Source organism: Nostoc sp. (assembly GCF_036917415.1).
Taxonomy (GTDB): domain Bacteria; phylum Cyanobacteriota; class Cyanobacteriia; order Cyanobacteriales; family Nostocaceae; genus Nostoc.
Window position 1 is genome coordinate 1 of the sequence record NZ_JBALDJ010000051.1, and the last position, 54,244, is coordinate 54,244.

Consider the following 54,244-nt stretch of genomic DNA (forward strand, 5'->3'; position numbering starts at 1 on the left):
ATATCCCACAAGCGGATTGTCGAATCATTGCTGGCACTGACAATCCACTGACCATCAGGGCTAAAGGCGACAGAATTAACTTCTTTTTCATGCCCGCGCCAAGGTTGAGTGATGGGGTTGCCCTCAAGATCCCACAAGCGGATTGTCGAATCATTGCTGGCACTGACAATCCACTTGCCATCAGGGCTAAAGGCGACAGAATTGACCCAATTCTCATATTTGCGCTGCGATCGCCCGATGACCCGATCTTGTAGTATTTGATGTAGCTCCCACAAACGCACAGTTCGATCGCCACCACTGACAATCAGCTTGCCATCGGGGCTAAAGGCTAGGGAATTAACCTGTCCTTCATGTCCACGCCAAGGTTGAGTGATGGGGTTGCCATTAATATTCCACAAGCGGATTGTCCGATCGCAGCTACCACTAATAATAAATTTGCCATCAGGGCTAAACGCTACAGAATTTATATGTCCTTCATGTCCGTGCCAAGGTTGACCGATGGAATTACCTTGTATGTCCCACAACCGCACTGTAGAATCACTACTACCACTGACAATAAACTTGCGATCGGGGCTAAAGGCGACGCAAATAATTTTTGCCTCATGTTTATGCCAGGGTTGAGTGATGGTGTTACCTTCGAGATCCCACAAACACACTGTCCCGTCAAAACCAACACTGATAATGCGATCGCCATTTGGGCTAAAGGTGACGGAAATAACTCCTTCCTTGTGTCCGCGCCAAGGTTGAGTAATGGCGTTACCTTCGAGATCCCACAAACACACTGTTCCGTCAAAACCAACACTGACAATGCGATCGCTATGCGGGTGCGGCGGGGGCAGAAAAATCGGAGATTTTTCTGCTGTTGGCGGAGCCAACGCTACAACAGCACTGCTGTTGTAGCCATCCCCGCTCGCACCATCGCTATTTGGGCTAAAGGCGACGGAAATAATTCCTTCCTCATGTCCCTGCCACGGTTGAGTAATGAGATTACCTTGTAGATCCCATAAACACAAAATTCCGTCAATACTGCCACTAACAATAAACTTGCTATCAGGGTTAAAGGCTATACAATTAACCTCTTGCTCGTGCCCCAACAAAAATTGAGCAGTAGGATTGCCAATGATATTCCACAAGCACACCGTAGAATCACTACTGCCACTGGCAATAAAATTGCCATCAGGACTAAAGGCTACACAATTCACCTCTTGCGCGGACACGAGCAAGCTATTTGCCTCTGTGGGTGTGTTCATTGCTTCCTTTAAGCTTCCCAAAACAGAAGCTAGAAGCTGGTTTGGGTATTTCTCTAAATTCTCACCCATTGTTTGAATTGCCAACAGCAGACCCTCTAGCGGTTGGACAGGAAGTAAATTCAAAACCCTGGCAGATTGCTCGCGCAGTTTTAATTCAGTCAGTGCAAGGTTTAATTTTTGAATCTCTTGTTTTTGGCGATCGTGCCATCCAACACTAGCATTAATAAATCGATTAGCTTGTTCGCTTAAATAACCAAACGTTTGCTCTTTTATTTCTTTATAAGTCTTTGTCTTCAGAACCAGGTTTGCAATATTTTCCTTTTCCCACAGCACATCTAAGGTGTATGCCAGAAGTGGTAAATAATCATTTTGTTGGTGAAAATCATGAATAATTTGCTCAATTAATCCTTGTTCAAAGGTAACGCCATTTCTAGCAGCCGGTTCAGCGATCGCTAACTTTAATTCGCAATCGCTCATTCTAGTGAGTATAAGACTATAGCGTTCGTGAATCTTTGCAAGTTGAGGATACTCACTAAATCTATCCAAAAAATCAGATCGCATTGTTAAAACAATTTTGACAGAGCTATCCTGCTGCTGGAACAGTTGAAATAGACTAGCAACAAATTTATCGCGTTCCGGCTTTTGAGTTTTCGTAAATAGTTCTTCAAATTGGTCAATAAAAATCAGAATGTACTGATAATCTTGTTTGAGGAATGTGACAATTTGAATTAGCAAATCTTCTCTAATTTTTCGAGCAATATCGGCTATTTGCGATTTTTTACCATAAGTAAAAGCAAGACACTGATAAAGAGATTTAAAAGGATTTTCATCTGGGTGAAAACTTATATTAATTAATGAATTTTTATGAGATCCTAAATAAGGAATTAAGCCTGCCCGAATCAATGATGATTTGCCACTGTCTGATGCTCCTAAAAGCAAGAGTACATTATCTTTTTTTAAGCGATCGCCCAGATTAGCAATCCACTTCTCCCGACCAAAAAATTTGTCTTTATCTTTAATTTCAAAAGTTTTTAATCCTAAGTAGGGAGAGTCTGTTTTGAGTGGACAAGGATGAATGTCTTCAGACTTAATGTCAGAAAAAAAGTTGTATTCAGAAATACCTTGGACATTACACCCAATATTTATATCGCCTTCAGAACTGTTAACCATCTTATCTCCTTACCTTTGGACACTCTTTGGCTAAATCTTTCCCTCAGTTATAGTTCCTCGGCTAATCTTTGTAAGTACCTCAACAAAATTAATTAGACATTCTCTTGTGAAGCTTTCCCTGTCGTCGCCCTATAGGATAGAAGTTTTGTAAATCCCATCCGTGAAAGATTAAGGTTTTAAATAGCTTTATTCAGCAAAATTACTTAAGTAATTTTCAAAAATATGTAGTAACTTTATACTAAAACGCCGGAAATGACAAACGGGATGGAACTTTTTGATAACCTACACCTTGCTATGTTTAGCGGCAAAGGTGGAGTCGGAAAAACGACAATCTCCTGCACCTTTGCATGTCGTTGGGCGCAGAAATTTGTCAATGAGCAAATTCTTTTAATCTCAACCGATCCAGCTCACTCTCTTGGAGATGTCTTACAAGTTAGCGTTGATGACATTCCTCGTCCCATAGCGGAAATACCCAATCTACTAGTAAGGGCGTTGGATGCAAAGCGTCTACTACAAGAGTTTAAAGAACGTTATGGTCAGGTGTTAGAACTGTTAGTGGAGCGCGGTAGTTTTGTTGAAGGAGAAGACTTGCTTCCAGTTTGGGATTTAAATTGGCCTGGACTGGACGAGTTGATGGGCTTGTTAGAGATCCAACGCCTTTTTAACGAGCAGCAGGTAGATCGAGTAGTAGTAGATATGGCTCCTAGCGGTCATACTCTCAACTTGTTTGGATTGATGGACTTTTTAGACACTTTCCTCCACTCTCTTGAACTGTTTCAAGAAAAGCATCGGTTTATTAGCAAGACCTTTGCTGGGAGTTACACACCCGATCGCGCTGACGAGTTTTTGCAAACCCTAAAAGCTGAACTGTCGCAAGGTCGCCGTCTGCTTCAAGATCCCACCCATACTGCTTGTTTGTTAGTTGCGATCGCCGAACCAATGAGTTGGTTGGAATCAAAACGGTTTCTAGAAGCCTTACAAACCATGCAGGTTCCTTGTGGAGGATTGTTTGTCAACCAAGTCCTTGCCGGTGCGACTGACCCAGATCGTTACCAAGAACAACAACCGCTCATCAGCCAGTATACGGCTCTTGCTAACGGAAAGCCGATGTTTATTGTGCCACAGCAAGATGAGGAGCCTTTAGGGATTCTAGCCCTTAAGCATCTCATCAACCAAATCCATGTTCCTCAGCTTGAACCGCTATCTCCTGTCGATTTACTCCCAGTTCAATGGCCTGAAACAATTCCTCCTAGCTTTGGAGATTTTCTGAGCAAAGGTCGCCGCCTGTTACTAATTGGCGGTAAAGGTGGAGTAGGCAAGACCACAGTAGCAGCTGCGATTGGTTGGGCTATGGCTCAACAACATCCTGAGCGTAAAATTCGCATGGTTTCTATCGATCCAGCCCACTCCTTGGGTGATGCCTTTGGTCTGAGTTTAGGACACGAACCATATCAAATAACTCCCAATCTTCGAGGTCAGGAAGTGGATGGCGATCGCATTCTCGATCGATTCAGAGCCGATTACCTGTGGGAACTGGCCGAAATGATGAGTGGCGAAATACAAACAACCGAAACTATTGAAATGGCCTATGCTCCTGTTGCTTGGCGTAAAATTGTCGAGCAAGCTTTACCAGGGATTGATGAAATGCTTTCCCTGTTAACAGTAATGGAATTGCTAGAGCACCAAGAAGAAGACTTGATTATTTTAGACACTGCCCCCACAGGTCATCTTCTGCGTTTTCTAGAAATGCCAACTGCACTGGCAGACTGGCTAGCTTGGATTTTCAAACTCTGGATCAAGTATCAGAATGTCCTTGGTCGTACAGAATTTATGGGGCGTTTAAGAATTTTGCGACAGCGCGTGGTTAAAGCCCAAAAAGTGCTAAAAGACCCACAACAAACAGAGTTCATTGGGGTTACGCTTAACCAGGCTAGTGTACTTGCCGAACAACAACGCTTGTTCAAATCTCTTCAAGAGATAGGTGTGAGCCAGAATTACGTTGTTCTAAACCGCTTTACTTCTACAGCCACCATTAATTTTGATGGCGCGAGCAGAAATGACTGCAAGGCCAGTTTTCCAGGTTTGACAATGGTTCGCTTACCAATGCTTCCTCGCTCAGTTCAGCCTTTAGAACGCATCCAAGCAGCAGCCGGCTGTTTATTTTAACGGCTAATTAGACTAAATACTTACTTTCATACCCAAAGAGAAATTTATTATGCACCGCACTCCAAAACGTGGACAAATTCAAGCCAAACTTAGCTCAATGCCTCCTCAACGTTCTCAAGCAAGAGTTTACTTAAATGCTTACAAAATGATGTTGGAGAAAGAGCGTTTAGAGGAGGAACTACAGAAACTCGAAGTACGCCAACAGCAGATTCAGCAGCGTCTTGCTATTTTAAATGGTCAAATCATTGCTGAAGAGGACATCACCCATCAGCAAGCAAATACTGATTTGGAGGACAATAGACCAAAATTCAACACCCTAACATTGGAATATTAAGTACTAAGATTTAAGCTTGTCTATTCTTCACAAGGAAGTTGCGAAGCAAAGGCTTAATACCTACTCTATAAAGTATTGCTGAAAGTACTAAGAGCGAAGCGGGGGCGGCAGAAAAGAAAAACACCAGCCAAAATTAGCGTTTGGCCGGTAAGTCAAATTTAATAAATATAAAAATTTACTAAATAAAATACGTTGCTGGTAAAGCTTTCATCTGCCAGTGCTGAGTACGTTGATTGCGCTGTCGAAGTTAGCAGATAGAAAAACTATTTATCAAGCATTTCACAGCAAATGGCGGAATTTTTTATCAATCGTTGCGATAGCCCAAAGGTCGGCAACAAAGCTTATCTCAAACCCTTATATATTCAGCTTTGCACTAGGCACGAAAATTCGTTGCTTAGTTATTTCTTACTTCTACTCAATTGCCTAAAATTAGCCAGATCGCTTCACAAGGAATGGAGAATCGACATCTAAAAGCCAATTCTCATCAATAAATTCTAGATTTTCATCATAAACAAGAACTAATTCACCAAGTTTTTGAGCATTGCTACTTGCAGTTTTCGTATTATCAACAGCATCAGCTATGAGCAAAAACTTTAGTTGTAAAAAACGTTCCTTGTGAGTAACGCCTATTGAACTGCTAACTAATTCGGCTGCTAGGGTACGAGGTAACGTAATTTTCTCATAATATTCATCTTGTTCATCCCAATAGCCACACACTTTATAATCACACTGGTCAAGATGTTCTTGAACAAGAAGTTTAGCATCTAAACTTTGTAATATTTCAGTTAAATCTTGCCAAACTTGATGATTTTTTAATTCGAGCCTTGTCATAGTTAAGTATAATAACCAACAACATTTTTAAAATTAACGTGAGTCTCCAACGGAGGCGCACGTTAGTTAAAGCAATAAATCACACAAGCTAGGAAAGAATTTCAATACTCTTGTGTCTGATTGCGTTCCTGCTCTTCTGCTTCCAGAATCGCTAATAAAAGGGCTTCCTCCTGAATTTCAAACTCTTCTTCAGGAATTTCTCCCATATCAAAAGCAAGTTGGAGTGCAAGAAGCTGCTTGCTGAGATTTTCTTTATCATCAATTTCAGTATTCGCCTGTTCTAAAATTTTTTCCCCAAGCCACGTTACCCCCATTAATGGGCCGGTAATCGGTAATAGTAAGAAGCGCAGAACCATATTCTTTACACTCGTGTGGATTTATTAAGCTATCCTCGCAAGACCGTAATTATGCTGATGACATAGATATTAAACATTACTAGTCTTGTGTTGATGCCAAAATGCATTGGATTTGAGTCCAGTTAAGGCTTATTGACATCAGTATTCGATATTTATGATGTAAAAAAAATCACTTTTGCATAAGATTACTATTTAGGAGGTACTTAGAGCTTGACAACAGTATTAAATGCATCTCCCCAGCGATTTGTCAATACACCTGCTGTTCAACGCATCGCTCAACGTGCTTTGCGCTATCTACAGTCAGGTTTTTCAGTACATTTACGTGGTTCAGCCGGAGTCGGAAAAACTACTCTGGCAATGCATCTAGCCGATCTGCTCAACCAGCCTATCATCCTCTTATTTGGAGATGATGAGTTTAAAACCTCAGACTTGATTGGTAATCAATTAGGTTATACCCGTAAAAAGGTTGTTGATAACTTCATCCACAGCGTTGTCAAAGTTGAGGATGAACTCCGACAACACTGGGTTGATGCACGATTAACCCTAGCTTGTAAAGAAGGATTTACGCTGGTTTACGACGAATTCAATCGTTCGCACCCGGAGGTAAATAACGTTTTACTCTCCGTACTTGAGGAGAGGTTGTTAGTATTACCAACAAACCAACATCGAGCAGAGTATATCCGGGTTCATCCTCAGTTTCGGGCAATCTTAACATCAAATCCTCAAGAGTATTGTGGAGTTCATGCAACTCAGGATGCTTTGATGGATCGTGTTATTACCATCGATATGCCTACACCTGATGAACTGACTCAGCAGGAAATTGTAGTTCATAAAACAGGCATAGATTCTGAGAAAGCAGAAGTAATTGTCCGCTTAGTACGGATGTTTTGGAGTCGATCTGGCTCTGGGCTGGGCGGTGGATTACGTTCCTGTCTGATGATTGCCAGAATCTGCCACGAACACGAAATTTCCATAAACCCTGGAGATCCTTGCTTCCAAGATATTTGTGCCGATATCCTGCTTTCTCGCACGAATCAACCTCTCATGGAAGCAACTCAGGTACTGGAAGAGGTTTTAAGTGAATTGCATCATAGTATAAATACTCAATCTCAGCCAGCAGAGATCGTATCAAACAGCCCAAATCAGATTGTATTGGAACAACGAGTGCCTTACGAGCATGAAGTCTACAACTACCTGTGTAATTCTCCAGGAAGGCGTTTCTCTGAATTGGCAGTAGAATTAGGGATCGATCGCAGTCAAATTGTGGCTGCACTCAAGTCTCTTAGAGAGCAGGGAGTATTAGTACAAATGCAGGGCAATGCCGAGCTGCCGAACGTATCACAGACAGTTGCTTTTGATTCTGGCCATTTAATAAACAAATGAGTACTCATACTAACCGGGGAGTTATCACAGCGACTCAGGGTTCTAGCTTGGCAGATATTCTAGAACGGGTTCTGGATAAAGGCATTGTTATCGCAGGAGATATTTCTATTTCCGTAGGCTCCACAGAACTGCTCAACATTCGGATTCGTTTGTTGATTTCTTCTGTTGATAAAGCCAAAGAGATTGGAATTAACTGGTGGGAGAGCGACCCCTATCTTAATAGTCAAACTCGCACCTTATTAACAAATAATCAACAACTTCAAGAGCGTGTTGCCAGTCTAGAAGCAGAACTGCGATCGCTCAAAGTACTCAATCCTAATAATCATCAGAATGCAGGCGATTAGCAAATCAAAAGGTTCCGATTCCGGTTTAGCACCATTGTTACTGACGGTTGTCGAGCTGATACGCCAACTCATGGAAGCTCAAGTGATTCGGCGAATGGATGCTGGCAACCTCAGCGACTCTGAGTTAGATCGAGCTGCCGAAAGCCTGCAACAGCTTGAAAAACAGGTTGTTCAGCTTTGCGAGATATTTGATATTGACCCAGCCGAGCTAAATATTAACTTGGGTGAAATGGGAACTTTACTTCCCCAATCTGGAGGATACTACCCCGGCGAAACCTCTAGTCAACCCTCTATTCTAGAACTTCTCGATCGCCTATTAAATACGGGTGTTGTGGTTGAAGGTGACTTGGACTTAGGACTGGCTCAGTTAAGCTTAGTTCATGCCAAGTTAAGATTAGTACTCACCTCTAAACCCCTGTAACTTTTTTATCTACATTCTTCTTGGTAAGACATTGTTATGAGTTATGGCTTTTATATTTATGGAATTTTGACCTTGCCTGCTCCAGAAAACTTAAATTTACAGGGCTTAGATCGGCAACCTGTACAAATTCAAATTTTGGATAGTTTTGCAGTAATCTACTCCGAAGCCCAGCAAGAGCGTTATCTGGCCAGCCGTCGTAACCTGCTAAGTCATGAGAAAGTCCTTGAGGAGATCATGCAAGCAGGCGATCGCAATTTACTGCCCATGCAATTTGGACTTTTGATTTCCAGCTGGGAAACGGTTTCAGAGCAATTAATTCGTCCTCATCAAGAAGAATTGACGCAATTGCTTGCGAAGTTATCGGGTTGCCGAGAAGTGAGTGTCAAAGTTTTTTGGGATACCGATGCAGAAATTCAGGGACTATTGGCAGAACACCCAAATCTCAAAACCGAAAGGGATAAGCTAGTGGGTCAACCCCTGAGTATGGAGCGGGTAATCCAAATAGGGCAAGCCATCGAACAGGGAATGAACGATCGCAAGCAAGGCATCATAGATGTATTTCAAGGCACGCTCAACTCCATTGCGATCGATGTGGTAGAAAATACTCCCCAAATGGAGACAATGATCTACAATTCAGCCTACCTAATTCCTTGGGAAGCAGAATCACAATTTAGCGAACACGTTGAAGCACTCGATCGTCAATTTGAAGACCGTTTGCGAATTCGCTACAACAATTTCACTGCCCCCTTTAACTTTGCTCGTCTTCGATTATTGATTTCCAACTGAATTAATTTTTTTCACTGTTGAACAGCAATAAAAATTGAAAATCAAAAATTATTGAAACTTTTAATTTTTTGGAAATTAAATTTTTCTCTGCCTTTTATTTAAGTAAAATCAATGGACGACATATTTAAAGGATTTGAACAGCTATTAGAAATTGCCAAAGCTTTAGAAGAAAAAGTAGAGAAAGGGGAGTTAAAAACTTCTATTGAAATTCGATCTCATAATCTCAGTAGTATTCCCCCGCAAGGCAATATTCCGAGAAAAAGTAGTTCCAGCCGAGTCAGATCCAATTCCACCGTTGGAACCACACCAATGGATGATGCTGATGATGTCACCCCCCCATCAGCTCGGACGAACTCAAAAGCTTCTTGGCAAGATGTCGGCGGCTTGGTTGATGTTCTCCAAGAAATCAGAGAGTTAGTTGAAATTCCACTTAAACGTCCAGATTTATTGGTGAAATTAGGGTTAGAGCCTCCGCGTGGGGTTTTGCTAGTTGGCCCGCCCGGTACGGGAAAAACTTTAACAGCCCGTGTTTTGGCAGAAGAATTAAAGTTAAACTACATTGCCATCAATGGCCCAGAGGTGATGAGCAAGTATTACGGGGAAGCAGAAGCTCGTTTGCGAAGTATTTTTGAGAAAGCAAGTCGTTCTGCTCCCTGCTTGGTATTTATTGACGAAATTGACAGCCTTGCCCCAGATCGCAGCCAAGTGGAAGGTGAAGTTGAAAAAAGACTAGTGGCGCAGTTGCTTGGGTTAATGGATGGGTTTGCCAAAACTGAGGGCGTACTTGTATTAGCGGCAACAAATCGTCCCGATTATCTCGATCCGGCGCTTCGTCGTCCGGGACGCTTCGATCGCGAAGTTCATTTTCGGGTTCCCGATCGCGATGGACGATTGGAAATTCTCACGATTTTGACAAGTGCCATGCCCTTGGAGACTTCAGTTAATTTAGGAGCGATCGCTGATTTGGCAGTCGGTTTTGTCGGTGCCGATATTAAAGCTCTTTGTCAAAAAGCAGCCTACATTGCCCTTCGTCGTCAAGTCCCCTCGCTCAACAGTCCCATTCCTGAGAACATGACTGTCATGTACCAGGATTTTCTCGAAGCAGTTAAGGAGATAAAACCCTCAGTTCTCAGGGATGTAGCAGTTGAAGCACCTAGTGTAAGTTGGGATGACATTGGTGGTTTGGATAACGTTAAACAAAAACTTCAAGAATCTGTTGAAGGCGCACTCCTCTATCCCGAACTATACGAGCAAACCAAAGCCAAGCCTCCCCGTGGAATTCTGTTGTGGGGGCCGCCTGGAACGGGAAAAACATTACTTGCAAAAGCGATCGCTTCCCAGGCTAGAGCCAACTTTATTGCTGTAAATGGCCCGGAATTACTCAGCCGATGGGTAGGTGCCGCAGAACAGGCAGTCAGAGAACTCTTTCGCAAAGCTCGGCAAGCAGCTCCTTGCGTTGTGTTTGTAGATGAAATTGATACCCTGGCACCAGCACGGGGACGATTCACTGGTGATTCTGGAGTTAGCGATCGCGTTGTCGGTCAACTGCTCACCGAACTGGATGGGTTGCATGAATGCCCGAAAGTACTGTTAATAGGAGCAACCAATCGTCCAGAAACGCTCGATCCTGCCTTGCTCAGAGCGGGAAGATTGGACTTACAAATAAAAATCGATCTACCAGATCGAGCCAGCCGATTAGCGATTTTACGAGTTCACAATCTAGATCGTCCCCTGGTTGATGTCGATTTAGAAACCTGGGCGACAGTTACCGAGGGTTGGAATGGCGCAGACTTGGCTTTGTTGAGCAATCAAGCTGCTTTAAGCGCAATTCGTCGATACCGCGCCCAGGGATTGAGTAACTCCAGCCTGATTCAGATTACAAATGATGATTTCCAACTTACATACCAAATGCTTGCTAATCAGCATCAATCTCAATAGAGGGCAGAAGGCAGGAGGAAGAGGTAAGAATTGTCATGCTTGATTGTGCCAAAAATAGGCATGAATAGCTTACTTGAAAAAACGCAGAAGTTCAGAGCAGAAGCTACTTAAGTAGAACGGTGCAAATAAACAGAACTATGTAACAAAAAGTAAATTTAACTAAAACTCTCTTCTCTTGTGCCTCCTGTCTCGTGCCTCATCCCAACTACAAATATTCACGCCGACCTACTTATGTCAATATACGCTTATGCTCTTCTAGTACCGACCGCATCACCGCTCGTTCTACCTTTAGGGATGGAAAGGAATATTGAACTCGTTTACTCTTCTAGTTTAGCCGCGATCGTAGAGCCGGAAATCTCATTGGAGGCAATACAGGCAAAGGATGAGCGTTTACTTCAAGCTGTATTAAACCACGATCGCGTAATTCGAGAACTGTTTCAACAAACTCCCCTTCTTCCCCTACGCTTTGGCAGCGGTTTTACTTCTGTAGAAAAACTGCTGAATCATCTAGAACAGCACCAAGAGCAATATTTAGAAACCCTAACTCAGCTAGCAGACAAAGTTGAGTACACTTTAAAAGCTACACCCTGTGATTTGCTTGACGATTCTGACACTATTGATGCTAGGGGAAAAGCCTATTTATTAGCTAAAAAACAACGCTACCAAACACAGCAAGCATTTCAAACACAACAATGCGAACAGTGGGAACTCTTGAACCAGTTAATTCTCAAAACATATACAAATGTTATTTGTGAGACTCGACAGCCAGATGTGCGGCAAATCCACTTTTTGGCCCAGCGCAACGATTCAACGCTCAGTACGCAGCAATTTTCCCTCTGCCAGGTACAATGCTCGCACTGGCAATTGGCACTGAGCGAACCTCTACCACCCTATCATTTTCTCAAAAATACTCTCATATAAATTCATAAAAAATAAGATTTAAAACTTTTCCAGAAAAAATAAAGGTGAGCTAATTTTTTCTTTAATTTTTTTCAAAAAAAATAGTAACTGCCTAGCTGGTAGTATTTGCAGAAAGGAAACCAGAGACATTACCTTGAAAAGCCTTAGTAATAACTTTCAATAGATTCAGACCATGCGTAGAAGCAATAGAGACAAAAAAACGGATATTGGCGAATGAAACCGCAAAATTGAATCAGCCAAAGCCACCGGAAATTTTCTGCTTACACCTACCAGATTTTTTCCTTGATAGGAATCATCTTTACCTTCTTACTTGGGCAGTTACAAAAAATATTGTTAACTTTTTAATATTTTTTTATTTTCTTATATTTATCTTATATTTTTGGGAACACTAAATACAGGAAGAATAAAACACATTGTGTAAGTTTTACCTATTGCTCAATTAGAGCAAGATGAAATCAGATTTATGAAAGGAAAAGAAAATGGCTGTTGAAAAAGTTAACTCATCTTCAAGTCTGGCTGAAGTTATTGACCGCATTTTGGACAAAGGAATTGTAGTTGATGCTTGGGTACGTGTTTCTTTAGTTGGTATTGAACTGCTATCAATAGAAGCTCGGATTGTGATTGCTTCAGTTGAAACTTATTTAAGATATGCCGAGGCAGTTGGTTTAACATCTCAGGCTGCTGTTCCATCTGCTGCTTAACAGCACATTAGAAAAAGGGAGTCTTCATGGCTCCTATTTAATATTTTTAGTTAAAAAAATAGGAGATTTCAGCTGATGGCTCTCAAGAATTTATGGGAACAAGAGCGATCGCAGCGATTGCAAATAACTGCTGAACGCCGTCAAAAAGTTAACCAGTGGAAACAGCTAACTCAACAAGAATTTCAGCTGCAAGCAGATATACTTCATCAAGAATTGAGCAGTTTTGCTACCAGCCTTGACAACAACAGAAAGTTACAACAGCAGCAATTTCAGCAAGAGATTGCAGAGCGGCAATTGGAAATATTACAAATAAAAACAGATGTCTGGCAACGCCAGCAAGAATATTGCCAACAGCGGACAGCAAAGGGTCAGGCATTATTCCAAAACTTGCAAAATTTCCGGGCAATCTTACATAACAGTGTTTGGGGCGATTACAGTGATGAACAAGCTGTTTCCCCGACTCCTGCTAAACAAGAGAAATTAGTTGTAATTCCAAAACGGTCAATCTCCCGTTCTGCAATTAAAGCTACTGGTTTTCGTCCTTCCGCCAATATCATGACTAAGAAAGTGCCTGCCTTAAATGCAGATACTGTTAAATCTAAAGTGCAGCAATACATTCAGCAAGCTGAAGGAGCTACTCTGATAGAAATTGAAGAGGTGATAGGCTTAAGTCGGGTGCAAACGATAGATATCCTGCGCTCCTCGATCAAGGAAGGGGTACTAGAACAACGCGATCGCCAATATTTTATTCGGCAACAAGCAATTTATTCACAAACTTAATTCAAGCTCATGTTTTGTATTTGCAGACTAGCAATTGAGCGATCGCTTGTGTCTGTCGCCTTAAGCAGGATAGTACAAAATCGATAAGCATAAAAGCTGGTCTATGCTTTGTAGTATTCAACATTTCCATCTTTTTCAGGTCTGTATTGCAACTACATCTATACAAGCAATTTGCTCAGTAGATGTAACATGGCAGAAAGTTAACCTATTAATAATTAGAAAAAGAGCTAAAATCTTGTGTTCAAGCTTCCGAATTTGAACTTTAAAAATGTCCCGATTGGAAAGGAATATAACAAGCTAGGGTAGCTAGATCGAAGTTTTGAACTGTGCTATTGGCAATTGCACAATGAAGTTAGTAAGCTGGATTGTTTGAGGAATTCTAATGTAAATGCAAAACTCAAGATATATAAGGAGGTGCGATCCATTGTGAATCAATTGATCGAGCAACTTCAAACTAAATTATTCACAGGCAGGTTGAATCTTGAAGCAAGGGATGGGCCGACTTGGACGCTATATTTTCGTTTAGGACGATTAATTTGGCAGGCTGGCGGTTATAATGCTAATGAGCGATGGCGACGACACTTGTCGCAGTACTGTTCTAATCTGGATGTGACACAGTTGGAGCGGCTTGTCTCCCCCCAAGAAAATTATCGCGAGTATTGCATTCTTGCTAAGTTGCGAGAACAAAAATTAATCGAACAACAACAACTTGTTAATCTGATTACAAGCTTAATAGCTGAAGTCCTGTTTGATATAATGCAGTACATTGAAGCCAAAAGAAATGGCGACAATTCAGCAGGGCAGTTGTCACATACTATCGTTGTTGGTGAAGTTCCTGGGTTTCTCCTAACTGTAATACCAACTGAGGAAGTCTTGAAACAGGCTACACAAGCCTGGCAAGAATGGCGAGATGCAGGACTGGCTAGTTACTCGCCCAATTTATTTCCTGTCATTCAACAACTTGAGCTACTCCAAGGACATGCATCCTCTAAACAGATTATTTCTCTAGTTAATGGAACAAAAACTTTACGAGGTCTAGGGCAAAAAAGCGGTCGGGATGTCTTAGCTTTGACTCGGTTATTGATGCCATTAATAAAAGCAGGGGCGATCGCTTTTTCACCCACCCCAAGGCTCAAGAAGGTTGAAATTAGTAAAGAAACTGGCAACCCGTCCAGTGCAGTTAATAATTCCAATTCTTCACTAAAGACAGAAGAGGAAACTGTTATACAAGTTGCGCCCAATTTTAAAAAAGTTGCTCCCCCAGCGACTAGTAAAGAAATTGTCACGTCTAGTACAGTTAATAATTCCAATTCTTCACTGAAGAGAGAAGAAGACACTGTTATACAAGTTGCCCTCCCAGCAGCTAACAAAGCAATTATTGATGTCTCAAAACCTTTAATAGTCTGTGTGGATGATAGTCCGACGATCTGTCGCAGTTTGGAGGAAATTCTCACCCATCAAGGTTATCGCTTTGTTGGCATTCAAGAGTCCTTGACGGCAGTTTTAAAGCTAATTAAAAGCAAGCCTGACTTCATTTTTTTGGATCTTTTGATGCCAAAAGTGAATGGCTATGAAATTTGTTCTCAAATTCGTAAAACTCCAAGTCTCAAAGATGTGCCGGTTGTCATATTAACGGGGAAAGATGGCATAGTAGATCGGATGCGAGCAAAATTAGTCGGGGCAACTGACTTTTTGGGTAAACCCGTAGAGGCAGAAAAAGTACTCAATGTGCTTCACAAGTATTTAAGCGTTTAGGTTGAAGCGACAGTCATGCCGATGGCTCCCCTACATCCATTTTCAAAATAGATTTTGGATGGGAAATTGCTCTCTAAATTTGGCTTTGTATTAATTCATTTGTGACAATTATTTTTCAAATTCTGAATTAAATAGTTAGGAAATAAAAATGAAAAAAGTTCTTTTAGTTGAAGATAGCCTTACAGAATCCGAAAAGATGACACGTTACCTAGAGCAAGGAGGATATTCAGTTTATGAAGTTCGCAGTGGTGAAGAGGCTCAACTCAGGTTGAAACAACAAAAACCTGATTTGATCTTACTGGATTTGATTTTGCCCGGTCAAAGTGGATTTGAGTTCTGCCGCAAGTTGAAAGCCGATCCGATAACAAAAGCAATCCCGGTAGTGATTTGCTCAACTAAAAACACAGATGTTGATAAAACTTGGGGCACTATGAGTGGTGCCGATGGCTATTTAGTCAAACCTGTAGATGAAAATACCTTGCTCCAGACTGTTAATAAATTTATTCGCTAAAGGAAACCGGGGCAATGGTACAGGGCAATGATAGCTTTAGAGAGCTACCCATTAATAGCCAATTTCGACTTGAAAACTCTCCCCAAGGAAACAACCAGAGGTTTTTAAGATTTCCGTTGAATGGAAAGGTAAATGGGTTACTCCCACTAGCTGATTTGCGGGGAGTAATTCAGGTTGCACTTACCGAGATTTTACCAGTACCGCAAGTAGCAGAATTCTTGTTAGGCATAATGAATTGGCGGGGAGAAGCTATCTGGATTCTTGATTTGGCAGGTTTGTTGGGAGCAACACACTGGTGTCGGCGAGAAAGTGTGTGTAACTCTGGCATGGCGATGCTTGTTCAAGTCCAGAATCAAACCGTCGGGCTGTTGGTAGAGCAAGTCAATACCATTGAAGTTTATGACCCCCAAGAGCGGTTAGCGGTTTCGACATCGATGTTACCTGCCCGACTAGGCTCGTTCTTGCAGGGTTACTTTGTGGATTCTCAAGGTAGCCCTTTGATGTTAATTGACACCCATATTGTGATTCAAGCCCTTCAGCCTCTATGAAGAGTGCTGAGTTCCGAGTGCTGAGTGCTGAGTTGAAAGACCGCCCACAAGGAGCGGGGTATCAACCTTCTCCTGATAAAAAGATTCCGCCCACAAGAGGCGGGGCTTTTACCAAGTACATAAGTCCTGAGTACTTCTTAATTCACTCAGCACTCAAGACTCAGCACTCAGCACTGAGTATTTTAAATTTCAGAGCTTCCTATACAACGCCAAGGGCGGACGCACAAAGGCTTCTGGACGCCCAAGCCGTTCTAGAAAATTAAGTAGCCCCCTGAAGCATTCTATTTATTAACTCCGATAACCTTCATAGCAAGAAAGATTATGGTAATGCAACACAATCTTACACCCAGCCAACCACACACAAATTCCAGCAACGGTTATAAGGAAACCGATAACGGGCATACCGTCGATCTAAGAGCAAAACAGCAAATCACCTCCACTCTAGAAGAATTGCGAACTGAACTGGATCAAGCTGATTGGGTGGAAACAGGGCCATTGCGAGAGAGAATCCGCAAGTTAAAAGAACTGGTAAGTGTGTTGCCATATCAAGACGGAGGAGATGGATTAGAGGTAGAGCAAGTACAGGCGATCGCCAGCAAAATCCGCCAATTTTCCGATTTAGATACCTTGCTTGCCACTGCTGTTATGGAGGTACAAAGCGCACTGCAAGTCGATCGCGTGGTGCTGTATGAGTTTACGAATCCGACGCTGGGGATAGTTGCTGCGGAGGCGATGAGGGATGGCTTTACCCCAATGCTGAAGGAAAAACTGCCTGCCGTCACTTTTGGGTTAGGTTCTGCCAAGCTTTATCAACAAGAAAAATTAGCAGCGATCGCGGATACCTACACTGCAAGCTTGTCTCCTTACCAAAAGCAGCTCGTAGATCGATTTCAGGTAAGAGCTTGTTTGAGTTTGCCGATCTTAGCAAAAGATGGGGTTTGGGGTTTGTTGGTAGTGCAGCAATGCACTGCTGCTCGCCAGTGGCAAAATGCTGAAATTCGGCTACTAAAACTAATCGAGCAGGAATTAGAAGTGCAACTGCAAGTTGCCGCGATTCAGGCTACGTTGCAACAAGAAGTGGAAAAAGACCAAATCCTTGTCGGTGTAGCGAATAAAATTCTCCAGTCCAAAGATTTGGATACCATCTTTCGCGTTGCCACCCAAGAAGTCCGACAGTCACTAAAATGCGATCGGGTGACAATCTATCGTTTCCAGCCAGATTGGAGTGGGGAATTTGTTGCTGAATCTGTTGGATCTGAGTGGGTTTCTCTATTAGAAGAACAGCGAAACAACCCAGCAATTGTCAACAACGTTAACTATTGCAGTGTTAGGAACTTTGCAGAGGAAGGGGGATTGGCTGGAACAACAGGGCGATCGCACAGTGCAGATAGCTACATTCAGCACACCCAAGGCAAAACTTTGCATCGCGGACAGATTTATCGAGTCACTAATGATATCTACAGTGCTGGTTTTTCTGACTGCTATATCAAAGTTTTAGAAACCTATCAAGCCAAAGCATACATTATTGTTGCCATCTTCCAGGGAGAAAAGTTGTGGGGCTTGCTTGCTGCCTATCAAAATTCTCAGCCTCGTCAGTGGAAAGATAGTGAAGTTCGACTAATGGTGCAGGTTGCATCTCTGTCTAGTATTGCCATTCAACAGTTGCAATATCAGCAACAACTTTATAACCGCTCTGAGGAGTCAGCCAAACTTGTTGAACGAGAACGTACTGTTTTCGGCATCATTGAAAAGATTGGGCAAGCAATGGATCTTCGCACCCTTTTCCGCATTACAACCCAAGAGTTGCGTCGATTTTTAAAATGCGATCGCGTTGTCATTTATCAATTTTATCCAGACTGGAGTGGAGAAGTTATCGCTGAATCTGTGGCTGCTGGTTGGTCGTCACTGTTGGATATGCAGGAACAAGACGGCATTTTAAAAACAGGTCTGCTATCTTCAGAGCGTTGCCATGTTAAGGATTATGGTTCTCCTGTTAAACCTGATGCAGATACCTATCTGAAGGAAACGCAGGGTGGAATGTACGCCAAAGGAACGCGCTTTCGTAAAGTCAACGATATTTCTGCTGCTGGTTTTTCACCTTGTTATTTAGAAACATTAGAGAAGTTCCAAGCCAAAGCATACATTAATGTTCCCATCTTCCGCGCTGGTAATCTTTGGGGTTTGTTAGCAGCCTATCAGAATTCTGATGTTCGGAAATGGACTGAGGAAGAGGCTGGTGCTTTGTTGCAGATCGCCGAACCGTTGAGCATTGCCCTCCAGCAAGCTGAATATATCGAACAGCTACGATTAAAAAATCTAGAAATGACACAAGTAGCTGAAGTAGAAAACGCGATCGCCCGAATGGCGGATAGAATGCTTCATTCCCAACAGCCAGAAACAATTTACCGCACTACCTTGGCAGAATTGCGGCAGTTGTTCAAATGCGATCGCCTAGCAATATATCGCTTCAACTCTGACTGGAGTGGTGAATTTATTGCTGAATCTGTAGGAAGTGACTGGGTGCCTCTGGTTGACCCCGATATCGAGTCCGTATGGGAAGACGAACACCTACAGCAAACCCAAGGTGGGCGCTATCGCAACAATGAAACTTTTGTCGTCAATGACATCTATGCTGTTGGTCATGCTCAGTGCCACATCGACTTCTTAGAGCAGTTCCAAGTTAAAGCTTACACCATCGCCCCCATTTTTGCTGGAAACAAACTTTGGGGTTTGTTAGGAGCTTACCAAAATAGCGGGTCGCGCCAGTGGAATTCTGAGGAGGTGCGATTGCTGACCAAATTGGGCATTCAGTTGGGGTTAAGCATGCAGCAAGCCGAGTACATCAAAGAACTCAAAACGAAGAATGCAGAGTTGGCGCAAGCAGCAGAAGAGGAACAGTTGCTGACAGGGATGGTGGAAAAAATTCGCCAAGCTCAAGAGCTAGATACAATTTTCCTGAATGTGCTGCCAAGTTTACGCAAACAACTACAGTGCGATCGCCTCGCAGTATTTCGCTTTCGTCCCGACTGGAGTGTGGAGTTTATTGCCGAATCCGTAAAAGATCAATGGCTGTCTTTAGCTGGTTCCGACATGAAAACGATTTGGATGGACGAGCACTTACAAGAAACTCAGGGCGGACGCTATCGCAATCATGAAACTTCTGTTGTCAATGATATCTACACTATCGGTCACGTTCAGTGCTACCTAGAGATATTAGAAAAAATCCAGGCTAAGGCTTACACGATCGCTCCTATCTTTATTGGAAGCAAACTCTGGGGCTTTTTAGGAGCATACCAAAATACTGGACCTCGGCAGTGGAAATCCAAGGATGTGCAACTGTTGAGAAAAATAGCTGTGCAAATAGGTATAGGCTCGCAACAGGTAGAGTATATCGAACAGCTCAAGAAGAAGAATGCAGAGTTAGCCAGAACCGCAGAAGGGGAACGAGCATTGACACGGCTGGCAGAAAAAATTCGCCAAGTTCAAGAGCTAGATACGATTTTCCGCAATGCCCTACCAGAATTGCGATCGCATTTGGAATGCGATCGTCTAGCAGTGTATCGCTTTAATCCAGATTGGGGTGGGGAGTTTATTGCCGAATCCGTAAGTCGGGAATGGGTGGCTTTGGTTGGCCCCGATATCAAGACTGTATGGGAAGACGAACACCTACAACAAACCCAAGGTGGACGCTATCGCAACAACGAAACCTTTGTGATTAATGATATTTACACCGCTGGTCATGCCCAGTGCCACTTGAAAATTCTCGAGCAATTCCAGATGAGAGCCTATATCATCACTCCGATTATTGCCGGAAACAAGCTCTGGGGTTTGTTAGGAGCATATCAGAATAACGGGCCGCGGCAATGGCAAGATAATGAAATCAACTTGGTAACGAAAATCGGCACACAGTTTGGGGTTGCAGTCCAGCAATCGCAATACTTACAACAAACCTTAAGCAAGAATGAGGAACTGATAAAACTGGCAGAACGGGAAGTAGCAAACGCCCGATTTTCCTATCGCCTGCCAAGTCGGTTAACAGAGATGGCCCAAAGTCATGGTAATGTTCTGGAATTTGTCCAGTTTGCCAGCCACGAACTTCGCCAGCTACTCAAAGCAGATCGAGTTGGAATTTACCGTTTTGAGCTTGATTGGTCTGGAGAATTTGTAGTTGAGTCTGTGAGTGGGGATTGGCCTAAGCTTGTGGGAACTAGCCTTGCCAAAGTTAGAGATACCTATCTCCAGTACAACCAAGGAGGGCGTTATGCCCGCAAAGAAAGTTTGCGGGTTGACAATATATATACTGTCGGTCATGACGAATGTCACATCCAATTGTTAGAACTGTGGGGAACTAAAGCCTACATGATTGCTCCGATTTTTCAAGAAAATCGGCTATGGGGGTTGATGGGAGTTTATCAAAATAGCGCACCGCGCCAGTGGGAGCAATCTGAGGAGGATGTTCTCAACCAAACTAGCGTCCAGATTGGTGTTGCCCTGAATCTTGCAGAGTACCTGAAACAGGTGCGTATTCAAGAGCAGCAACTAGCAGAAGCCGCAGAGCGCGAACGCACCGCTCGGGAAAAACTGCAACAAGGAGCTATACGCGTTCTCATGGCTTTGGAACCATCCTTCAGGGGCGATCTCACCGTTCGCGCTCCCCTATCTGAAGATGAAATTGGTACAATTGCCGATGGTTACAACACTACGATCCAAAGTTTGCGAGATTTAGTACGACAAGTGCAGATTGCTGCAAGCAGGGTGAGTGAAACTTCCAGCAATAACACCACCTCAGTAGTAAAATTATCCGACCAAGCTCAACAGCAGGGAGAACGGCTCGAACGCGCTCTGGAACAATTACAAATGATGGTAGCTTCTACGCAGGTAGTTGCTGCTGATGCCCAAAAAGTAGGGCAGGCGGTTCAAGAAGCCAATAAAACCGTCCAAGCTGGCGATTCCTTGATGGAAAGAACCGTAGATGGTATTTTGGAGATTCGGGAAACCGTGTCCGAAACAGCGAAGAAGATTAAACGCCTCGGTGAAGCTTCTCAGAAAATCTCGAAAGTAGTGAGTCTGATTGAAAACTTTGCCACTCAAACTAATTTGCTGGCACTCAATGCTGCGATCGAGGCTACCCGTGCTGGAGAGTATGGCAAAGGCTTTGCGGTGGTTGCAGATGAAGTTCGTTCCCTGGCTTATCAGTCGGCTAGTGCCACCACAGAAATTGAGCGACTCGTGGAAGAAATTCAAAATGGCACCAACGAAGTTACCCAAGCAATGGAAGTAGGGATTAGCCAAGTTGTCCAAGGCTCGAACTTGATCGATGAGACTCGTCATTCCCTGAGTGCGATTGTCGCAGCTACCAACGAAATTGGTGGACTGGTACAAGGAATTACCCAAGCAGTTTCCAATCAAAGTCAGCAATCTCAGATATTGACAGAGGCGATGACGGATGTTTCGGCGATCGCCCGCAAGACTTCAGAAAGTGCCATCCACATTTCCGAGTCTTTTGAGGAACTACGGATGACTTCACAACAACTGGAAACCAGCGTTAGCCAGTTCAAAGTTGACTAATCTCCCAAAATTATGAACCCCGATCCCAGTAACCAAGAGCAGCTAGAGCAGGCTTTTCTTGCTGAAGCGGCAGAGTTGTTGCAAACCATTGAGCAGAGTCTTATCGGTTTACTTGATGAAAAAACCATAGAAAAAGTTCACGCCTTGATGCGAAGCGCCCATACTCTCAAAGGGAGTGCTGCCAGTGTTGGGCAGGAAACAATTAAGACAATTGCCCATCATTTGGAAGATGTATTCCAGGCGTTATACGCTCCAGAACTGGAAATCGACCCAGAATTGGGTGCTTTGCTTCTAGATGCTTATGAGTGCCTGCGAACTCCATTGAGTGCAACCTTGATGGGCTTATCCTGCAATGAGGCAGAAATACTCGATCGAACTGCCTCAATCTTCGCCCAACTCCAAGATAAACTAGGCGACTTTTTTGGTCGTGAGGCTCCGCTTCCCAGTTCGGAAGAACTTGGCTTTGATGTGGTAGAGTCAATCTTTTCCGGGAGTGTACTCCAGGATCTGCAACAGCTTGCAGCTGACATTCAAAGCCAAGATCCGCAACAAATTCAAACAACACTCAACTCCCAAGCAGAATTTTTTGCCGAACTAGCAGCATCTTATAGCTTATCTGGATTGGAAGAAATTGCCCAAGCGACCCTAAACGCGCTGAATCAGCATCCAGACAAAGTATTGCAAATCGCTCAGGTGGCTTTAGAAAATTTTAAAGCTGCTCAAGCAGCAGTACTTGCAGGCGATCGCACTCAAGGGGGAGAGATATTTCCACAATTGCAAGAATGGGCAGGACTAACTACTCCTGTCCCAGAACCGCAAAAGCAGCCAGTTTCGATAGCTGCCCAACCAACACAAACAACTACAACTGAGAATAAGTCATCCCCCCTCCTCAGTGCGAGCGAATCGGAATCAATTTGGTCGTTTTTTCCGAAGCGAACTGATAACTCCGTACCAAAAGCACCGGAGGTACTGGAACCGATTTCTAAGAATTCGGTGGTAGTCCCTTCTGCCATAGATCGGATTTTACAGTCAATCTGGATAGGAGATCCCAAGACATGTTATCGATACTCAGACTCAGATCGGCCAGCTTCTCCACCAGCGCCAAGCCTCCAAGTTTCATCGCCATCACTTCCCACTATCCGAGTAGCGATAGAACAGCTCGATCGCCTCAGCCATACAATTGGGGAATTGCTAATCAACGAAAACCAACAAAACCTGCAATCTAATCACATCCACAAAGCAGCTCGAGACACTCTACTACAGTTTTTGTACTGTCAACAACAACTTAGTAAAGTTTCTACTTGGTCGGATCGACATCTGCTGCTTCCCGAACGCAAGCAGCGACAGATGCATGGATCTCCACGAGTTATCTCTGCTTCCCCAACTGCCCAGGCACAATCGAATTTTGATGCCTTAGAAATGGATACCTATAGCGAATTGCACATTCTCCTGCAAAATCTTACAGAAGACATGGTGCAATTAGGAGAACGGATTGAGGCTTTTAATGGCTTAGTTCAGCAATCTCGCTTCAGTCTCGGAAAGCGCAAGCAACTGCTTTCAGGAGCGCAGTCAGATTTGCTGCAAGCCAGAATGGTTCCACTGGGAACAGTATTGAATCGATTTCCCCGACTGCTGCAACAGATGGTAGCAACTTATCATAAGCCTGTTGAACTCAAGCTTGGCGGTACGAAGGTACTAGTGGATAAAGCCATTTCTGAGCAGCTGTACGATCCCTTGCTGCACATGATTCGCAATGCCTTCGATCACGGCATTGAACCGATAGAAACCCGCCGCCAGCAGGGTAAACCAGAAACCGGAACAATTACAATTCAAGCCTATCATCAAGGCAACCGCACTACTATTGAGGTACGGGATGATGGTCGAGGCTTTAACTGGGAATCTATTCGTCAGCGAGCTATGGAAAAACACCTGCTGACTCCCGAACAAGCCGCTGACGCCTCACAAGACCAACTGGCAGAGTTATTATTTGAACCAGGCTTTTCTACCGCCAACCAGATTGGTGAGTTATCTGGCCGTGGTATCGGCTTAGATGTCGTTCGCACTCAATTACAAGCTTTACAAGGTTCGATTGTGGTGCGATCGATTTCAGGGCAAGGAACCACCTTCATTCTGCAATTGCCCCTGAGCTTGACAACAGCACGCTTGCTCGTTTGTCAATCTCAAGGTATTACTTATGCCTTGCTGTCTGAAGGAATTAGCCAGGTTTTATTACCGCAGCCAGAGCAGATTCAAGTCCAGCAATCTTTACATGGGCAAGGCATCCAAAAATTCTGGCAATGGGGAGAAGGGCAAAGTCAGCAATTAGTTCCCATCCGCCCGCTTGCCAATTTGCTGGATTACACATATCCTTTATTCACCCAAGACCACAATTTAACCCTAAGTCCTTTTCCAGTCAAACAACGGAACACCGTCGAACCTCTGCTGCTGTTAGAAACAGAGCATCAATACCTGTGTTTGCAAGTCGATCAGATTTTAGTCGAGCAGGAACTAGTAATTAAATCCCTCGGCAGAGTCCTGACTTTACCTAGTTACATCCAAGGCTACAGCGTGTTGGGAAATGGTAGCCTCACCTTAACCATTGACCCGTTGGAGTTAGTTCGGCAAACCTGGGAGACAGATATGATGCCAACTTCTTCGACATCTAGTCTTGCAACTAAACTATTGCCTGCGCCTGAGCCTGTTCTTGCTCTAGAGAAGCAATCCGAGCTAACTATAACGCAACCGCAGCAACAGCCGATGGAAGTCAATACAGCCGTTGCTCAACCTAACCGACTGATGGTGTTGGTGGTGGAAGATTCGGTTGTACAAAGGCAAAGTTTGGTGCAGACGCTCCAGAAAGCCGGTTATCAAGTGTTGCAAGCAGGCGATGGTCGAGAGGCGATCGCTCAAATGCTGCAACACGGTGATGTAGATTTAGTGATTTGTGACATTGAAATGCCGCGGATGAATGGATTTGAGTTTTTAGAACACCATCGCCAAGACGAGCGTTTGTCCGGGATTCCTGTGGTGATGCTGACTACCCGTAGCGGACAGAAGCACCGCCAATTAGCTTTAGCTCTTGGAGCGAAAGCTTACCTGACCAAACCCTATTCAGAACAGAACTTCCTAACCACGATCGCTGAACTGGTTAAAACCTGAGGTAAGGCAGGAGGCAGGAGGTAGAGACAAGATAAATATCTGAAAAGCTTGCAGCACAATATTTTAAAACTCCTGCCTTCTGCAATAACTACCTCCTGCCTCACCTCAATAAATAACTAAACTTAGTGCCATTCGTACATAACGGAAAGTAAAGTTTCTCAAAAATCTCTTTCCTCCTCCCTCCTGCCCTCTGCCTCCTGCCTTGCCATAACCATAGTTTTCAACACCAACCGACTTATGCTTAACACTCCCTTTCCGTTTAAGCGATTATCTGGCGCTGTGAGCGAACGCGACTCACTGCGAGTCGTTGTTTTTGCGATCGCAGACTATTTATTTGCCCTGCCAGTTGGTGCAGTTCTTAAAGTAATTGCTTGTCCACCGATTAGCAGTACGGTTGAAAGTGGTATCGGGATGGTTGATTTGGGAACGCAAACCATTACGATTGTGGACTTGCGCCAGAAGTTCATTTCCCAAGTACAAGCCCAACAGGCACATCAAGTTCTCTCTGCGGTTGACACTTCAGGGTGCTTCTTACTTCTGACTCAAACGCGGACTGGAGAAATTTGTGGCATTCCTGTGGACAAGCCCCCTGCCTTAATCGATATTCCTTTGTCAGCAGTGCGTCCGGTGCCTTGGTCTTATCGGCAAGTGGCGGAGTTAAGCTGTGTTAGCCACATGGCTGTTTTGTCTGTAGTACCAAACGAAGAACCACTCAAAGTACTTCTTCTAGGCATGAGCCAGATATTGGCTGATAAGTTGGGGTTGCCCGGAACAACCCCAACCTTGGCTCCTGGGCTGACATCAGGCGAACAACGGCAAAGATTTCTCCGTTTTTCCTTGGGGAATCAAGGAAGTGGATTGCTACCATTCCACTCATTACTGGACATTTTTCATTTCGCTAGCCAAGAAATTTCCCCAGCCCCGGCCTTACCAAGTTGGATTTTAGGTTTCTATAATTGGCAAGGACAGATGCTGCGGCTGGTTGATTTGGAACATTTGCTTGGTTATGCGCCACTTTTGAAGCGGCAGTCACGACCAGAAAAACCAATGGTTCTGGTTCTCGAACTACAAAATCAGGTAGTCGGGTTTTTGGTGGCTCATGTCTACGATGTAGAGTGGCAGGATTTACAGCAAGCACAATCGGCACCAACCGACTTTTCCCCAAACAAACTGCTAAATTTTGTTCGAGGTATTCTACCAGGCGATCGCTGGATTTTAGACCCCAGAGCTATCGCCCAGACATTGCAATGGCAAACCCACTGATTTAACTTGATGCTGCCAAGGAGTTTTCTGTGACGATCGCAACCTTAGACCCTAATTCTGAAACCCAGCCTGTTGAAAATGAAATCCAGATTGAAGAAATTTTGGCTAATGTGGCTGTACTCAAAGCAGTCTTTCAATCTGCTAAGGGGCCAAAGGTCGCTCAATTGCAGCAGAAGGTGAGTCAAATCGAAGCTTTTATCCAAGCTTTGGCTCAGGAATCGCCCAGTGACAATGATGAAAATGTTCGAGGAGCTTTTCAGCTCCAGCGAGAACAACTTGCGGCCATCGAGCGACAAATGCAGCAAGCAAAAGGTCAAACCGCACTTTTGCAGGTTACAGTCACCGCCCTGCGAGATGTTCTCAACGCCGATCGCGTCCTGATTTATCGTTTTGAGGAAGATAATCGCTCTCGAGCGATCGCTGAAGCTATACAAGCGGGTTGGACATCCTTGCTCAACCAATCCCTACCGATAAATTTGTTTGTTACTACCGATGTTGGCGACGGACAAGACTTTCTCAACAACCTAACTGAAGTATTAGAATTAACTGGACGCCAACAGCAATTTTGGCAACGTTTTCAGGTGCAAGCTAGCCTGTGCTTGCCCTTGATTGTCAAACAACAGCTTTGGGGTTTTTTAGTTATTCATCATTGCCTGGAACCCCGACAATGGCAGGAAGCAGAGCGCAGTTTGCTGCAACAAGTAGGAATGATGTTGACAATTAACTTGCACTGGGCTGAAATAGTAGCTCCACCTACTCAACAGCTGTCATCGCCTCCCCAAAAGGCTGAATCCTGCGATCGGTCTGAGTTACTAGTGCCATTTCAGCAGGTGAGCCAAGCTGTACAAGCAGGAGTAAAAATTGCCGAGTTCGCCAACGAGCATTTAATGTCTATTCAAGATACTGTTGCTATTACTAATAAACAGCTGCAATACCTGGGTGAATTTTGCCAGCAAGCTTCTGGCTTTGTTCGCCTTGTGGAAGGCTTGAGTACCAAAATTCAGATTTTGTCTTTGAATACAGCCATCGAAGTAACAAAAGCTAGCGACCAGGAACGAGGTTTGCTAGCTGCTGCCGAACAGGTGGAAATTCTCGCCCGTCAAGCCCGCGACAGCACCCTAAATATAGAGGAATGGTTCCAGGAACTCCAGGTGACAGCAGCAGACGTTGCTTCTGCTATCGAACCGTGCGATCGCCAAATCAGTGCGGGGCTGGAGTCAATCGCGCAAATCCAGGAGCAATTCAGAGCGATCGCCGATATCGCTGCTTGTACCCTCAAATCAATGTCGAAGCCATAGAATTGTCACAAACCCCATAGAAACTGAGAGTTGCGTTCATGAGTACCGATTTTGTCCCCCAACCGCAGAACGACGATCGCTTCCTAGAAGAAGCGATCGATCTGTTACTGTTCTTGGAGCAGGAGTTGCCTAACTATACAAAAGACAGTAACCCTGGTACAGCTTTGGCTCTCATAGAAGCTGCTGGCTCTCTGCATTCGATTGCCATAGCAGCCGAGCTAGATGCCATTGCCATAGTTGCGGCTGCACTAGAAGAGATTTTTCAGATGCTGCATCAGTATCGGGCAACTGTCAACGCCCCAATCGCCTCCCTGTTGTCGGAAGGATTAGATTGCCTACAGATGCTGTTGATGGCATTTTTAACAGCCTCGCAAATTGAGGAAGTAGAAATTCTGGAGCGCATGTCTGCCATTGTTGCTCGTCTACAAGCAGAGTTTAGCGATCGCCAACAAAGCGTCATTCCCCAGGAAACAAACCTTGAGACATCGATAGAGCAACCGCAGGAATATCAACCAGTTATTCAGTTTGGCGATCGCTTAACTAAGGTAGAATCTTCTGCGGTTCTACCAGAACAAGTTATGGTTAAAGATAAGGAAAACCTAGACAGAGAACTAATAGGTGAAACTAGCCCCCAGTCTGGCAGCCTTGGTCACGTAGATACCGAGCAGCTTCTTGCCAAGGTAGGGGAACTAGCAAACCCGAAGGAGTATGGGGAAGGAGATTTTCATGCTTGGTTGGGGGATTTTTCCCTGCCTACTGAAACTTCTGTTGCATCCCTAGTTAAATCTTTTCCCGATCGCCAAACACTCTCTTTGCAAGAATCCATTTCTACCATTGTTGCAGCAAGTATCCCAGCCGCTACACCGATCAATATTAAGCATATCGAGCAACTAAACGCGCTAGTTGCAACATTATTAACTACATATAATCAGCAAGCCTGTCAGGAAGAACAACAACAACATACGATCGGGCGGTTGCTCCGACAAGTTAAACGATTACAACACCTGCTGGATAATCTACAGGAATGGTCAGGACGTTTAGCAGCAATTTCAGATACCCTTTCTCCTCTAGCTGCTTCTCGCTCTCAGCAATTATACAGTACTCTTCAATCTGTTTTGGCTGAAGCGTCTCAGGTGGCATCAACTGTTCATTCCCTGAATAACAATCATCAACTCAAACAAGAACTCATACAGCAAGAAAAATTGCTTAACCATTCTTCCAATTTAGTTAAAACAGTTACAACTATTCCTTTAAAAGTAGCCTTAGAACCGTTGCATCGGCTTTGGTGTCAGTTACAAGCTCTACAAGATAAGTCTGCTAGACTACATTTGCAAATTAGCGATATCCAAGTTGATCGGGCATTTAGCGATCGCCTCCATGCTCTCCTGTTGCATATAAGTTGCTATTTACTAGAGCAAAGTATTGAGTCTTGCCAAACACGCCAACACCTTGGTAAAAATAGCAACGGTATCATCGAAATTCAAGTTTATCAGCAAGGAAATCAACTGATTATTGATGGCTGTGATGATGGCGCAGGACTTAACTTATCTCAAATTTATCAATCGGCTTTAGCCCAAGGGTTCGCCCTTACAAAACCAGGAGATATCTTACAAGGAACTCAACAGACTGAACTGGTACTTGAACCAGAGGTTTCATCTGTTTTATGCGATCGTGCTGCCTTAGAGTTAGGAGCAGAATTAACTGAAGTTTGCAAGCAATTAACAGCTATTCAGGGAAGAATAGTATTGAAGTCTAAAGCTGGACATGGTACAGCTTTCTCGCTCCAAATTCCCCTCGATCGCAAAATTGCTCAACTTATCGTTTGTCAAGCTAACTCCAGACTCTATGCATTTATTGCCGATTCTGTAGAGCAGATTTATTTACCCCAGTCCGAACAAATTATCCAAACTCAAGCGGGACGCATGTTATTATTGCAGTCTTCTGGCAGATCCAGTGGCTTCCTTGGTTGTGCTCATGAGCATCTAACAACAGAAATGCTCGTCCCTATCCACTTATTGACTGATGTGCTGATTTGTCCTAACCACCTTCCCACCTCAGTTACTACTTACAGCACAGATACACTCAATGCTTTCAAGCAGGATAAGCCTTTATTAGTATTTCGTTACTTAGACAAACGATGTGCTTTAGAATTAGATTGCATCATCGGCAAGCAATTCTCTACGATCCATCCTCTGGGGGAAGCAATCCCAGTTGCTGCTTATATCCAAGGAACTAGCATTCTTGCCAATGGGCAACTTAGCCTGGTTTTGGATGGTCGCCTTATCACAAAATCTCTAACTTGAACTCAATACCACCTTGCTTGATTTCATCTGATACCAATTCCAGAAAAAAATGAAACAGATGCGTAGGTTGGGTTGAACGGAGTGAAACCCAACAATTACAATACTTTGAGGTGTTGGGTTTCGTCCCTCAACCCAACCTACATTTGGATCGTATTTTTTGTGAAATGGTATGAGTACCTTTTTGGTGGACTGTAAACATCGATAAATTGACGACCACAATTTTTCTTCCTTGCGCCTACAACAGAGTTAGTACGATCGTACTCTGTACTTGGCTATGGCACTAGAGAATCTAGCAAATCAGGCATGGGATGAAGTGGAGCAAGTCTACCCAGAATTGTGACAAAGGTTGAGGTTGCGGGTAAACTCAAACCGATACATCTTCACGCTCACAGATGTAACAAGTGCGTTGGGCTTTGCCTTACCTTCGGCATCGCCTTTTGTTTGGTAGGCGATCGCTTTTCATATCATGTCCGGTTAATTAGTTATAATTCCCGTAATTTATGCAGAAATCGGAAAACCCTCTTTCCCCCTGCCCCCTGCTCCCAGCAAGAACTGCGGTCTTAATGATAAGTCTTTCACCGGACACGATATCATTGGTCATTGGGAAGCAGGAGTAAAACCGGCGATCGTCACAAGTCCTGTAAGATTGGCTTGTAACACGCACTCCCAAGTAATAGACGTGAGCAAAAAAGAGGGGCCCGGCATTCCTTGGCAACCGCGCCAGAACAGTGGCAAGACAACACCGATCCGCGTACCTATTGCGCTCAAAGTAGATTCTAAAGCGTCTCTGACAGAAGAAGCGATCGCAGTGCTTATTTTATAGTCGTAGATAAGATAAGAGAGTAACATGCTCCTCACACACAAGTAGCAATGACCTCAACCCTGCGGAAATTTCCCCGTCTCAATGCTCCGACGCTGCACAAGTTGCCCAATGGTTTGACAATCATTGCCGAGCAAATGCCAGTTGAAGCCGTAAACCTCAATTTGTGGATTAAAGTTGGCTCTGCTGTCGAACCTGATGCTATTAACGGCATGGCTCACTTTTTAGAACACATGATTTTTAAGGGAACAGAACGACTAGCTAGCGGCGAATTTGAACGTCGAATTGAAGAGCGGGGTGCTGTAACCAATGCTGCTACTAGCCAGGACTATACTCATTACTATATAACTACTGCCCCCAAAGATTTTGCCGAGCTTGCGCCACTACAAATGGATGTAGTATCAAATGCGAGTATTCCTGATAATGCCTTTGAACGCGAGCGATTGGTAGTTTTGGAAGAAATTAGGCGTTCAGAGGATAATCCGCAACGGCGGACATTTCGGCGGGCGATGGAGACAGCTTTTGATTATCTACCCTATCGCCGTGCAGTATTGGGGCCAGAATCGGTGATTGCCGAACTTAAACCCCAGCAAATGCGAGATTTTCATGCTAATTGGTATCAACCCCAGTCAATTACTGCCGTGGCTGTGGGCAATTTGCCCGTAGAAGAATTAATTGCAACTGTTGCGGAAGGATTTACAAAAGCCATTCCCCATTACCCCTTATCCCCAGAGGGAACCCCACCTTCCCCACTCCTCAGTACAGACGCGATTCATCGTGTCTCTGCCCACTCCTCACTGAATCCTGAATCAGCATTTACAGAAATTGTTCGTCGAGAATTTATCGATGAAAGTCTGCAACAAGCAAGGCTAGTAATGGTTTGGCGGGTTCCAGGAATGACTCAGTTAGATCGCACCTATGGATTGGATGTTTTAGCCGGAATTTTGGGACACGGACGGACATCAAGATTAGTGAGGGATTTACGAGAAGAACGAGGATTAGTTTCTTCGATTTCTGTGAGCAACATGAGCAACGAGCTGCAAGGGACATTTTATATTTCAGCTAAATGTGCAGTAGAAAATTTAGCTGCTGTAGAGGATGCGATCGCTCAACACATTAGCAAAATACAAACAGAGTTGGTAACAGAATCAGAAATAGCCCGCGTGCAGCGACGAGTAGCCAACAGATTTATATTTGCTAACGAAACACCAAGCGATCGCTCTGGCTTGTATGGTTATTATCAATCTTTGGTGGGAGATTTGGAACCCGCTTTTAACTACCCAGCGATTATTCAGAGCCAAGATGCAACAGACTTGATGCAAGTAGCCAAAGAGTATCTATCTCCAAATGCTTATGGTGTAGTTTTCGTCAAGCCGTAAATTAAGTATGGGGAATGGGGAATAGGGCATTGGGCATTGGGCATTAGTTATTTGTCATTTGTCATTTGTCATTTGTCATTTGTCATTGGTTATTAATTCTTCTCCCTCACTCCCTTACTCCCTTATCTCCCCCTGTCGTTTAGCCTATGTTGAAACCGACTTTTTCAAGCTAGAACTGACTAAGCCGCGCGTGTTTTTAAGTACAACTCTCAATTTACCTGTTTCTCGCCTTAACCGAAAAATATTGATATCTAAATAGCTATTTAACTATTAAAAATAAGTATTGCAAAAATTTTACAAATAAGTGAGCCAATACTTTTAGATAAAGTCAAAAATTACGAAGAAATATTTCGTTTTTTATATCGATTTGTGTCATATAGGGGATAAAATGCCTACTGGGCAAGCGTTTTCTGATAAAAAACAGATATTGCCTAAAAGATCGTAAGTTACCTGTGGCTGATGATGCCGCTAGGAACTTCCTTCAGAGAACACGCATCAAAGGAGCCGAAGAAGCATGTTCACACACGTCAAGTCCACCATTAGACACATTGCGCCTGATAACTTACGCGGACGTAGTTTAATCAAGGTGGTCTATGTCGTGCTTGAGTCCCAGTACCAGAGTGCTTTGTCGCAAGCAGTTCGCACGATTAACGCGAACAATCCCAACTTGGCGATTGAAATCAGCGGGTACTTGATTGAGGAACTCCGCGACCCAGAGAACTACGAAGAGTTCAAACGAGAAATTGAGAGCGCGAATATCTTCATCGCTTCCCTCATTTTCATCGAAGACTTAGCACAGAAAGTAGTAGCAGCAGTAGAACCACACCGCGATCGCCTGGACGTTTCCGTTGTCTTTCCCTCGATGCCAGAAGTAATGCGCCTGAGTAAAATGGGCAGCTTTTCCTTGGCACAGTTGGGTCAGTCAAAAAGTGCGATCGCGCAATTCATGCGGAAACGCAAAGAAAAATCCGGTGCGGGATTCCAAGATGGAATGCTGAAGCTTTTGCGAACGCTGCCGCAAGTGCTGAAATTTTTACCGATGGACAAGGCACAGGATGCCCGAAATTTCATGCTCAGTTTTCAGTATTGGCTAGGTGGTTCTCCAGAAAATCTGGAAAACTTCTTGCTGATGCTAGCTGATAAATATGTATTTAAAGGTTTAGAAAAACAGAATTTTGCACCTTCTACATACGAACAGCCGGTGGTTTATCCCGATTTAGGGATTTGGCACCCTTTGGCTCCCAGTATGTTTGAAGATGTCAGAGAGTACCTGAATTGGTATACAGCTCGTAAGGATATTTCTAGCGATCTAAAAGATCCTCTAGCTCCTTGTGTCGGGTTAGTATTGCAACGCACTCACCTAGTTACAGGGGATGATGCCCATTATGTAGCGATGGTGCAGGAGTTGGAAGCATTAGGCGCACGGGTACTACCTGTGTTTGCTGGTGGTTTGGACTTCTCCAAGCCTGTGGATGCATACTTTTATGAACCGACTACTAATATACAGTTGGTAGATGCAGTAATATCGCTGACTGGTTTTGCTTTAGTAGGTGGCCCAGCCAGACAAGATCATCCCAAGGCGATTGAGTCACTCAAACGCTTAAACCGTCCTTACATGGTGGCGTTACCTTTAGTTTTCCAAACCACAGAAGAGTGGATGGATAGCGATTTAGGGTTACATCCCATTCAAGTAGCTTTGCAAATTGCAATTCCTGAATTGGATGGGGCAATTGAGCCGATTATATTATCGGGTAGGGATGGGACTACAGGCAAAGCGATCGCCCTGCGCGATCGGGTTGAAGCTGTAGCCGAACGCGCCTTAAAATGGGCTAACCTCCGCCGTAAGCCGAAACTTGATAAGAAAGTCGCCATCACTGTTTTCAGCTTCCCACCAGATAAAGGCAACGTCGGAACCGCCGCTTACTTGGATGTATTCGGTTCAATCTATGAGGTAATGAAAGCCCTCAAAAATAACGGCTACGACTTACCAGAACTGCCAGAATCAGCGGAAGCGTTGATGCAAGAAGTCATCCATGACGCCCAAGCGCAGTACAACAGCCCAGAACTCAACATTGCTTACAAAATGTCGGTTCCTGAGTATGAGGCGCTAACCCCCTACTCTCAACGCCTAGAGGAAAACTGGGGCCCACCTCCCGGACATCTCAACAGCGATGGGCAAAACTTACTGATTTATGGTAAGCAATTTGGTAACGTCTTCATCGGTGTCCAACCTACATTTGGTTACGAAGGCGATCCGATGCGGCTGTTGTTCTCCCGTTCAGCTAGTCCTCACCACGGTTTTGCTGCTTACTACACTTACCTAGAGCAAGTTTGGAAAGCTGATGCTGTACTGCACTTTGGTACACACGGTTCCTTGGAATTCATGCCAGGTAAACAGATGGGGATGTCTGGTGATTGTTATCCAGATAACTTAATTGGCTCAATTCCCAACTTGTATTACTACGCCGCCAATAACCCTAGTGAGGCGACAATTGCCAAACGCCGGAGTTATGCCGAAACAATTTCTTACTTGACACCTCCGGCAGAAAATGCTGGTTTGTATAAAGGTTTAAAGGAACTGAGCGAATTAATTGCTTCTTACCAAACCTTAAAAGATAGTGGACGCGGTGTTTCCATTGTTAACAGCATCATGGATAAATGCCGGATCGTGAATCTGGATAAGGATATTGACCTGCCAGAAACCGATGCCAGAGATATGAGTACCGACGATCGCGATCATATTGTTGGCAACGTCTACCGCAAGTTGATGGAAATCGAGTCTCGGTTGTTGCCTTGTGGGTTGCACGTCATTGGGAAACCGCCAAGTGCAGAAGAAGCGATCGCAACTCTCGTCAACATTGCCAGTCTAGATCGTCAGGAAGAAGAACTTCAAGGCTTACCGGGAATTATCGCTAACAGCATTGGGCGTAACATTGATGATATTTACCAAAATAGCGATCGAGGCATTTTAGAAGATGTCCAGTTATTGCAAGATATCACCTTGGCAACCCGTGCAGCAGTTACTGCCCTTGTACAAGAGCAAATCGACGCACAAGGACGAGTTTCTCTGGTTTCCCGTTTGAATTTCTTCAACATGGGCAAAAAAGAACCTTGGGTAGAAGCATTGCATCAAGCAGGTTATCCCAAAGTTGACACAGCCACACTCAAACCCCTGTTTGAGTACTTAGAATTCTGCCTCCAACAAGTTTGTGCCGACAACGAACTCGGAGCATTACTCAAAGGCTTAGAAGGCGAGTACGTCCTACCTGGGCCAGGTGGCGATCCCATCCGCAACCCGGATGTATTGCCCACGGGTAAAAATATCCATGCACTCGATCCACAATCCATCCCCACAACAGCGGCAGTACAATCAGCCAAAATCGTCGTAGATAGGCTTTTGGTGCGTAACAAGGCTGAAAATGAGGGAAAATGGCCAGAAACCATCGCCTGCGTCCTTTGGGGAACCGATAACATCAAAACTTACGGCGAATCCTTGGCACAAATTATGTGGATGGTAGGCGTGCGTCCAGTTCCCGATGCTTTGGGACGGGTTAACAAGTTGGAATTGATATCTTTAGAAGAGTTGGGACGCCCCAGAATTGACGTGGTAATCAACTGTTCTGGTGTATTCCGCGACTTGTTCATCAACCAAATGAACCTGCTAGACCAAGGCGTGAAAATGGCGGCTGAGGCAGATGAACCCTTAGAAATGAATTTTGTTCGCAAACACGCTTTGCAACAAGCCGAAGATATGGGGATTAATCTGCGTCAAGCAGCGACTCGCGTTTTCTCCAATGCTTCTGGTTCCTATTCGTCAAATATCAACTTGGCGGTAGAAAACAGCACTTGGGATAGCGAAGCCGAGTTGCAGGATATGTATCTCAACCGGAAATCCTTCTCGTTCAATTCCGATAACCCCGGAATAATGGACGAATCCCGACAGATTTTTGAAAGTACTTTGAAAACTGCTGATGCAACTTTTCAAAATCTTGATTCTTCTGAGATTAGCTTAACGGATGTTTCTCATTACTTTGATTCAGATCCGACTAAGTTAGTGGCAAGTCTCCGGGGTGATGGTAAAAAACCAGCATCTTATATTGCAGATACAACCACAGCTAACGCTCAAGTGCGGACATTATCAGAAACCGTGCGCTTAGATGCGCGTACTAAATTGTTAAATCCTAAGTGGTATGAGGGGATGCTGAATCACGGTTATGAAGGTGTGCGCGAACTCTCCAAGCGATTGGTAAACACAATGGGTTGGAGTGCAACAGCGGGCGCTGTGGATAACTGGATTTACGAGGATACTAATGAAACCTTCATCAAAGATGAAGAAATGCAGAAACGGTTGATGAACCTTAATCCCCATTCTTTCCGCAAGGTTGTATCAACTTTGTTGGAAGTGAATGGACGCGGTTATTGGGAGACTAGCGAGGAGAATTTAGATCGCCTACGCGAGTTGTACCAAGAAGTTGAAGACCGGATTGAAGGGATAGAGTAGGATTACATGGGCAGGCTTTATGCCTGCCTTAACAATGAGATAAGATTAAAAAATGAAATGTAAATGATTCAGACATTTCAAAATAAAGCATTAGAAAATTTGTTTAGAGAAAATTTTAATAAAGGAGTTTCTGCAAACTTAGAAAAGAAAATTAGAATCAGACTTGAAGTTATAGACTCAGCGTTAATTGTAGAAGATATTAGATTACCGGGTTATGATTTGCATGAATTAAAAGGAGACAGGAAAGGAACTTGGTCAATAAAAGTATCAGGAAACTGGCGTATAACTTTTAGATTTGAAGATGGTGATGCTTATGATGTCAATCTTGAAGATTATCATTAAGTTCTGTGTTAATATGATATTGATTGGCTAGACAATGCTAAATAAGGTTAACCAAATTATTAAATAAGAAGTATTAATTATGGATAATTGGCAAGATATTACTGATCATAGATTAGTAAGACCAATACATCCTGGCGAAGTAATTGCAGATATTTTAGATGATTTAGATATGAATACCGCAAACTTTGCAGAAATTTTAGGAGTATCTAATCAAACAATTCAGAAAATTATTAATGGTCAAAGCTCAATTACAGTAGATATAGCAATACGTCTTGGTAAAGCTTTAGGAAATGGGCCAAGACTTTGGCTTAATCTTCAGCAAAAAGTTGAACTTTGGGATGCTTTGCAAAGCCATAAAGAAGAATATGAACAAGTCATGACATTGGTTTAAAATAAATTGTGAAGAATTATTTTTTGAATAATTAAAATTTACAGCATTATTAATGCCCTCAACAGTACCACTGGTAGTTTTTTGCTCAACAATAACCTTAATTTTTTCCTATTCTGCTGTTCCATGCAATTAATTTTATTTAGAATTTATTTTTTTAAATTCATTTTCTAGTGTTTTTTTCAACTGTTCAACAAAATTTACAGTTGTGATTGCGTCACGATTATCTATATTAATATTTAATTTTAGAAACTGCTCTTCAATAATCTCAGTTCCTTTTTCAAACACTTGTAAATATTTTTGCTGACTATTAAGCACAGATATAATTTTATTACAATACTGCTCCATTTTTTTTTGATTATCTAGACTCGGCATATCTGCTCCTGCTGTCAAATACCTCATAGCCATAAGTAAATAATATTTACATTTTTTATACTTAGGGTCTAACTTGTTTCTATTTCTCTGATTAAAAAGATTTTCAAGTCGATAGTAAGCAAAAGCACTTATATAATAGCTTGTTGGGCTATGATTAGCACCAAAAATCTTACTACCTATTTCTCTAGATAAATCTCCATAGGAACGTGATACTCTATGAGGCTGATCAAGAAACATAGCAGCAAAAGTTTTGATTTGGTCGGGAATTGTAATAACACGATTTTTCGGTATATCTGTTCTATCGTGATACTGTTTTGAACGTCTTTCGTAATATAACTGTTCTCCAGCATGAAAAGATTCAAACGAGTTGTAGCACTGTTCTAATTTCTTTTGAAATTCAGACAAAGCTGCAAGCTCTTCTTTTTTAACTGGTGTTTGATGATTAGTTGCTTTGATTATGCTATTTATTACATCATCTTTGTCTGTAACAATTATCTTTACTGGAATTTGTAAATTATTTATACTACTTAAATTTCTACAGTTAAATAAAACGTGGCTTGTTTGACACCCGTTAACTATTTGATAATCTCGAATATTAAATCTATTACCAACAGTGTCTAATGATTTAGCTATTATCGTTATTCCGTTATTTAAAACTGAAAATCTATCTAATTCTCCTGATTTTAATGTAGACTCGATATCATGATTAACATCATTACTTCCTTGAAAAGCTCTAATATTATCATAAAAAATAGATAATCTAATATTATCAAACTCATCAACTATTAATTTTCTAAATTCAGAAAAAGGTAGAGTACCTATATACGATTCAGATATTCCTGATATTTCAGGTAATACTACTCTACTAGCAAAAATAATATCTGTACTTAATGCTAGTTTTGTACTTTGATAAAGCTTTCTAATTTCATCGGCACCTAATGACTGAATTTCTACTTTTTCAAAGAGGTTTTTCTCTTCAATTTCATTTTTTTTAGCATTCATACGCCTGACTAAATTTTTGTCATCAGTCCATTTACCTGTTGTTATATAGTACAACTTGCACAAAGGTCTTCCTCGTGACATCATGCTACTTTTGGAGTCATATATATGTGCTGCTATTTTTGCTTTATATGCAACCATTTCGTTGCGTTCTAAAACTGGTTCTTCTACAAAAAAATCTGAAACTCCCTCAAAAAACTTCAACATATCTCCACTATCAAAAGTGTTTGATGTTTTAGACTGAATGAAGACAAATGTTGCTTCCATACGTTTATTGATATCAGCTAAATCATCAACTTCTTCAATAGAGTCTACAAGTTTACCATTTACAATAATAGCGATGCCATCAAGCCCAGTATCATTTGAACTGCCTACAGAAACATCTTCTACTTTAAAAGTCTCAGGATACTCTCGTGAAATTACGCAGTAGTTACAAAACTTTTCAAAATCTATTGCTTCTCCTTCTGATTCTATTTCATGTTCTTTTAGAAAAGCTTCTATCAAACTTTTGGTAATTCTATCCACAAAAATACCTTCGTAATATGCTTAATCAACTATGCTTGCTTGTGGCTGATGGTCAATTTACATAAAAATGCTAATTAGTCAAGTATATATAATAACATATACAAATAAATATCATGCAAAAGCATCTCAAACAACTGGTTGTATCCAATGCCAAAGTGATGATGTGGAAACCCGTGATTGTTAGAACACGCATCACTGTTGAGTTGATTCTAGAAAAATTAGCTGCTGGCGAAACCCCAGAAGAAATTATAGAACCTCATCCACGACTCACACGTGAAGAGATTTGAACAGCTATTGAGAATTGAATGCCAACATAAAGCAATCACCTTGTTTATGAGGTTTTCTGCAAGGCGATACCTACGGTAAGCTACGCTAACGCACTCCCTCTTTCACAACAGGTGCTCGCTTTATTTTTGAGGTTTTCTATAAGGCGATCGCTCTTTTGTTAACTATTTTTCTTTAGGGCAAAATTTCAAAGCTATCGCAGTGCTTAGGTCGAAATAATCTAAAGTCTCGCTGATCTAAAGTAAATATTTTTTTAATACCATAGCGTTCAGCTATAGCCATAACGCTTGCATCTACAAAATCAATCCGACTATCTGCATACTCATTCAAGATTTCCGCCACACGAATTACATCTTGGTCTGTTAAAGCTACTAAACTAAATCGACTCGCAGATAGTCCTTGCAAAAAAGCTACAACTATAGCTATACCTGCATTACGTCCTACCAAATAAGCTAATTCTGCCAATACTGTTTGTAGTAACAGAATTTGTTTTTGTTGTGTATATACTATTGCAGCAATACTGTGCATTGCATCCGAACGGTTCAACAATGCTACAACAAAACCCGTATCAGCTACTGCTAAGGTTATTTCCACGTCCAACCAGATTTTTCAGTAATCTCTTGTTGGAGAATATCTTCCGACTTTGTAGCTAAATCAGGTGTTCCTGCAAATAAGCCAATTAATGGGTCAGACATAGCATTATCAGCTGTTTCTAGCAATTGGGTTTCAAGATATAGCCTAACAGCTTCGCTGATAATTGATTCAGGAGATTGCCCTCGTTCAGTAGCCAGATTTATGACTTTTTCTAGTAAAGTCTGTTCCAGTTTCCAGTTAAATGTAGAGTCCACCAGATAACTTCTTTCTCTTTAGTAATAAAAAATATTCTAACAAATAGGGGTTTGATACTCACTGTTATGCTTTTTTTATCTTTAATAGGACTTACGCAAAAATCGCCAAAAAGCTTAATTTATCGAACTGCCAAGACCGCCAAGAATCGTAGAGTGTGCGTAATCCTATTTAAGTCAAATATACACAGCGATACTTACGGTAAGCTACGCTAACGTACTACTTTTCCAGAACAGGCAATGTATAACGACAAGCTACTATGCGTCTACGCTTTGTTTTTGAGGTTTTCTGCAAAGCGATACCTACGGTAAGCTACGCTAACGCACTCACTCTTTGACAACAGACAATTGCCTTGTTTTTGAGATTTTCTGCAAAGCGATCGCTCTGTTGAGCAGCAAAACATATACAGCGTTCAATTGGATGGACAAAATCTTGTCCGCTATATTTAAGGTGTACCAGTTGCTTCCTTACTCCAAGTTAATCAATATGGATATCACAGCTACTTTGAACGAAATCGCAACTCTCAGTGTTGAAGATAGAATCCGTATTGTACAGGCAATTTGGGATACTATCGCTGCGGAGCAAGTTTACCCTGATTTAACCGATGCACAAAAGCAAGAGCTTGATCGTCGAACTTCTGACTATAATTCAAATCCAAATAATGTGCTGACTTGGGAAGAAATCAAAGCATCAATTAAGAGGCAGCAATGAATTATGTCCTGGTATTTCGCCCAGAGGTTCGAGAAGAACTCAATGATGCACACAGTTGGTACGAGAGTCAGAAACCCGCTCTGGGTGACGAGTTTTTAGACTGTGTAGACGAAACGGTGAATCGAATTTCTCAGATGTCAGAATCCTATGTAATTGTCTACAGTGATATTCGACGAGCAATAGTGCAGCGATTTCCCTATGCTGTATACTATATGATTGTGTCGAGTTGAGTAATAGTGACAGCAATTTTTCATGGTCGCAGAGATCCAAAATCCTGGCAGACGCGAACCTAACACTATAATTACGAGCAATGTCACTCGACTTGCCGCTACACATCTACGCTTTGTTTTTGAGGTTTTCTGCAAGGCGATATTACTCGACTTGCCGCTACGCATCTACGCTTTGTTTCTGAGATTTTCTGTAAAGCGATCGCTCCTTTTTCACAACAGGCGATGTCACTCGACTTGCCGCTACGCGTCTACGCTTTATTTTTGAGGTTTTTGCAAGGCGATCGCTCTTTTGTTAACTATCCCTCTTCTGTCACTTTCCGGGAGGGCGATCGCTAGAAGCCTGATGAAGCAATCAATACAAGCTATACTATTAGAAAAAATTGGTCTTGGATTTGTTATTAGAAAAGAATCGTGCGATGCCTGCGGCGGGCTACGCCTACGCTTGCTATACAAAAGCTCTAGAATTGAGAAATGGCAAATGTTTCCAGAGACTGACAGCAGAGGGATAAAAAAACCAAAAATCCAAATAATTAAATTGTGCCAAGTATTAGCAAGTTATGTTGCTGATAATCGGCACAATTAAGATTTGAATATTTTGTAACTTTAAGCAAGGAAACCCGCAAAAAATTCTAGGGTTTCTTTCAGTGCTTTGATGAAAATATCAATTTCTTCGCGGGTGTTGTAGAAAGATAGACTTGCTCGTGCGGTTGCAGCAAGACCTAAGTAACGGTGTAATGGTTGAGTACAGTGGTGTCCAGAACGGATAGCAACGCCTTCTTGATCTAATAATGTAGATAAGTCGTTGGCGTGGACTTCCCCGGCTGTGAATGACGCAAGAGCGGCTCTACCTTCACCTTTAGCATTTGGTTTGGGGCCGTAAATTCTAATTTGGGGAATTTGCTCTAATTGTTGGAACAAATAAGCTGTTAATTCTGCTTCGTAGGCGTGGATTTTATCCATGCCAATACTGCTAAGATAATCTATCGCAGCACCAAGCGCGATCGCTTCTCCAATTGCAGGTGTACCAGCTTCAAATTTATGTGGTAATTCTGCATAAGTCGAATGGTCTAAATACACCTCTGCTATCATTTCACCACCACCAAAAAATGGTGGCATTGATTCTAGCAATTCCAACTTGCCATACAGAAATCCTATCCCAGTTGGCGCACACATTTTATGACCAGAAGCTACCAACCAATCACAATCTATTTTCTGTACATCAATTGGGAAGTGAGGAACACTTTGGCAAGCATCAACTAAGAATTTAGCACCGTAGCTGTGAGCGATCGCACCAATTTCTTCCACTGGGTTAATGCAACCTAAAGCATTAGAAATATGCACCAGCGACACCAACTTGGTTTTGTCGGAAATCAGTTTTTTAAACTGTTCTAAATCAAAAGTTTCTTCTGATGTCAGTTCCACAAATTTCAGTACTGCACCTGTTTTTTGCGCCACCAATTGCCAAGGCACAATATTACTATGGTGTTCCATTACAGAGAGAATAATTTCATCTCCTGGCTGCAAATTGTTCATTCCCCAACTGTAGGCTACTAGGTTAATCGCCTCACTTGCGTTGCGGGTGTAGACGATTTCCTGACGGGATGCAGCATTGATGAATTTGGCAACTTTATCTCTAGCACCTTCATAAGCATCAGTAGCTTTAGCACTCAGAGAATGGGCACCGCGATGCACGTTAGCATTATAGTGTTCGTAATAATCCCGTAGAGTATTTAACACCAACAAAGGCTTTTGCGATGTCGCAGCATTATCGAGATAAACCAGGGGTTTACCGTTGACTTCCTGATGCAATATCGGGAAGTCAGCGCGAACTTGATCGGCAAGGGTTTTGGTAGGAGTGAAAGTCATTGGTAGATTAGTTATTAGTCATTAGTCATTAGTCATTAGTCATTAGTCAGAGACTTAAGATTATTGACTGTACTTAACAGGATTTCTCGTAGAGAAGGAACTGGTATTTGGTTGATGATTTCAGCGGCGAAGGCGTTAATTAACAACTTTCGGGCATCGTTTTCATCAATTCCTCGACTTTGCAGATAGAATATTTCATCATCTTCCAATTGGCTAACCGTAGCACCGTGGGCGCATTTGACATTATCCGCCGTAATTTCCAATTGGGGTTTGGTATCAACTCTGGCTTTGGATGATAGCAGCAAGTTGCGATTCAACTGGGCTGCATTTGTCAACTGCGCTGGTTTGGGTACAAAAACTTTACCATTGAACACCGCATGAGCGCGATCGCCTACAATACATTTATGCAATTGGTCACTTGTACCGTGGGGATAGTTGAGTGCGATCGCACTGTGAGTATCAGACAACTGCTTCCCAGTAATCACCGTCAAACCATTGAGAGTAGTTTCTGTCTGCTCACCAGTTTGCAAAATTTCTAAATTGTGCCGCGACAACTTAGCACCTAAAGTTATGGCATGACAAGTATATCGACTATCACGAGCTTGTGCGATCGCAGTTTTTCCAATATGAAAAGCCTCTGCACCTTCTCGCTCAATCCTAGTGTGGCTCACCTCAGCATTGTCAGCAACCCAAACTTCCGTAACCGCATTAGTTAAGTAAACTCCTTTCTCTGTGCTCTCTGCGCCTCTGCGGTTCGTATACTCCTCAACCAAACTCACCTGCGAACCACTTTCCGCCACTACCAAACAACGCGGCTGCGAAATCATCCCCGTCTCACCCGCAACCGAAATAAACACCAAATGAATTGGTGTCTCAACCACCACATTCTTCTTCACCCACACCACAGCTGCATCAGTTATCCCAGCCGTATTGAGAGCAGTAAAAACTTCCTGCGCTCCCTCAGCTTGAGCTAAATACTGCCGTACACCTTCCTGCTCAACCGCAGACAAACCAGCCAAATTACTCACCACAATTCCAGATGGTAAATCTGTAACTGCGGATAACTCCGGCGCAAAAACGCCATTAACAAATACCAAACGACTATTAGCCGCTTCTGGCAAAATATCAAATTCTAGAGATGCAAAATTTCCCGTCTCTAGATTAAATTGCACCTTTCGCAAAGACGACAAATCAGTAAATCGCCATTCTTCCTCGCGGGTAGTTGGGATAATCGAGTGACGTACCCAATTAGCAGCACTTTGGCGTAATTCCTGCAACCAACCTTCTGTTTTCGTTGCCGTTACTTGATTTAACAACCCAGTCAGATAATCATCTCTATCTAACAGAGTCGATGTCAAACTGACTGCATTTGAGTTAGGAATAGGACTAGGAGATACTTGAATACTCATTACACACCCACCCCCGCAGCAAATTCTGCCAGCACCCAGTCATAACCGCGAGACTCTAATTCTAATGCCAGTTCCTTACCGCCACTCGTAATAATCTGCCCCTGTGCCATCACATGCACAAAATCAGGCACAATATAATCAAGTAATCGTTGATAGTGAGTAATCAAAATTGTCGAATTTTCTGGACTTGCCAGTTGATTTACCCCATTCGCCACAATTCTAAGAGCGTCAATATCTAAACCCGAATCAGTCTCATCCAAAATTCCCAACTTTGGTTCCAGCAACGCCATTTGCAGGATTTCATTCCGCTTTTTCTCACCACCAGAAAACCCTTCATTCAAACTCCGACTGAGAAAACTGGAATTCATCTTCACTACATCCAGCTTTTCCTCAATCAAATCGTCAAAATCAAAAGCGTCAATTTCCTCTAAACCTTGCGCCTTCCGACGGGAATTGTACGCCACCCGCAAGAAATCCAAATTGCTCACACCGGGAATTTCTAACGGATACTGAAACGCCAAAAACACACCACTTCTAGCCCGTTCCTCCGGCTCCAACTCCAACAAATTTTGCCCCTGGAAAATCACCTCACCACCAGTCACCTCATACGCCGGATGCCCAGCCAAAACCTTAGAAAAAGTACTCTTACCAGAACCATTCGGCCCCATAATCGCATGAATCTCACCCGATCGCACCTCAAGATTCACACCCTTAAGAATCGGTGTTCCATCAACATTAGCCGTCAGATTCCGTACTGACAGCACAACTTCACTATTTTCAATAATCATCTTCTCTCCCTTCTCTTTCTCTGCGCTCTCTGCGCCTCTGCGGTTCGTTATTCTTCCTAAAGATAAACACAGAACGCGGATGTCTCTGTGTTTATCCTTGCTTCCATTTATCCAACACTGCCTTCCAACTTCAAACTCAACAACTTATCAGCTTCCACAGCAAACTCCATCGGTAGCTGATTAAAAACATCCTTACAGAAGCCGCTAACCATCATCGAAATCGCATCTTCTGCTGAAATACCCCGTTGAGCAAAGTAGAACAGTTGATCTTCCCCAATCTTAGAAGTAGAAGCTTCGTGCTCCACCTTTCCAGTATTATTTTGCACCTGGATATAAGGGAAAGTATTAGCATGGGCATTATCCCCAATCAGCATCGAGTCGCACTGAGAATAATTTCTCGCCCCAATCGCAGTCGGATTGACTTTCACCAAACCCCGATAGCTATTACTAGAATTACCTGCGGAGATTCCTTTAGAAATAATTGTACTGCGGGTATTCTTACCTACGTGAATCATCTTTGTACCCGTATCAGCTTGCTGCATATTATTTGTCAGCGCCACCGAGTAAAACTCACCCACAGAGTTATCACCCACCAACACACAGCTAGGATATTTCCAAGTAATTGCCGAACCTGTTTCTACTTGAGTCCAGGAAATCTTAGAATTTACGCCCTGACACAAACCGCGTTTGGTAACAAAGTTGTAAATACCGCCTTTACCGTTAGCATCTCCAGCGTACCAGTTTTGCACAGTGGAATATTTAATTTCCGCGTTGTCGAGAGCGACGAGTTCCACAACGGCGGCGTGTAACTGGTTGCTGTCATACATCGGTGCAGTGCAACCTTCCAGGTAAGAAACATAACTACCTTCTTCAGCGACAATCAAAGTCCGCTCAAATTGTCCTGTGTCACCAGAGTTGATGCGGAAGTAGGTAGACAGTTCCATTGGGCATTTCACACCTTTAGGAATATAGACAAAAGAACCATCGCTAAATACGGCGGCGTTCAATGCGGCAAAATAATTGTCAGCTATAGGAACAACGCTACCCAGGTATTTTTTAATTAATTCTGGGTGTTCTTGCAACGCTTCGGAAATTGAGCAGAAAATAACGCCATCTTCCGCTAGCTTTTCTTTAAATGTAGTAGCGACAGAGACGCTATCGAAAATCGCATCGACAGCAACGTTTGCCAGTCGCTTCTGTTCAGATAGGGAAATGCCTAATTTCTCGAAGGTTTCTAAAAGGGTTGGATCGACTTCATCCAAGCTGTTTAGTTTTTCTTTCTTGCGTTTTGGCGCTGAGTAATAAATGATATCCTGATAATTAATTGGCGGATACTTGACATTGGGCCAAGTTGGTTCGGTCATTTTTTGCCACTGGCGATAAGCCCGGAGGCGAAAGTCCAGCATGAACTGCGGCTCATTTTTTTTAGAGGAGATCAAGCGAACAACGTCCTCGTCTAGTCCACGCTCAATTGTGTCGGCTTCAATATCGGTGACAAAGCCGTACTTGTAGGGTTGGTTGACTAAGGTTTTGACAGTGGCACTCATCAGTAATAATCTCTCGTGTTCAGAACTCTTTGAGGATGGGAGACGGACTTTTCTTTAGCCGACTCCATATCACGTTACGGAATGGTTACACGGCTGCTAGAATAGTGGTGGAGACTAAAACAACAGCTATGTTGTTTAATCTATCTTCATTTTACGCTAAATTAACAACAACAATGTTGTCAAAGTCAAATTTTCAAAGAAATTTTTGGGACGTTCGCTGAACGTCTTGCACCAACGATAAGATGGCGACTACTCACCAGTCCTCAACCAAGCAAGATATCCTAGAATATCTGCACAAACACGAAAAAGCAACGGCTTTAGAGCTAGCTGAAGTTTTAGACGTTACCCCGCAAGCGATTCGTCGCCATCTCAAAGATTTGGAGACGGAGGAGCTAGTTTTGTATTCTACATCAGTGCAGGCGGCGGGGATGGGGCGTCCGCAGCACCTTTATCAGCTGAGTCGTCAGGGACGCGATCGCTTGCACCGCACAATGAGCGATCGCTTTGGTGATGGCCACGGAAATTTTGCGGTTTCGTTGCTAGACACCTTAGCCGAAACGGTAGGACACGATCAATTTAAATCGATTTTACAAAAACAGTGGCAGCGCAAAGCCTTAGAATATCGCGATCGCGTGGGTAACGGTTCGCTGCAAGAACGTGTAGCCAACTTAGTAGAGTTGAGAAAAGCAGAAGGCTTCATGGCAGAGTGTCACCCTGTTGATGTGGGTGACTCCTTTGAGAGCGATCGCTTTATCTTAATGGAGCATAATTGCGCCATTTCCAACGTTGCCGAGTCTTTCCCCAGCATCTGTGGTCACGAATTAGAAATGTTTGCAGCCGTCTTACCTGATTGTACCGTAGAACGCACCCACTGGATTATTGATGGTCAACATCGTTGTGGGTATTTAGTACAAATTCGTCATTAGTTATTTGTCATTAGTCCTTTTTTAATAACTAATGCCCAATACCCAACTAACTTTGAGATAGTATTTTCTTTTTTTATTTATGGACGTACCACCACAGCAACCATCAGCACAATTTTTAACTCTAGAAGAATCAGCAAAAGTAGATGCTGCCTTGTTGTCTTCCCCAGAAAAGTTTTTAACAAGATTGACAATTTCATCACTGAAGCTTTTGAAGCATATTGCCCAAGAATACGGTGTTGATATTGAAGATTTGACAGCACAGCAAGTAATTGCTTGGTTTGAAAAAGATGGCAAAATTCGACGCGAGCAGGGAATTGAAGGTTCATATCTAAAATGGTAATCTGCGGTAGTAATATCATGTCCGGGTAAAGACTTATCATTTAGACCGCAGTTCTTGCTGGGAGCAGGGGGCAGGGAGCAGGGGGCAGGGAGCAGGGGGCAGGGGGAAAGAGGCTTTTGGTTTGCACAAATGCGGTAATCATAAGTGATTAACCAGACTTGATATAAAATTTTCGTTGCATTTACTTAGAAAAAATCACCATAAAAATATCGCGCTTTTAAAAAACAGAAATGTTTCTTAGAAGCGCGATATTCACAGATAAGATATGTTGACAATTTTGCCTAAACTCCAATATTGGAACGAATTTTTGAGTCCTCGGTTTTGGAGCTCACTTAGTTGCAAACTGCTGTAAAACCCTTCCTTTGGAATGAAGTTGCGATCGCAACAGAAAGCATAGTATTAATTGTCGGTTGATGACCCTGATGCACTAGGACAAACATTTTGACAACAGCAGAATTAATTGGGCGCTACAAACGCCAACCTTAAATAATAAACAAAAAACACCTTGAAAAAGGTGCTTTTATTTAAAAATAAATAACATTTGATTTTTCAAACAATTATTTAAGCATTGTAAGTGTTAGTTCGAGGACTACGAGCGCCAGTTACGGCTCCAATCATTGAAGCTATTAAACCCAACAAAGAACCAAACACAAACCACCACAATCCCGAACGTAAATTAGCTGCTGCATCACGAGCTTGTTGGGCACTTATGTTTGCTTGTGGTACATTAACACCACCTTGCTGTTGTACCTGGTTTATGACTTCCCCTGCGTTAGAAGCAGCAACACCAAAAGCACCAGATACTCCACTTGCTAAAAGCCATGAGCTAACTGCCAAAGTAGTTGCCCAAAGAATTGCGCCGTTAAGAAGAGCTGTATTGCGGTTCATCGGGCCACAAGCACGGGCTGTAACCCAACCACCAGTAAACAGGGAAATTAGTAAAGCGATAGTTGACCAAAGCCCCGCACTACCCGCAGCGTTAGGGGCAAGTGTTCTAGGTGCACCTGAACCTGCAACTGTGCCTGCCGCAACCGCAGCAATGATAGAACTCAAAATTAATTGTGTAGCCAAAGAAACCAACAAACCAGCAATAATTGGCCCCCAGCGAACGCGATCGTGGTATTCAGCTACTCGACCTGCAACCACAGTATCAGTAGATATAACGTCATTGCCTGTCCGATTTACGTATGACATCGCTTATGTTCTCCAGTGCTGTTCCAGCTAAGTTCTTGTTCGGGTATATTCATCTTTATGCTTCAAATTAAATAACTAAATGTTCTGTTTTAATCTCTATCAATAGAAAGATTTAATAGGTCTATCTTTAGCTAGAAAAAGCAAATCTATTTTAACAATTTTTAATATAATTTAGTCTTTATTTATGTATTATTTTATAAATTTTCCATATAAAAATTCTTAATTTAAAATACAACTATTAGCTAGCTTTCAGAAAGTAGCTTTAACTATGCATGCAATTAGGTAATGATTGTCAAAAGTAAAAATCATCAAAAACTAACGCATCCTCACAGCAGTGCCTGTGGCAGTAATCAGCAAAAGCACTCCTGACTGGTCAATATTTATTGTGCCAGTATCAATTTCAATCCCAATTACAGCATTTGCTCCTAAACGTTGTGCGCGTTGTTCTAATTCTTCTAGTGCTTTGCGTTGACCCTGCTCAAATAGACGCTCATAGCTAGCAGTGCGTCCACCGATAATATCTCGAATACCAGCCAAAAAATCCCGCAAGAAATTGCTACCGTAGACTACTTCTGCTGTCACAATGCCTAAATAGGACTCAATCACGGCTCCTTGAATTACATCAGTGGTAGTTATAATCATAAATTAACCTCCTATATGGGATATATCTTGATATTTATTAAAGTATTTATCAAAATACTTTAATAATTGTAACTATTATTACAGAAGACAGGTTTGAAAACATCCTCTCACACAATTTTAGATTGCGCTTTGGGTTTTAGTATTGTCCTAAACAGATTAATGGAGCATTTTCCAGTTTAGATTTATCTTACCTTTGAATAAGCAAAAAAGGATGTAAATGCCTGGATGATAACTTCTCAAAGGGTAGTATCAAGGATTAAAAATATCAGAAAACTTGGATACAGAGTCAGCAAATTCTTAAATAAAATAAAAATAGGAATAAATGTCAAAGGCTATAAGCTTGCTGTATCAGAATCTAAGATTAAGTTAGATCCCTGTTGAGTTTTTCTGAATAACACGTATAACTACTGATAAAAAAATGTGTCGTTTTGCTATAGTACTGGTTTATATGTAGGGTATCTTCACCTGCTCCTTGATCGCTGACACTTCATTCTTCAGTAAAAACTCTGTTATGTAGTGCTAAATGTAAACGAAAGGAGAATGAACTATTAACATCTTAATCAATACGAAGAAATACAGTTTTCAAAAGTCCATATTTTTGTTTTAATGTACAAGAAAAAAGTCCTCTAAAATTTCAGGAAATTTACTGTGTACAAGCCGACATCATTCGTGTTTAGTGTGGTGTTACTAGGATGTTTTACTTTCACCATACCTTCAGTAGCTCAGGCTCAGGTATTAGTGGCGCAAGCCAAAAACCCAGAGTTAAAGCAATTACTGGAGGAAGGACGGAGGTTAGTGAATGGCGGTGATTATGGTGGTGCGATCGCTGTTTATCAGCAAGCAGCTAGTATAGATCCCAAGAATGCTAAAATTCATTCAGGTATTGGGTATTTATACGCTCAACAGGGAAATTACCAGGCAGCATTAACAGCTTATCGTCGGGCGATCGCTATCAACCCTAACAATAGTGATTTTTACTACGCTGTGGGTTACATCAAAGCCAATTTGGGCGACACACGTGGGGCAAAGGAAGGTTATCGTCGTGCTATACAGCTGAACCGTAACAACGTCAACGCCTATTTAGGATTGGCTGTGACGCAATCGCGTATGGGAGACTATAATGCTGCTACCTGGGCATACCAACAAGCAATCGACTTGGATAAAAACAACGCCCAGACTTATGAGTTGATGGGTTCGATGTATAAACAGCGACGACAAGCCAAACAAGCAAACAGCTTGCTTCAGAAAGCCCGTGACTTGTACAAGCGGCGCAATGACTCAGATGGCGTAGAAAGGGTAGAAGCTATGCTGCGGCAGTTAGGAGGATGAGGTTAATCTAACTGGCGTCCCGTTAATTCCACAAAAATATCTTCCAGATTAGAGGGACGCACCATCATTCCGGTTTTATCGGGCTGTTCATTCAAGTAGATATTTGCTGCTTCTAAGGATGGGAAAAATAGATATTCCCAATTACGAACGCTATCACTTCCCACATTAGACGCACCTAATTGTTTCATCACCAAACCTTCACCGTGAGCAGAATGCAGTTGTTGTAAAGTTCCCAAAGAAATCAGCTTCCCGCCATCCATAATACCGATTCGTCCTGGCTTGGTAGAACCAAAGGCATCGCACAAAAATTCGACCTCATCCATATAATGGGTCGTCAGTAGCATCGTCATCCCTTGTTTATTTAAATCCCGAATAATTTCCCAGAGGCGTCGCCTGGTCTGGGGGTCTAGTCCTACCGTTGGTTCATCCAAAAACAAAATTTGCGGTTGATGCAATAAAGCTCTCGCAATCTGCAACCGTCGTTTCATACCCCCAGACAGGGTTTTTACCAAATCATCACGTTTTTCTGCTAGCTCAACATACTCTAGCCATTGATTTATCAATTTTTGTCGCTGCGGGTTACTAATGTGATGTAGTCTCCCGTGCAGTTCCATATTTTCCCAGACGGTTAAATCGTTATCCACACTGACTTGTTGTAAGACTACACCAATACTCTGTTTTGCCAACGTTGCTTGGCTAATAACATCATATCCACCGACTTCTATCCGTCCTTGGGACGGTTTCGTGAGTGTAGTCAGCATCCGAATTGTGGTTGATTTACCCGCACCATTTGGGCCAAGTAGAGCAAATATCTCTCCCGCTTCAATTTGGAATGACAGGTCATTGACTACGGGTACATTGTTGTAAAACTTGTAGACATTTTCTAAAAAGACAGCAGCAGTCACGTCGCTTCGCTCCGAATTAAAAATTAAAAATTAACAAGCTCATAAATAAATTTAGTTGCTCTGTATCATGAGTCTGTTTCGGTCATGGATAAATTTGCTCCTAATAAAGACTATCATTTTCGCTAATGACTACTAGTAAGTCAACCTGGTAGAGAAGCAGAAAATGCGATCGCAATCAGCTTAGAAGGATTGAATTTACCTTAACAGTGTTGTTGTTTTTTGAACAGTGACAACAGCAAACACACCATTCCCATTACTACCAACGACACTGAAGAAGCAGGTTCTGGGACAGGTTGAGGGTTTTGCACAGGCTGATAATTGATCAAATTTCCTTGAATTGGGCTGAGTGATGCCAAAAGTTGCTCAATATCCTTAGATATATTAGTGTCATTACCAACACTTTTAGAAGAGATGAGGCGGTTAAAGGTTTGGCTACTTGATACATCAAAATCTCCTGTAAACCCAAGAAAATTTTGACCTATTTTACCTATAAGAGAGTCAATCAGATTATTAACATCAGTCTTGATCCCTTGTGGGGATAACTTTAAACTGCTGATATTGTTGATGTTTCCAATCGTTGTGTTATCAGTCTTTGTTAACCAATTGCCATTACCAATAATTTCATTTCCATTGGTAAAAACCCAGTTACCATTACCAATAATTGTGTTATCAGTGCCGAAGTCCCAATTGCCGTTGCCAATGGTTGCGTTGTCACTGCCGAAGTGCCAATTTCCATTACCTAGTGTTGCATTATTACTGCCGTTGTCCCAATCCCAGTTGCCATTACCAAGGGTTGTGTTACTCTTTCCAAATAGCCAGTTGCCATTACCGATAGTTGCGTTGTCATTATTAAAGTTCCAGTTACCATTACCAATGGTTGCACTGTTACTGCCATTATCCGAGTTAAAATTACCAATAGTTGCGTTATTACTACCAGAGTCCTTGTTACCATTCCCAACCGGTGCATTGCTCTGATTAAAGGTTTGGCTACCTGAATTAGATGTATTGCCAGTGTTACTAAAGGGTATATTGTTACCAAGGACTTCTTTCAACGGATCGAAAGGCGATTGTTGAAGCAGACTTCCAGCACCTGCGATCGCATTACTGTTACCTGCAAATGGATTGGTAGCCCCACCTGCGATCGCATTACTGTTACCTACAAACGGATTGGTAGCCCCACCTGCGATCGCATTACTGTTACCTGCAAAGGGGTTGGTAGCCCCACCTGGAATGGGATAACCACTGCCTGCAAACGGGTTACTACCTCCTGCTAATGTGTTGTCAATACCCTTGAAATAGTTATCACCCAGAACTAACTTTAATCGCTCAAAGATTAATTTCTGAAGCCCACTGCCACCATCACCTGCAAACGGGTTAATACCGCCACCTGGAATCGGATTGCTACCGTTACCTAATAACAGATTGCTACCACCCGTCAACAGGCTGTCCTTAGCAGCAGACAAACTATCATTGGCAGCAAAGGAATTACCGCTATATAGGTTGCTAGCGCCACCTGCATTTAAGTGATTAACTCCACCATTAATGGGATTGACAGCAGACGCTTCCATTGGCACTAATTCTCCTATTTATTAGTTAAAAAATTATTGGGTTTTCAGTACCTGTTATACCAATTATGAATTTGCTTAACCCAAAATTTCTCTACAAAAAAGGCTTTAATTATCTGACTGTCAAACTAACAGAAGATATTGCTTAAAGCCTTACCTGTAAATAGTTACAGGACGTAAAATAGCAAACTAGTACAATAAGGCAGAAGGCACATCACCGATAATACACGCTTTTCAGTTTTATCGAATAATATGTTTATTTGCACCAAGCTGTACTAGCATACTATGTACTGAATAACTTATCATTGTTCCCTTGTATTTATCTGCTGATTTTCGCAAATATTGTATTAAGCGAAGGAGTTTTGTCCACCAGTAGGAAATGGTGAGGTTTGCCCATCAGTAGGAAATGGTGAGGTTTGTCCATCAGTAGGAAATGACGAAGTTTGTCCACCAGTAGGAAATGACGAAGTTTGTCCACCAGTAGGAAATGACGAAGTTTGTCCACCAGTAGGAAATGACGAAGTTTGTCCACCAGTAGGAAATGAC

General features: G+C 42.7%; 45 protein-coding genes. 29 read left to right on the forward strand and 16 right to left on the reverse strand.

All coding sequences use genetic code 11. The features are described 5' to 3' along the window. On the reverse strand, window positions 1-2,420 hold a 2,420-nt coding region (locus tag V7K41_RS09505), incomplete at its 3' end, for an NACHT and WD repeat domain-containing protein (RefSeq protein WP_334847514.1). A 252-nt stretch (window positions 2,421-2,672) separates the two neighbouring features. Between V7K41_RS09505 and V7K41_RS09510 the strand changes: the two genes are divergently transcribed. Together V7K41_RS09510 and V7K41_RS09515 are read left to right on the forward strand one after the other, a co-directional pair. Continuing rightward, window positions 2,673-4,586: an ArsA family ATPase gene (locus V7K41_RS09510; RefSeq protein WP_334847516.1), complete on the forward strand. Its 1,914-nt coding sequence runs from the start codon at window positions 2,673-2,675 to the stop codon at window positions 4,584-4,586. A gap of 49 nt (window positions 4,587-4,635) precedes the next feature. After that, window positions 4,636-4,920, forward strand: a complete 285-nt coding sequence (locus V7K41_RS09515; RefSeq protein WP_334847518.1) for a hypothetical protein — start codon at window positions 4,636-4,638, stop codon at window positions 4,918-4,920. A gap of 429 nt (window positions 4,921-5,349) precedes the next feature. On the opposite strand, the gene V7K41_RS09520 is transcribed toward V7K41_RS09515, so the two are convergent. Together V7K41_RS09520 and V7K41_RS09525 are read right to left on the reverse strand one after the other, a co-directional pair. Beyond that, window positions 5,350-5,751 carry a hypothetical protein gene (locus V7K41_RS09520; protein WP_334847520.1) on the reverse strand — a complete coding sequence of 134 codons (402 nt, stop codon included), beginning with the start codon at window positions 5,749-5,751 and terminating at the stop codon, window positions 5,350-5,352. A 101-nt stretch (window positions 5,752-5,852) separates the two neighbouring features. Then, on the reverse strand, window positions 5,853-6,107 hold the full coding sequence (locus V7K41_RS09525) for a gas vesicle protein GvpG (RefSeq protein ID WP_334847522.1): 255 nt from the start codon (window positions 6,105-6,107) through the stop codon (window positions 5,853-5,855). Window positions 6,108-6,317: 210 nt separating this feature from the next. Here V7K41_RS09525 and gvpN point away from each other — a divergent pair, with 210 nt between their 5' ends. The 16 genes from gvpN (at window position 6,318) to V7K41_RS09605 (ending at window position 29,786) form a co-directional block, all read left to right on the forward strand. Beyond that, on the forward strand, window positions 6,318-7,490 hold the full coding sequence (gene gvpN, locus V7K41_RS09530) for a gas vesicle protein GvpN (RefSeq protein WP_334847523.1): 1,173 nt from the start codon (window positions 6,318-6,320) through the stop codon (window positions 7,488-7,490). After that, window positions 7,487-7,834, forward strand: coding sequence for a gas vesicle protein (locus V7K41_RS09535; protein ID WP_334847524.1), 348 nt, complete (start codon window positions 7,487-7,489; stop codon window positions 7,832-7,834). Before gvpN ends, V7K41_RS09535 begins: the two co-directional genes overlap by 4 nt. Then, window positions 7,821-8,255, forward strand: coding sequence for a gas vesicle protein K (locus tag V7K41_RS09540; protein WP_334847526.1), 435 nt, complete (start codon window positions 7,821-7,823; stop codon window positions 8,253-8,255). The genes V7K41_RS09535 and V7K41_RS09540 overlap by 14 nt, the downstream gene beginning before the upstream one ends. A 36-nt stretch (window positions 8,256-8,291) precedes the next feature. Then, window positions 8,292-9,041, forward strand: coding sequence for a GvpL/GvpF family gas vesicle protein (locus V7K41_RS09545; protein WP_334847527.1), 750 nt, complete (start codon window positions 8,292-8,294; stop codon window positions 9,039-9,041). Between the two features lie 111 nt (window positions 9,042-9,152). Continuing rightward, the gene (locus V7K41_RS09550; RefSeq protein ID WP_334847528.1) at window positions 9,153-10,979 is read left to right on the forward strand and encodes an AAA family ATPase; all 1,827 of its coding nucleotides are present in this window, start codon (window positions 9,153-9,155) and stop codon (window positions 10,977-10,979) included. 231 nt (window positions 10,980-11,210) lie between these two features. Continuing rightward, the gene (locus tag V7K41_RS09555) at window positions 11,211-11,900 is read left to right on the forward strand and encodes a GvpL/GvpF family gas vesicle protein (RefSeq protein ID WP_334847530.1); all 690 of its coding nucleotides are present in this window, start codon (window positions 11,211-11,213) and stop codon (window positions 11,898-11,900) included. A gap of 479 nt (window positions 11,901-12,379) precedes the next feature. Continuing rightward, a complete protein-coding gene (gvpA, locus tag V7K41_RS09560; protein WP_163931998.1) occupies window positions 12,380-12,601 on the forward strand; it encodes a gas vesicle structural protein GvpA in 222 nt (73 codons plus the stop codon). A gap of 75 nt (window positions 12,602-12,676) precedes the next feature. Beyond that, a complete protein-coding gene (locus V7K41_RS09565) occupies window positions 12,677-13,381 on the forward strand; it encodes a gas vesicle protein GvpC (protein ID WP_334847532.1) in 705 nt (234 codons plus the stop codon). Window positions 13,382-13,807: 426 nt separating this feature from the next. After that, entirely contained in the window at window positions 13,808-15,136 is a 1,329-nt protein-coding gene (locus V7K41_RS09570) for a response regulator (protein ID WP_334847534.1), read from the forward strand. Window positions 15,137-15,284: 148 nt separating this feature from the next. After that, complete coding sequence (locus V7K41_RS09575) at window positions 15,285-15,647, forward strand: response regulator transcription factor (protein ID WP_104905242.1); 363 nt, start codon at window positions 15,285-15,287, stop codon at window positions 15,645-15,647. 14 nt (window positions 15,648-15,661) lie between these two features. Beyond that, entirely contained in the window at window positions 15,662-16,195 is a 534-nt protein-coding gene (locus V7K41_RS09580) for a chemotaxis protein CheW (protein WP_334847536.1), read from the forward strand. 321 nt (window positions 16,196-16,516) lie between these two features. Beyond that, window positions 16,517-21,763 (forward strand): GAF domain-containing protein, encoded by a 5,247-nt coding sequence (locus V7K41_RS09585; protein WP_334847538.1) that lies wholly within the window; start codon window positions 16,517-16,519, stop codon window positions 21,761-21,763. Between the two features lie 12 nt (window positions 21,764-21,775). Further along, window positions 21,776-24,922, forward strand: a complete 3,147-nt coding sequence (locus V7K41_RS09590; RefSeq protein WP_334847540.1) for a hybrid sensor histidine kinase/response regulator — start codon at window positions 21,776-21,778, stop codon at window positions 24,920-24,922. Between the two features lie 237 nt (window positions 24,923-25,159). Beyond that, complete coding sequence (locus V7K41_RS09595) at window positions 25,160-26,185, forward strand: chemotaxis protein CheW (protein WP_334847542.1); 1,026 nt, start codon at window positions 25,160-25,162, stop codon at window positions 26,183-26,185. 29 nt (window positions 26,186-26,214) lie between these two features. Beyond that, window positions 26,215-27,483 carry a GAF domain-containing protein gene (locus V7K41_RS09600; RefSeq protein WP_334847544.1) on the forward strand — a complete coding sequence of 423 codons (1,269 nt, stop codon included), beginning with the start codon at window positions 26,215-26,217 and terminating at the stop codon, window positions 27,481-27,483. A 38-nt stretch (window positions 27,484-27,521) separates the two neighbouring features. Then, window positions 27,522-29,786, forward strand: a complete 2,265-nt coding sequence (locus tag V7K41_RS09605; protein WP_334847546.1) for a hypothetical protein — start codon at window positions 27,522-27,524, stop codon at window positions 29,784-29,786. A 597-nt stretch (window positions 29,787-30,383) separates the two neighbouring features. Here the strand turns inward: V7K41_RS09605 and V7K41_RS09610 are convergent. After that, window positions 30,384-30,635, reverse strand: a complete 252-nt coding sequence (locus V7K41_RS09610; RefSeq protein WP_334847547.1) for a hypothetical protein — start codon at window positions 30,633-30,635, stop codon at window positions 30,384-30,386. A 21-nt stretch (window positions 30,636-30,656) separates the two neighbouring features. Between V7K41_RS09610 and V7K41_RS09615 the strand changes: the two genes are divergently transcribed. The 4 genes from V7K41_RS09615 (at window position 30,657) to V7K41_RS09630 (ending at window position 37,219) form a co-directional block, all read left to right on the forward strand. After that, the gene (locus V7K41_RS09615; protein WP_334847549.1) at window positions 30,657-31,985 is read left to right on the forward strand and encodes a M16 family metallopeptidase; all 1,329 of its coding nucleotides are present in this window, start codon (window positions 30,657-30,659) and stop codon (window positions 31,983-31,985) included. A 514-nt stretch (window positions 31,986-32,499) separates the two neighbouring features. Next, window positions 32,500-36,486, forward strand: a complete 3,987-nt coding sequence (locus tag V7K41_RS09620) for a magnesium chelatase subunit H (protein ID WP_334847550.1) — start codon at window positions 32,500-32,502, stop codon at window positions 36,484-36,486. 63 nt (window positions 36,487-36,549) lie between these two features. Then, window positions 36,550-36,828: a type II toxin-antitoxin system RelE/ParE family toxin gene (locus V7K41_RS09625; RefSeq protein ID WP_334847552.1), complete on the forward strand. Its 279-nt coding sequence runs from the start codon at window positions 36,550-36,552 to the stop codon at window positions 36,826-36,828. Between the two features lie 79 nt (window positions 36,829-36,907). Further along, window positions 36,908-37,219, forward strand: a complete 312-nt coding sequence (locus V7K41_RS09630; RefSeq protein WP_334847553.1) for a HigA family addiction module antitoxin — start codon at window positions 36,908-36,910, stop codon at window positions 37,217-37,219. A 135-nt stretch (window positions 37,220-37,354) separates the two neighbouring features. Here the strand turns inward: V7K41_RS09630 and V7K41_RS09635 are convergent, their stop codons facing one another. Then, a complete protein-coding gene (locus tag V7K41_RS09635) occupies window positions 37,355-39,115 on the reverse strand; it encodes an AIPR family protein (RefSeq protein WP_334847555.1) in 1,761 nt (586 codons plus the stop codon). 113 nt (window positions 39,116-39,228) lie between these two features. Between V7K41_RS09635 and V7K41_RS09640 the strand changes: the two genes are divergently transcribed. Then, window positions 39,229-39,402, forward strand: a complete 174-nt coding sequence (locus V7K41_RS09640; protein ID WP_334847556.1) for a DUF433 domain-containing protein — start codon at window positions 39,229-39,231, stop codon at window positions 39,400-39,402. 172 nt (window positions 39,403-39,574) lie between these two features. On the opposite strand, the gene V7K41_RS09645 is transcribed toward V7K41_RS09640, so the two are convergent. Both V7K41_RS09645 and V7K41_RS09650 read right to left on the reverse strand, forming a co-directional pair. After that, entirely contained in the window at window positions 39,575-39,994 is a 420-nt protein-coding gene (locus V7K41_RS09645; protein WP_334847557.1) for a type II toxin-antitoxin system VapC family toxin, read from the reverse strand. After that, complete coding sequence (locus V7K41_RS09650) at window positions 39,985-40,248, reverse strand: hypothetical protein (RefSeq protein WP_334847559.1); 264 nt, start codon at window positions 40,246-40,248, stop codon at window positions 39,985-39,987. Before V7K41_RS09650 ends, V7K41_RS09645 begins: the two co-directional genes overlap by 10 nt. Window positions 40,249-40,732: 484 nt before the next feature. Here V7K41_RS09650 and V7K41_RS09655 point away from each other — a divergent pair, with 484 nt between their 5' ends. The 3 genes from V7K41_RS09655 to V7K41_RS09665 all read left to right on the forward strand — a co-directional run bounded on the left by V7K41_RS09655 (window position 40,733) and on the right by V7K41_RS09665 (window position 41,696). After that, a complete protein-coding gene (locus V7K41_RS09655) occupies window positions 40,733-40,957 on the forward strand; it encodes an addiction module protein (RefSeq protein ID WP_104907317.1) in 225 nt (74 codons plus the stop codon). Continuing rightward, the gene (locus tag V7K41_RS09660) at window positions 40,954-41,187 is read left to right on the forward strand and encodes a type II toxin-antitoxin system RelE/ParE family toxin (RefSeq protein WP_334847563.1); all 234 of its coding nucleotides are present in this window, start codon (window positions 40,954-40,956) and stop codon (window positions 41,185-41,187) included. The genes V7K41_RS09655 and V7K41_RS09660 overlap by 4 nt, the downstream gene beginning before the upstream one ends. 386 nt (window positions 41,188-41,573) lie before the next feature. Next, entirely contained in the window at window positions 41,574-41,696 is a 123-nt protein-coding gene (locus V7K41_RS09665; protein ID WP_334847565.1) for a hypothetical protein, read from the forward strand. 94 nt (window positions 41,697-41,790) lie between these two features. Here the strand turns inward: V7K41_RS09665 and V7K41_RS09670 are convergent, their stop codons facing one another. The 4 genes from V7K41_RS09670 to sufB form a co-directional block, all read right to left on the reverse strand. Continuing rightward, on the reverse strand, window positions 41,791-43,053 hold the full coding sequence (locus tag V7K41_RS09670) for a cysteine desulfurase (protein WP_334847567.1): 1,263 nt from the start codon (window positions 43,051-43,053) through the stop codon (window positions 41,791-41,793). Between the two features lie 35 nt (window positions 43,054-43,088). Then, the gene (gene sufD / locus V7K41_RS09675) at window positions 43,089-44,462 is read right to left on the reverse strand and encodes a Fe-S cluster assembly protein SufD (RefSeq protein WP_334847568.1); all 1,374 of its coding nucleotides are present in this window, start codon (window positions 44,460-44,462) and stop codon (window positions 43,089-43,091) included. Beyond that, window positions 44,462-45,250, reverse strand: a complete 789-nt coding sequence (sufC, locus tag V7K41_RS09680; protein ID WP_334847570.1) for a Fe-S cluster assembly ATPase SufC — start codon at window positions 45,248-45,250, stop codon at window positions 44,462-44,464. Before sufC ends, sufD begins: the two co-directional genes overlap by 1 nt. Before the next feature lie 107 nt (window positions 45,251-45,357). Continuing rightward, window positions 45,358-46,797, reverse strand: a complete 1,440-nt coding sequence (gene sufB, locus V7K41_RS09685; RefSeq protein ID WP_334847572.1) for a Fe-S cluster assembly protein SufB — start codon at window positions 46,795-46,797, stop codon at window positions 45,358-45,360. A 242-nt stretch (window positions 46,798-47,039) separates the two neighbouring features. On the opposite strand from sufB, the gene sufR reads away from it, so the two are divergent. Continuing rightward, window positions 47,040-47,723, forward strand: a complete 684-nt coding sequence (gene sufR, locus V7K41_RS09690) for an iron-sulfur cluster biosynthesis transcriptional regulator SufR (protein WP_334847573.1) — start codon at window positions 47,040-47,042, stop codon at window positions 47,721-47,723. A gap of 79 nt (window positions 47,724-47,802) precedes the next feature. Next, window positions 47,803-48,063, forward strand: a complete 261-nt coding sequence (locus V7K41_RS09695) for a hypothetical protein (protein WP_292867787.1) — start codon at window positions 47,803-47,805, stop codon at window positions 48,061-48,063. Window positions 48,064-48,624: 561 nt separating this feature from the next. Here V7K41_RS09695 and V7K41_RS09700 read toward each other — a convergent pair. Both V7K41_RS09700 and V7K41_RS09705 read right to left on the reverse strand, forming a co-directional pair. Further along, on the reverse strand, window positions 48,625-49,257 hold the full coding sequence (locus V7K41_RS09700; RefSeq protein ID WP_334847575.1) for a hypothetical protein: 633 nt from the start codon (window positions 49,255-49,257) through the stop codon (window positions 48,625-48,627). 315 nt (window positions 49,258-49,572) lie between these two features. After that, complete coding sequence (locus tag V7K41_RS09705; RefSeq protein ID WP_292867781.1) at window positions 49,573-49,899, reverse strand: YbjQ family protein; 327 nt, start codon at window positions 49,897-49,899, stop codon at window positions 49,573-49,575. Between the two features lie 648 nt (window positions 49,900-50,547). On the opposite strand from V7K41_RS09705, the gene V7K41_RS09710 reads away from it, so the two are divergent. Further along, on the forward strand, window positions 50,548-51,228 hold the full coding sequence (locus V7K41_RS09710) for a tetratricopeptide repeat protein (RefSeq protein WP_334847577.1): 681 nt from the start codon (window positions 50,548-50,550) through the stop codon (window positions 51,226-51,228). Window positions 51,229-51,230: 2 nt separating this feature from the next. Here V7K41_RS09710 and V7K41_RS09715 read toward each other — a convergent pair whose 3' ends face one another. The 3 genes from V7K41_RS09715 to V7K41_RS09725 form a co-directional block, all read right to left on the reverse strand. Continuing rightward, window positions 51,231-52,133 (reverse strand): ABC transporter ATP-binding protein, encoded by a 903-nt coding sequence (locus V7K41_RS09715; protein ID WP_334847579.1) that lies wholly within the window; start codon window positions 52,131-52,133, stop codon window positions 51,231-51,233. A gap of 200 nt (window positions 52,134-52,333) precedes the next feature. Further along, window positions 52,334-53,701, reverse strand: coding sequence for a hypothetical protein (locus V7K41_RS09720; protein WP_334847581.1), 1,368 nt, complete (start codon window positions 53,699-53,701; stop codon window positions 52,334-52,336). Window positions 53,702-54,045: 344 nt separating this feature from the next. Beyond that, window positions 54,046-54,244: hypothetical protein (locus V7K41_RS09725; RefSeq protein WP_334847582.1), on the reverse strand; the 199-nt coding region annotated here is incomplete at its 5' end.

What these genes read in the sequence shown, in the direction of transcription:
- V7K41_RS09510 (WP_334847516.1), top strand. Translation starts at nt 2,673, where the DNA reads ATGACAAACGGGATGGAACTTTTTGATAACCTACACCTTGCTATGTTT.
- V7K41_RS09515 (WP_334847518.1), top strand. Translation starts at nt 4,636, where the DNA reads ATGCACCGCACTCCAAAACGTGGACAAATTCAAGCCAAACTTAGCTCA.
- V7K41_RS09520 (WP_334847520.1), bottom strand. Translation starts at nt 5,751, where the DNA reads ATGACAAGGCTCGAATTAAAAAATCATCAAGTTTGGCAAGATTTAACT.
- V7K41_RS09525 (WP_334847522.1), bottom strand. Translation starts at nt 6,107, where the DNA reads ATGGTTCTGCGCTTCTTACTATTACCGATTACCGGCCCATTAATGGGG.
- V7K41_RS09535 (WP_334847524.1), top strand. Translation starts at nt 7,487, where the DNA reads ATGAGTACTCATACTAACCGGGGAGTTATCACAGCGACTCAGGGTTCT.
- V7K41_RS09540 (WP_334847526.1), top strand. Translation starts at nt 7,821, where the DNA reads ATGCAGGCGATTAGCAAATCAAAAGGTTCCGATTCCGGTTTAGCACCA.
- V7K41_RS09545 (WP_334847527.1), top strand. Translation starts at nt 8,292, where the DNA reads ATGAGTTATGGCTTTTATATTTATGGAATTTTGACCTTGCCTGCTCCA.
- V7K41_RS09550 (WP_334847528.1), top strand. Translation starts at nt 9,153, where the DNA reads ATGGACGACATATTTAAAGGATTTGAACAGCTATTAGAAATTGCCAAA.
- V7K41_RS09555 (WP_334847530.1), top strand. Translation starts at nt 11,211, where the DNA reads ATGTCAATATACGCTTATGCTCTTCTAGTACCGACCGCATCACCGCTC.
- gvpA (WP_163931998.1), top strand. Translation starts at nt 12,380, where the DNA reads ATGGCTGTTGAAAAAGTTAACTCATCTTCAAGTCTGGCTGAAGTTATT.
- V7K41_RS09565 (WP_334847532.1), top strand. Translation starts at nt 12,677, where the DNA reads ATGGCTCTCAAGAATTTATGGGAACAAGAGCGATCGCAGCGATTGCAA.
- V7K41_RS09575 (WP_104905242.1), top strand. Translation starts at nt 15,285, where the DNA reads ATGAAAAAAGTTCTTTTAGTTGAAGATAGCCTTACAGAATCCGAAAAG.
- V7K41_RS09580 (WP_334847536.1), top strand. Translation starts at nt 15,662, where the DNA reads ATGGTACAGGGCAATGATAGCTTTAGAGAGCTACCCATTAATAGCCAA.
- V7K41_RS09585 (WP_334847538.1), top strand. Translation starts at nt 16,517, where the DNA reads ATGGTAATGCAACACAATCTTACACCCAGCCAACCACACACAAATTCC.
- V7K41_RS09590 (WP_334847540.1), top strand. Translation starts at nt 21,776, where the DNA reads ATGAACCCCGATCCCAGTAACCAAGAGCAGCTAGAGCAGGCTTTTCTT.
- V7K41_RS09595 (WP_334847542.1), top strand. Translation starts at nt 25,160, where the DNA reads ATGCTTAACACTCCCTTTCCGTTTAAGCGATTATCTGGCGCTGTGAGC.
- V7K41_RS09605 (WP_334847546.1), top strand. Translation starts at nt 27,522, where the DNA reads ATGAGTACCGATTTTGTCCCCCAACCGCAGAACGACGATCGCTTCCTA.
- V7K41_RS09610 (WP_334847547.1), bottom strand. Translation starts at nt 30,635, where the DNA reads ATGTTACTCTCTTATCTTATCTACGACTATAAAATAAGCACTGCGATC.
- V7K41_RS09615 (WP_334847549.1), top strand. Translation starts at nt 30,657, where the DNA reads ATGACCTCAACCCTGCGGAAATTTCCCCGTCTCAATGCTCCGACGCTG.
- V7K41_RS09620 (WP_334847550.1), top strand. Translation starts at nt 32,500, where the DNA reads ATGTTCACACACGTCAAGTCCACCATTAGACACATTGCGCCTGATAAC.
- V7K41_RS09625 (WP_334847552.1), top strand. Translation starts at nt 36,550, where the DNA reads ATGATTCAGACATTTCAAAATAAAGCATTAGAAAATTTGTTTAGAGAA.
- V7K41_RS09630 (WP_334847553.1), top strand. Translation starts at nt 36,908, where the DNA reads ATGGATAATTGGCAAGATATTACTGATCATAGATTAGTAAGACCAATA.
- V7K41_RS09640 (WP_334847556.1), top strand. Translation starts at nt 39,229, where the DNA reads ATGCAAAAGCATCTCAAACAACTGGTTGTATCCAATGCCAAAGTGATG.
- V7K41_RS09655 (WP_104907317.1), top strand. Translation starts at nt 40,733, where the DNA reads ATGGATATCACAGCTACTTTGAACGAAATCGCAACTCTCAGTGTTGAA.
- V7K41_RS09660 (WP_334847563.1), top strand. Translation starts at nt 40,954, where the DNA reads ATGAATTATGTCCTGGTATTTCGCCCAGAGGTTCGAGAAGAACTCAAT.
- V7K41_RS09670 (WP_334847567.1), bottom strand. Translation starts at nt 43,053, where the DNA reads ATGACTTTCACTCCTACCAAAACCCTTGCCGATCAAGTTCGCGCTGAC.
- sufD (WP_334847568.1), bottom strand. Translation starts at nt 44,462, where the DNA reads ATGAGTATTCAAGTATCTCCTAGTCCTATTCCTAACTCAAATGCAGTC.
- sufC (WP_334847570.1), bottom strand. Translation starts at nt 45,250, where the DNA reads ATGATTATTGAAAATAGTGAAGTTGTGCTGTCAGTACGGAATCTGACG.
- sufB (WP_334847572.1), bottom strand. Translation starts at nt 46,797, where the DNA reads ATGAGTGCCACTGTCAAAACCTTAGTCAACCAACCCTACAAGTACGGC.
- sufR (WP_334847573.1), top strand. Translation starts at nt 47,040, where the DNA reads ATGGCGACTACTCACCAGTCCTCAACCAAGCAAGATATCCTAGAATAT.
- V7K41_RS09695 (WP_292867787.1), top strand. Translation starts at nt 47,803, where the DNA reads ATGGACGTACCACCACAGCAACCATCAGCACAATTTTTAACTCTAGAA.
- V7K41_RS09700 (WP_334847575.1), bottom strand. Translation starts at nt 49,257, where the DNA reads ATGTCATACGTAAATCGGACAGGCAATGACGTTATATCTACTGATACT.
- V7K41_RS09705 (WP_292867781.1), bottom strand. Translation starts at nt 49,899, where the DNA reads ATGATTATAACTACCACTGATGTAATTCAAGGAGCCGTGATTGAGTCC.
- V7K41_RS09720 (WP_334847581.1), bottom strand. Translation starts at nt 53,701, where the DNA reads ATGGAAGCGTCTGCTGTCAATCCCATTAATGGTGGAGTTAATCACTTA.